The sequence below is a fragment of the Microcoleus sp. N9_A2 genome (assembly GCF_036701775.1).
Lineage (GTDB): Bacteria > Cyanobacteriota > Cyanobacteriia > Cyanobacteriales > Microcoleaceae > Microcoleus.
This window is the reverse complement of record NZ_JAUBRH010000007.1, coordinates 57672-115342: the sequence shown is the minus strand read 5'-3', so window position 1 is coordinate 115342 and position 57671 is coordinate 57672. Positions and strand designations below refer to the sequence as shown.

Annotated in this window: 54 protein-coding genes and 1 pseudogene (2 of these 55 cut by a window edge); 33 read left to right on the top strand and 22 right to left on the bottom strand. The window is 43.6% G+C overall.

Annotated elements, in window-relative coordinates; translation table 11 throughout:
- The 5 genes from QUA44_RS06395 to QUA44_RS06375 all read right to left on the bottom strand — a co-directional run.
- A protein-coding gene (locus tag QUA44_RS06395) for a hypothetical protein (protein ID WP_333249150.1) crosses the window boundary here: on the bottom strand, positions 1 to 41 show its 5' portion. The gene continues 616 nt to the left of window position 1, outside the view; 41 of the gene's 657 nt are visible here — the first part of the coding sequence; the start codon lies at positions 39 to 41; its stop codon lies off the left edge, out of view.
- The gene (locus QUA44_RS06390) at positions 25 to 615 is read right to left on the bottom strand and encodes a hypothetical protein (protein ID WP_333249148.1); all 591 of its coding nucleotides are present in this window, start codon (positions 613 to 615) and stop codon (positions 25 to 27) included. Before QUA44_RS06390 ends, QUA44_RS06395 begins: the two co-directional genes overlap by 17 nt.
- A gap of 96 nt (positions 616 to 711) precedes the next feature.
- Entirely contained in the window at positions 712 to 1179 is a 468-nt protein-coding gene (locus tag QUA44_RS06385; protein ID WP_333249146.1) for a hypothetical protein, read from the bottom strand.
- Positions 1180 to 1246: 67 nt separating this feature from the next.
- A complete protein-coding gene (locus tag QUA44_RS06380; RefSeq protein WP_333249143.1) occupies positions 1247 to 1795 on the bottom strand; it encodes a hypothetical protein in 549 nt (182 codons plus the stop codon).
- Positions 1796 to 2004: 209 nt separating this feature from the next.
- On the bottom strand, positions 2005 to 2406 hold the full coding sequence (locus tag QUA44_RS06375; protein ID WP_333249142.1) for a hypothetical protein: 402 nt from the start codon (positions 2404 to 2406) through the stop codon (positions 2005 to 2007).
- 510 nt (positions 2407 to 2916) lie between these two features.
- Here QUA44_RS06375 and QUA44_RS06370 point away from each other — a divergent pair.
- The 4 genes from QUA44_RS06370 (at position 2917) to QUA44_RS06355 (ending at position 5959) form a co-directional block, all read left to right on the top strand.
- Positions 2917 to 3372, top strand: a complete 456-nt coding sequence (locus QUA44_RS06370; protein WP_333249139.1) for a GNAT family N-acetyltransferase — start codon at positions 2917 to 2919, stop codon at positions 3370 to 3372.
- Positions 3373 to 3521: 149 nt separating this feature from the next.
- Positions 3522 to 4412, top strand: a complete 891-nt coding sequence (locus QUA44_RS06365; RefSeq protein ID WP_333249137.1) for a hypothetical protein — start codon at positions 3522 to 3524, stop codon at positions 4410 to 4412.
- A 29-nt stretch (positions 4413 to 4441) separates the two neighbouring features.
- Positions 4442 to 5632: a glycine betaine/L-proline ABC transporter ATP-binding protein gene (locus tag QUA44_RS06360; protein ID WP_333249136.1), complete on the top strand. Its 1191-nt coding sequence runs from the start codon at positions 4442 to 4444 to the stop codon at positions 5630 to 5632.
- A 75-nt stretch (positions 5633 to 5707) separates the two neighbouring features.
- Entirely contained in the window at positions 5708 to 5959 is a 252-nt protein-coding gene (locus QUA44_RS06355) for a hypothetical protein (RefSeq protein WP_333249133.1), read from the top strand.
- Here the strand turns inward: QUA44_RS06355 and QUA44_RS06350 are convergent.
- The gene (locus tag QUA44_RS06350) at positions 5928 to 7250 is read right to left on the bottom strand and encodes a transposase (RefSeq protein WP_333249131.1); all 1323 of its coding nucleotides are present in this window, start codon (positions 7248 to 7250) and stop codon (positions 5928 to 5930) included. The genes QUA44_RS06355 and QUA44_RS06350 overlap by 32 nt on opposite strands.
- Before the next feature lie 292 nt (positions 7251 to 7542).
- Between QUA44_RS06350 and QUA44_RS06345 the strand changes: the two genes are divergently transcribed.
- The 10 genes from QUA44_RS06345 (at position 7543) to QUA44_RS06300 (ending at position 17887) form a co-directional block, all read left to right on the top strand.
- The gene (locus QUA44_RS06345; protein ID WP_333249129.1) at positions 7543 to 7890 is read left to right on the top strand and encodes a hypothetical protein; all 348 of its coding nucleotides are present in this window, start codon (positions 7543 to 7545) and stop codon (positions 7888 to 7890) included.
- A gap of 122 nt (positions 7891 to 8012) precedes the next feature.
- A complete protein-coding gene (locus tag QUA44_RS06340; RefSeq protein ID WP_333249127.1) occupies positions 8013 to 9002 on the top strand; it encodes an ABC transporter permease subunit in 990 nt (329 codons plus the stop codon).
- Between the two features lie 74 nt (positions 9003 to 9076).
- Positions 9077 to 10150 (top strand): glycine betaine/L-proline ABC transporter substrate-binding protein ProX, encoded by a 1074-nt coding sequence (gene proX / locus QUA44_RS06335; RefSeq protein WP_333249124.1) that lies wholly within the window; start codon positions 9077 to 9079, stop codon positions 10148 to 10150.
- A 44-nt stretch (positions 10151 to 10194) separates the two neighbouring features.
- Complete coding sequence (locus QUA44_RS06330; RefSeq protein WP_333249122.1) at positions 10195 to 10353, top strand: hypothetical protein; 159 nt, start codon at positions 10195 to 10197, stop codon at positions 10351 to 10353.
- A 148-nt stretch (positions 10354 to 10501) separates the two neighbouring features.
- Positions 10502 to 11053, top strand: a complete 552-nt coding sequence (locus tag QUA44_RS06325) for a hypothetical protein (protein WP_333249119.1) — start codon at positions 10502 to 10504, stop codon at positions 11051 to 11053.
- 168 nt (positions 11054 to 11221) lie between these two features.
- Positions 11222 to 14098 carry a type I polyketide synthase gene (locus tag QUA44_RS06320; protein WP_333249116.1) on the top strand — a complete coding sequence of 959 codons (2877 nt, stop codon included), beginning with the start codon at positions 11222 to 11224 and terminating at the stop codon, positions 14096 to 14098.
- Complete coding sequence (locus QUA44_RS06315) at positions 14099 to 15322, top strand: hydroxymethylglutaryl-CoA synthase (protein ID WP_333249114.1); 1224 nt, start codon at positions 14099 to 14101, stop codon at positions 15320 to 15322. It abuts the gene before it with no gap.
- Positions 15313 to 16113, top strand: coding sequence for an enoyl-CoA hydratase/isomerase family protein (locus QUA44_RS06310; RefSeq protein ID WP_333249111.1), 801 nt, complete (start codon positions 15313 to 15315; stop codon positions 16111 to 16113). Before QUA44_RS06315 ends, QUA44_RS06310 begins: the two co-directional genes overlap by 10 nt.
- A gap of 147 nt (positions 16114 to 16260) precedes the next feature.
- Positions 16261 to 16512 (top strand): phosphopantetheine-binding protein, encoded by a 252-nt coding sequence (locus tag QUA44_RS06305; protein ID WP_333249110.1) that lies wholly within the window; start codon positions 16261 to 16263, stop codon positions 16510 to 16512.
- Between the two features lie 79 nt (positions 16513 to 16591).
- Entirely contained in the window at positions 16592 to 17887 is a 1296-nt protein-coding gene (locus QUA44_RS06300) for a metallophosphoesterase (protein ID WP_333249108.1), read from the top strand.
- A gap of 258 nt (positions 17888 to 18145) precedes the next feature.
- Here QUA44_RS06300 and QUA44_RS06295 read toward each other — a convergent pair whose 3' ends face one another.
- The 8 genes from QUA44_RS06295 to QUA44_RS06260 all read right to left on the bottom strand — a co-directional run bounded on the left by QUA44_RS06295 (position 18146) and on the right by QUA44_RS06260 (position 28636).
- Positions 18146 to 19900, bottom strand: coding sequence for a choline/carnitine O-acyltransferase (locus tag QUA44_RS06295; RefSeq protein ID WP_333249105.1), 1755 nt, complete (start codon positions 19898 to 19900; stop codon positions 18146 to 18148).
- Between the two features lie 232 nt (positions 19901 to 20132).
- The gene (locus QUA44_RS06290) at positions 20133 to 20522 is read right to left on the bottom strand and encodes a hypothetical protein (protein ID WP_333249104.1); all 390 of its coding nucleotides are present in this window, start codon (positions 20520 to 20522) and stop codon (positions 20133 to 20135) included.
- 81 nt (positions 20523 to 20603) lie between these two features.
- Positions 20604 to 21758 (bottom strand): PLP-dependent aspartate aminotransferase family protein, encoded by a 1155-nt coding sequence (locus QUA44_RS06285; RefSeq protein ID WP_333249101.1) that lies wholly within the window; start codon positions 21756 to 21758, stop codon positions 20604 to 20606.
- Positions 21759 to 21857: 99 nt separating this feature from the next.
- A complete protein-coding gene (locus QUA44_RS06280) occupies positions 21858 to 22538 on the bottom strand; it encodes a class I SAM-dependent methyltransferase (protein WP_333249099.1) in 681 nt (226 codons plus the stop codon).
- A gap of 50 nt (positions 22539 to 22588) precedes the next feature.
- On the bottom strand, positions 22589 to 23560 hold the full coding sequence (gene gntB / locus QUA44_RS06275; protein ID WP_333249309.1) for a guanitoxin biosynthesis L-arginine gamma (S) hydroxylase: 972 nt from the start codon (positions 23558 to 23560) through the stop codon (positions 22589 to 22591).
- 99 nt (positions 23561 to 23659) lie between these two features.
- Positions 23660 to 23737, bottom strand: coding sequence for a hypothetical protein (locus QUA44_RS30650; RefSeq protein WP_445243728.1), 78 nt, complete (start codon positions 23735 to 23737; stop codon positions 23660 to 23662).
- 951 nt (positions 23738 to 24688) lie between these two features.
- Positions 24689 to 28240 (bottom strand): WD40 domain-containing protein, encoded by a 3552-nt coding sequence (locus tag QUA44_RS06265; protein ID WP_333249093.1) that lies wholly within the window; start codon positions 28238 to 28240, stop codon positions 24689 to 24691.
- A 216-nt stretch (positions 28241 to 28456) separates the two neighbouring features.
- Positions 28457 to 28636 (bottom strand): helix-turn-helix domain-containing protein, encoded by a 180-nt coding sequence (locus QUA44_RS06260; protein WP_333249091.1) that lies wholly within the window; start codon positions 28634 to 28636, stop codon positions 28457 to 28459.
- A 55-nt stretch (positions 28637 to 28691) separates the two neighbouring features.
- Here QUA44_RS06260 and QUA44_RS06255 point away from each other — a divergent pair.
- The 5 genes and pseudogenes from QUA44_RS06255 to QUA44_RS06235 form a co-directional block, all read left to right on the top strand.
- Positions 28692 to 29246, top strand: a pseudogene (locus tag QUA44_RS06255) (LysR family substrate-binding domain-containing protein); the annotation flags it as partial.
- A gap of 398 nt (positions 29247 to 29644) precedes the next feature.
- A complete protein-coding gene (locus tag QUA44_RS06250) occupies positions 29645 to 30487 on the top strand; it encodes a phosphorylase family protein (protein WP_333249088.1) in 843 nt (280 codons plus the stop codon).
- Between the two features lie 96 nt (positions 30488 to 30583).
- Positions 30584 to 30901: a hypothetical protein gene (locus QUA44_RS06245; RefSeq protein WP_333249086.1), complete on the top strand. Its 318-nt coding sequence runs from the start codon at positions 30584 to 30586 to the stop codon at positions 30899 to 30901.
- 134 nt (positions 30902 to 31035) lie between these two features.
- Positions 31036 to 31464 (top strand): globin family protein, encoded by a 429-nt coding sequence (locus tag QUA44_RS06240; protein WP_333249085.1) that lies wholly within the window; start codon positions 31036 to 31038, stop codon positions 31462 to 31464.
- An 80-nt stretch (positions 31465 to 31544) separates the two neighbouring features.
- A complete protein-coding gene (locus tag QUA44_RS06235; protein WP_333249082.1) occupies positions 31545 to 32948 on the top strand; it encodes a pentapeptide repeat-containing protein in 1404 nt (467 codons plus the stop codon).
- A gap of 97 nt (positions 32949 to 33045) precedes the next feature.
- Here QUA44_RS06235 and QUA44_RS06230 read toward each other — a convergent pair whose 3' ends face one another.
- From QUA44_RS06230 to QUA44_RS06215, 4 genes are all read right to left on the bottom strand, one after another.
- Positions 33046 to 34392: an AAA-like domain-containing protein gene (locus QUA44_RS06230; RefSeq protein WP_333249079.1), complete on the bottom strand. Its 1347-nt coding sequence runs from the start codon at positions 34390 to 34392 to the stop codon at positions 33046 to 33048.
- A gap of 123 nt (positions 34393 to 34515) precedes the next feature.
- A complete protein-coding gene (locus tag QUA44_RS06225) occupies positions 34516 to 35517 on the bottom strand; it encodes a pentapeptide repeat-containing protein (protein ID WP_333249078.1) in 1002 nt (333 codons plus the stop codon).
- Positions 35518 to 35528: 11 nt separating this feature from the next.
- Positions 35529 to 35792, bottom strand: a complete 264-nt coding sequence (locus tag QUA44_RS06220) for a hypothetical protein (RefSeq protein ID WP_333249075.1) — start codon at positions 35790 to 35792, stop codon at positions 35529 to 35531.
- Positions 35793 to 35823: 31 nt separating this feature from the next.
- A complete protein-coding gene (locus QUA44_RS06215; protein WP_333249073.1) occupies positions 35824 to 36372 on the bottom strand; it encodes an EF-hand domain-containing protein in 549 nt (182 codons plus the stop codon).
- Between the two features lie 440 nt (positions 36373 to 36812).
- Here QUA44_RS06215 and QUA44_RS06210 point away from each other — a divergent pair, with 440 nt between their 5' ends.
- From QUA44_RS06210 to QUA44_RS06175, 8 genes are all read left to right on the top strand, one after another.
- Positions 36813 to 39434, top strand: coding sequence for an adenylate/guanylate cyclase domain-containing protein (locus QUA44_RS06210; protein ID WP_333249070.1), 2622 nt, complete (start codon positions 36813 to 36815; stop codon positions 39432 to 39434).
- Positions 39435 to 39507: 73 nt separating this feature from the next.
- The gene (locus tag QUA44_RS06205; RefSeq protein ID WP_333249068.1) at positions 39508 to 40998 is read left to right on the top strand and encodes a cyclic nucleotide-binding domain-containing protein; all 1491 of its coding nucleotides are present in this window, start codon (positions 39508 to 39510) and stop codon (positions 40996 to 40998) included.
- A gap of 460 nt (positions 40999 to 41458) precedes the next feature.
- Positions 41459 to 42550: a substrate-binding domain-containing protein gene (locus QUA44_RS06200; RefSeq protein WP_333249067.1), complete on the top strand. Its 1092-nt coding sequence runs from the start codon at positions 41459 to 41461 to the stop codon at positions 42548 to 42550.
- Between the two features lie 22 nt (positions 42551 to 42572).
- Complete coding sequence (locus QUA44_RS06195) at positions 42573 to 43232, top strand: Coq4 family protein (protein ID WP_333249065.1); 660 nt, start codon at positions 42573 to 42575, stop codon at positions 43230 to 43232.
- Positions 43233 to 43291: 59 nt separating this feature from the next.
- A complete protein-coding gene (locus QUA44_RS06190; RefSeq protein ID WP_333309578.1) occupies positions 43292 to 44098 on the top strand; it encodes a HalD/BesD family halogenase in 807 nt (268 codons plus the stop codon).
- A gap of 376 nt (positions 44099 to 44474) precedes the next feature.
- On the top strand, positions 44475 to 45257 hold the full coding sequence (locus tag QUA44_RS06185) for a hypothetical protein (RefSeq protein ID WP_333249060.1): 783 nt from the start codon (positions 44475 to 44477) through the stop codon (positions 45255 to 45257).
- Between the two features lie 56 nt (positions 45258 to 45313).
- Positions 45314 to 46315 (top strand): phosphate ABC transporter substrate-binding protein PstS, encoded by a 1002-nt coding sequence (pstS, locus tag QUA44_RS06180; RefSeq protein ID WP_333309575.1) that lies wholly within the window; start codon positions 45314 to 45316, stop codon positions 46313 to 46315.
- Between the two features lie 555 nt (positions 46316 to 46870).
- Entirely contained in the window at positions 46871 to 48940 is a 2070-nt protein-coding gene (locus QUA44_RS06175; protein WP_333249055.1) for an iron uptake porin, read from the top strand.
- 2 nt (positions 48941 to 48942) lie between these two features.
- Here QUA44_RS06175 and QUA44_RS06170 read toward each other — a convergent pair whose 3' ends face one another.
- The gene (locus QUA44_RS06170) at positions 48943 to 49116 is read right to left on the bottom strand and encodes a hypothetical protein (RefSeq protein WP_333249052.1); all 174 of its coding nucleotides are present in this window, start codon (positions 49114 to 49116) and stop codon (positions 48943 to 48945) included.
- A 555-nt stretch (positions 49117 to 49671) separates the two neighbouring features.
- A complete protein-coding gene (locus tag QUA44_RS06165) occupies positions 49672 to 49944 on the bottom strand; it encodes a hypothetical protein (RefSeq protein WP_333309572.1) in 273 nt (90 codons plus the stop codon).
- A 2130-nt stretch (positions 49945 to 52074) separates the two neighbouring features.
- Here QUA44_RS06165 and QUA44_RS06160 point away from each other — a divergent pair.
- From QUA44_RS06160 to QUA44_RS06150, 3 genes are all read left to right on the top strand, one after another.
- Complete coding sequence (locus QUA44_RS06160; protein WP_333249048.1) at positions 52075 to 52260, top strand: hypothetical protein; 186 nt, start codon at positions 52075 to 52077, stop codon at positions 52258 to 52260.
- 123 nt (positions 52261 to 52383) lie between these two features.
- Positions 52384 to 52896 carry a hypothetical protein gene (locus QUA44_RS06155; RefSeq protein WP_333249046.1) on the top strand — a complete coding sequence of 171 codons (513 nt, stop codon included), beginning with the start codon at positions 52384 to 52386 and terminating at the stop codon, positions 52894 to 52896.
- A 316-nt stretch (positions 52897 to 53212) separates the two neighbouring features.
- A complete protein-coding gene (locus QUA44_RS06150; RefSeq protein ID WP_333249044.1) occupies positions 53213 to 53422 on the top strand; it encodes a hypothetical protein in 210 nt (69 codons plus the stop codon).
- A 128-nt stretch (positions 53423 to 53550) separates the two neighbouring features.
- Here QUA44_RS06150 and QUA44_RS06145 read toward each other — a convergent pair whose 3' ends face one another.
- Complete coding sequence (locus QUA44_RS06145; RefSeq protein WP_333276411.1) at positions 53551 to 53673, bottom strand: hypothetical protein; 123 nt, start codon at positions 53671 to 53673, stop codon at positions 53551 to 53553.
- Between the two features lie 137 nt (positions 53674 to 53810).
- Here QUA44_RS06145 and QUA44_RS06140 point away from each other — a divergent pair, with 137 nt between their 5' ends.
- Positions 53811 to 53960 carry a hypothetical protein gene (locus QUA44_RS06140; RefSeq protein WP_333249039.1) on the top strand — a complete coding sequence of 50 codons (150 nt, stop codon included), beginning with the start codon at positions 53811 to 53813 and terminating at the stop codon, positions 53958 to 53960.
- Positions 53961 to 54311: 351 nt separating this feature from the next.
- Here the strand turns inward: QUA44_RS06140 and QUA44_RS06135 are convergent, their stop codons facing one another.
- On the bottom strand, positions 54312 to 55622 hold the full coding sequence (locus QUA44_RS06135; RefSeq protein WP_333249037.1) for a leucine-rich repeat protein: 1311 nt from the start codon (positions 55620 to 55622) through the stop codon (positions 54312 to 54314).
- A 1122-nt stretch (positions 55623 to 56744) separates the two neighbouring features.
- On the opposite strand from QUA44_RS06135, the gene QUA44_RS06130 reads away from it, so the two are divergent.
- Complete coding sequence (locus tag QUA44_RS06130) at positions 56745 to 57146, top strand: plasmid mobilization protein (protein WP_333249032.1); 402 nt, start codon at positions 56745 to 56747, stop codon at positions 57144 to 57146.
- 65 nt (positions 57147 to 57211) lie between these two features.
- On the top strand, positions 57212 to 57671 hold the start of the coding sequence (locus QUA44_RS06125) for a relaxase/mobilization nuclease domain-containing protein (protein WP_333249029.1). The gene runs 1250 nt beyond the window's last position; only the first 460 of its 1710 coding nucleotides appear in the window; its start codon is at positions 57212 to 57214; the stop codon falls past the right edge of the window.

The window sequence follows — 57671 nt, the reverse complement described above, 5'->3', positions numbered from 1 at the left end:
GGCGATCGCTTTTTCATATCTACCTCATTTTTTTTGTTCAATTCTTCTTTTAGAACGCAGAATACGGCTGATTTGTTCGTTAGTCATAAAAGGAGCTGTTAGACAGTTAGTCCTAAAACAACCAGTTCCTTTTTGAGTAAATCTAACTTGAGTATCATTGGCATATTGTAAACCAGAGTTCCCTAAATTCCAGAAGAACAGAATTGCTTGGCCAGATTTTACATACCGATCGCCTTGAATAACATCAATTTCTCCAAGTCCAGTTTCTTTGAGAGGTGGGTAGCTAGATAAACCTTGCTTGAGAAGGTAAGCTGTGATAACGCTAGCTCCTTGGTTGAAGTAAACATAGCCGTTCCTAAACTCGTTAGGTAGATCGTAATCAACTTGAATGTAGCGACCACCACCCTGTTCTACAAATTGTCTCCAAGTTATAAGCTGAGATTTTGATTGTTGAGCAATAGTTTGCGATCGTCCACTTGCCGTCTGAGAATTAGCTGGGACAGTATCATCAACTAGATGTTGATTAGCCATTGCAACAGATTCAGGTTGGGTTAATGCTCCAATCCCTAAGATTGTCAAGCTTGCCATTAAACTAAAAATCGAGAACACTTTCACACTTTTTCCTCTTTGTTTGCTAAAAAATGCCTTGTTTGCAGGATGACCGACAGTATGTTGACTTTCAAAAATGAGCGACTTGTTCCTATATAACTTCTACTTTCTACCGTCAAATGCCTTGATACATCCTTCAAGACTTCGCCTAACCTCATCGGGGGCTTCTTCAAGCCTGAGCCGATAAGAATTTTCTCCTAACAAATTAGAGCCGCCACCAACAAAAGATAGCTTACCATCTCTACTAGCATTAGGAAATATAGTGTTAGTAATGGTATTTCGCTGGGTTGTTCCTTGAAAACACTCAATTTTGCCAAAATTGTATTTAATTCCTGTAATTGTATTTCCTATTTTCCGAAACACAACCCGCATATCTGGTTGTTTTGGATCGATTATCCGTCCATAAAGGTACGTTCCATCAGGTAAACTTTGAATCGTTTGTTTACCATTTCCCTCTGTCGGTGCTCGTTGACTTATCGAGGGCGATTGCCCTTGTGCCAAAACTGATACTGAAGCAATGCCCAACACCGCCAAACTCACCGCTGCAGTAAAAACCGATCGTCCTTTCATAAAACTCCTTCTTCAGTTTCTTTAAATTGCTTCAACAAACTGAATCTATGGCGATTATTTTTCACAGTCAATTTTTTGGTGGAATCCTTCTTTCAGAGTGCAGAATGCGGTTGATTTGTTCCTCAGTCATAAAAGGAGCTGTTAAACAAGTAAAATTCAAGCATTCTTCACCGGGTTTCTTTGTTCTGATACTATTGCGTTCAAAATAAGTACCGCTACCCCAGTAGAACCTAATTGCTTTGCCCGATCGTACATAGCTATCGCCCACAGCAAAATCAATCTCTTCTACACCCTGTTTTACAGGTGGGTAGCTAGATAAACCTTGCTTGAGAATGTAACATCTACTGCTGCTAGCTCCTGTATTGATGTAAACATAGCCATTCCTAAACTCGGGCGGTAGGTCGTAATCGCGGTCTAGAAAACGCCTGCCACCTTGTTCTACAAATTGTTTCCAAGTTATAAGCTGAGATTTTGGTTGTTGAGCGAATGTTGGCGATCGCCCCTCTAATATCTGTTGGTTCGTTGGGGACGATCGCCCTTGTGCCAAAACTGATACCGAAGCAGTACCCAACACTGCCAAGCCAACCATCAAACTCAAAATCGATAACCCTTTCACGCTTTCCCCCTGTTTGCTCAAATACCTTCGCGCCTTCAACCTGCACCCATTGCCACTGCCGCACCCTCTACCTACCTATCAGCCACAGCCCGCTGGTTTTATGCAAAATGCCGATCGATTGTTGCAAAGCTTTACACAAAATAGTTTAATTGACCGAGAATGTATGAAGATTCAGTTGCAAAAATGCAGCTTTCCTGACCGCCCGCCGTTCAAACGACCGCTCGCCAAGCCAAGGACTTTTCTGAAAACTGTATCCTGCGGTAGCCCAATTCTGGATGGCGGGTATAGAATACAGCATCTGCTACGAGAGTCCAGCACAGGACTGGATAAAGAGATAGTTCTTCCCTCTCTTCCCCCGCCCTCACCGTCATATTTGGAAGGCAACCAGTCGTAATTCGTCGAGTTTCTACCGCAGGCATCCTGGTAAACCAAGTTATCGTTGCTGACCACTTTTTGATAGCCGCCCATTCGTTAACGTACTGCGTTTCATCGGAACGGATTTTGCGGCGGTTCAGTTCAGGGTGCAGGTTGTAGAAAATAAAGTCAGTCAAACGGTCGATCGCTTTTTCAGGTGCTCTCGGGGCCGCAACCTGCACCGAATCGACACGCACTCTGGCAGCGGGATAGCTGATAGGTTGTGCGCTCGCTAAACTGGAAAAAAGAGAGACTGCGATCGATCCGAATATCAAATAGTTTCATTGCATACCTGGATTTCATGAATTAGGATTTCAAGTAGAAAGCATTCTGTCGCATTACCATATTCCCCAAAAAGTATCGCCATGCCAGATATTTAACCAGGAGCGCCAAACCAAAAATGCAGCGAAAAAAATGGATTTTCGCAGTCGCCTCCAATTTTGAGAGTGCGGGCAATAAAGCTTTTGTGTTTGAATGACAATTTATTGGATGAACTATTATTCCACTGTTACTGCATTACTGCATTAATTTTCAGTATTTTTTAACAAACTCAGCATTAGACTATCGCCCCAGGTCTTAACTCCACAGTCCTGGGTTTACCGATAACGTTGGGTTCACACGCGATCGTAGATTCGATGAAGGATAATCCGTATCATGTACTCTAAAAATAAATGATGTTGGAAAGTTCGTTGGAAAACAGCGCTTGAATGATTGTTCGCGATCGCCAGGGACGAGAGTACCGCCTGCAAGTAAACGGGGACGGAGACTCATATTTTATTGCCAAACTCTTGTACCGCAACAGCGAAGTTGGTAGGCTAGAATGCGTTTTGTCTCCGCCCGATAAGTTGGTGATAGGCGATATCTTGATTCGCGACGATGTAATTCACGTTTCAGAACAATTAGGGGCAGCTCTTTTGAGACTGTTAGTTGAACCCAAGCCAATCGATTACCGTCGCATGGGGCTGGGAACTCACCTGTTGCAGTTTGCGATAAAGAAAGCTCGTCAGCGGGGAATTAAGCGAATCTGCGGTTCTCTAACTGAACAAGACATCAACAACAATCCCAACCTCGTCAAATGGTACGAGAAGCATGGATTTGAGATACTTCCACCTTCAACGGAGAACATCGAAAATGCAGTTTGTGGAATTTCTTTGAATTTATAAGAAAAATTAAATTAATTACGTCTTGCGATCGCATATAGCTGTTGTTGCAGCAGTTTGGACATCAAAGATATTACTTTTTTTGCACGACCTGAAAAACTTTGACTTTGTAATACAATTGTGGAACCTATGCCCTCGAACGAGATTGTATCATGCCGCCAATGCCAACAGTCACAGTCAAATCAGGATACAAGCCGCAATCTATTGATACCACCATTGAGGCTGACGTGCTGATGTTTCAGCTATTGCGGCAGTTAACGCCCCAACAAAAAGTACAGCGGACTTGCGCTTTCAATCAATCGGTCCGAAAGATGGCAATATCGGGAATAAAGAACCAGTATCCCAATGCAACTGAGGCAAAAGTTCGGCAAGAATTTATTAAAAGGTGCTTGGGTGCTGACTGGATAGAAGTTTTATCAGACAGTAAAGATTGGGGTGAACTCGTGATTGCAGATCCGATCGAATTAGCGCAAAAAATAGCCAGCATCTTGCTACCGCTGAATATTCCCTATGTGGTGGGCGGTTCGGTGGCAAGTTCGCTGTTGGGAGAAAACAGGTCTACCCAAGACTTGGACTTAGTGATTGACCTGGAAGCGCAAACAGCACAGAGGCTAATTGATGCCATGTCAGGCGAGTTTTATATCAGCGAGTCGGCGGTGAATGAAGCAATTGCTAAGTCAAGAACAGCACCCCGCGAATCATCGTTCAATGTGATATATTTGCCTTCGATGGAGAAAGCGGATATTTTTGTGATGAGCAGCGATGACCCTTTTTCCGCTTCGGTGATGAGTCGCCGCCAACTTTACCCTGTTAGCGGTTTAACAGAGGAGGGAATCTACATCTACTCGCCTGAAGATATCGTCCTGCAAAAACTCAGTTGGTACAAACTAATTCCTGGCGGTTCCCAAAAACAGTGGAGGGATGTGTTGGGAGTTTTGAAGGTGCAAGGGGAACGACTCGATCTCGCTTACTTGAACCAGTGGGCTGTTACACTCAAAGTAACAGATTTGCTCTCTGGAGCGTTGCTTCAATCAGGATATTAAGAGTCGGCCATTACTTGTGACCCCAGGAAATGACAAATTCAAAACCCAAAATTTGCATTGAGCATCTCATCAAAATTTATGGAGAAAAACCTCATGCTGCTCTCAAAATGTTTCGAGACGGCAAGTCTAAAGATGATATTTTACAAGCAACTCTTCATGTGCTAGGCATTGCCGATGTATCTCTCACGGTTAATCCAGGAGAATTGTTCGTAGTGATGGGGTTATCCGGTTCGGGAAAATCTACCTTGGTTCGCTGCATCAACCGTCTGATTAATCCCACCAGCGGACACATTTACATTGATGGTGAAGATGTTGCCCATCTGGGCGAGAAACGGATGCGGGAGATTCGCCTGACGAAAGTGTCGATGGTTTTTCAGCGATTTGGGCTGTTTCCTCACAAAACTGTTGTTGAAAATGTAGAGTACGGTCTTTTGGTGCGGGGAATGGACAAAGCTTCTCGCCGCCAAAAAGCCTTGGAAACATTAGAATTGGTGGGTTTAGGGCAATGGGCGGATTATTTGCCCGACTCGCTGAGTGGTGGGATGCAGCAACGGGTGGGTTTAGCCCGTGCTTTGGCGACAGATGCAGAGATTTTACTCATGGATGAGCCATTTAGCGCCCTCGATCCGCTGATTCGCCGGGAAATGCAGGATGAATTGCTGCGCCTCCAGAAAGAACTGCACAAAACTATTATATTTATCAGTCACGATATTCATGAGGCGCTGAAAATCGGCGATCGCATTGCTGTAATGAAAGATGGCTGTATCGTTCAAGTCGGTACTCCCTCGGAACTCATTACCCAACCAGCCTCCGACTACATCCGCGCCTTTACGAGGGATGTCAACCGCGCCCAAGTCCTCAAAGTAGGGTCAATTGCTCGTCAAACCATTACCTTGATTCTCGGTGAAAACTCCCCTACAGAGGCACTGGAGCAAATGTTACACCATAACCTCAAACAAATGTACGTTGTCGATCTCGGTGGTAAACTGGTTGGCATGGTTAAGCAAAAATTTCTTGAAGCAGCAATTCAACAAGGAAGTGAAGATTTTACTTCTGTGATGCTGCAAAACTTTCCTAAAGCCAAGGCTAATACCAGTCTCGAAAATATTTTTCACCTCTACGAACAAGGACGGACGGTTGCTGTGGTTGATGATGAAGAAAAATTTCAAGGTGTGGTTGAAGCGGATGATGTTCTTGCTAGAATTAGCAGCATTCAGTAGACGAAAAATAAAGGCCGATCGTCCTGTCGCAAAAATTACTATATTATAAGAAAGCTGAAGAAGTTAAAATTATCAATGGTAGATAATATCCCAAAGCTTTTATACCTTGACTCGCTTTCTCAATCCAAGCCTGAACGACCTGGATGGTCGCTGACTTTTGGAGCTACTTGTCAAGATGCAGCCGCAGTTTGCCTGGATGACCAAAATCATCCTTATCGCGTTAATCTTCTGATTGATGGCATACAAGAAACTCAAGTCGAACTGCAATGGAATCCGATTATTGACACTCTCAGGTCTAAAGACGCTGAGATTCTGCGGACAGAGTAGACTTAGTTAGTGTCCAAAGTCTAACTCTCGCTACGGTCGTCAAACACCGCCTACCCAGTTGGTTCAGGTTTACACCTAACTTACTGACTACTTTTCTAAGAATATTGGCGGCACCATTTAAGTCTGCATTAATCACTATTCCGTCAGCAGACCGATACAAGCCACGTTTAATTCGTTTTCCAGATGCTTTCCACTCAGGTGGCTTTTCACCATATCTGGGCAGGGAGTCTCCATCAAGAAAACTAGCTTTAGATGTATACGCTTCTTCGGTTTCGATAAACCTGATGCCGTGTAAGTCACACAGTTGTTTTAATCGGTTTTTCAACTTTCCCAAAGGCATTTGAACAAACTTCTGATTGTTCAATTTACCCAGATTGGCATTGGATTTAAAACCTTGGTTCCATCCAATCACTAGATTGCCAATACCATGTCTTAAGCAATGGTCAATAACTAACTTAGCAGCTTTGTTTACGCCATCACGCATTTGATGGTTGCGTTTGCGAGTTACACGGTCTAACCAATTGTCCCAATAATCTTCAGATTTTCCTTCTTTTCTAGTTGCTACTTTCTTATTCCATAATTGATTCATAGCTTTCATGGCACGAGCATCAATCAAGAAGGAATTCCCTAACGTATCAACACAAGCCGCTAAATTATCAGCAGTCCCCAAGTCAATTGACAAAGCTTGATTGACATCTAAATTATGTTTTTGCAGTTCCATCTCATAAGAGATTTCCAGGTAAAAAGCACCATTTTTAGGAATAATGGTAAATTCTTTAACTTTTGAAAAATCAAGGTTTGACGGCATCAGTAGAAAGAATTCAGAAATTCCGAACCATCGCTTCACTGTTAAACCCAAGGAAAATCTTAACTGATTGCCAACAAGCTTGGGTCGTTGACCTCCAGAATTTGGATAAGCTACTTTGAACAACTTAGATCCTTTCAGGTATCCCGGTGGCTGGGGCTTAAAATGCAGTTGACCTTTGATGTACAAAGCTCTTAATTCCTTGAAAGATTTGAATGCTTCAGCGACCGACATCAATGTTTGCTGCATTGGTGTTGATGGCAACGACTTAGCAACCATTGACTTTGAGACTGATGACTCAAAAGATAAGTCAAACTTTCCGGCTAACAGTTGTCCTGTCTTGAAAAAAGTCTGGCGAGCCAAGTAAACACCGTTGTTGTACAGCTTGCCCGATTGTTGACAGAGATACTCCAACAAGGCTTTAAGTTCTGTGTTGGGAGACAGTAATACTTGCTGAACTCCCATTGTTTTTTTGGCTTTAGTCACCTCTGTCTTCCTGAAGATTGGTTGATTCGTCTAGTTTAGGCGAGTATAGTGATATTAGCAGCGAAGTTGTGAAAAAATATATAGAAGACCCACACCATTCGGCTAATTAAAAAAGAACACTCTTGACTGAAGTCCCTCGTGCCGCTTCCCTCTCAGCACGCTTTGTGTCTGAGTTTCCCGCATCCCGTATTATCTTTATGAAACTAGAACAGATTAGCCCCTCGGATACTTTGTCCCCTGGCTACGTCTGTGTCGTCGAATTTGGCACACCGCGTACCCGTGTAGTTGAAAAATGCAAGACGTAGAAATTCTTCATCGAGAAGCAATGGAACTTGTTGACCAAGCTTTTTTAGCCCGCCAAAGGGGTGATACCACCGTCGCTTTGGAGTTAACCAAAGCAGCCTTTTCTGTTGAGCGAGCTGCCGCAGACCTAGTAGCAGACTTATTTGGCCTTGAGCCGACTAGATCGGTTCTCCATCGCAGTGCCGCCACACTTGCTGTAGAATGTTCCGAATTGCGATCGGCTGAAAAGTTGATTGGACGGGCGCTTGCAGGTAATCCGCCTGATGATATCGCTAACGAACTGCGGGATTTACTGCTAGAAAAAATTTATTCTCGCAGGCAGGCGATTGGACACTAAACAAACTATTTTTGCTAGTATTAGCTGCATTTGATTAGACAGTTATATTAAGTAACTTAACTTAAGTTAAGTTAAGTTAACTCCTCGCTCTTTTTGTCATTTGTATCAGGAGGCTCTCTATTGTGTTAAATGAGTTAACTCTACGCGCCGATCTCATTGCCAAGAGCCAATCCGGGCTGGATGTTATCCTAAACCCCTTTGAGCTTTATACTATACCTCTGGATAATTGGATTAATGCTGGGGTTAATTTTCTGGTTGACAACTTTCGTCCGTTCTTCCAAGCGATTCGCGTCCCGATTAAATTCGCGCTTGACTCTATAGAGGCGATGTTCCAATCCATTCCTCCCCTAATTTTCCTGATGATTATCGGGTTGGTGGCATGGCAACTGGCAGGGAGAAAAATTGCGATTTATAGCATCTGGGCCTTGACGTTAATTGGTTTTCTTGGGGCATGGAAGGAGGCAATGGTGACACTTTCCTTGGTGGTGACTGCGGTAGCATTTTGCGTGGCGATCGGTATTCCCCTCGGTATTGCCTGTGCGAGGAGCGATCGCCTAGAGGGATTTGTTCGACCCCTCCTTGATATCATGCAAACCATCCCCATCTTCATCTATCTTGTTCCTGTTGTCATGCTATTTGGTATTGGTAAAGTTCCAGGGGCGATCGCAACCATTATCTTTGCACTGCCGCCTCTGATTCGCCTCACCAACCTGGGTATCCGGCAAGTCTCTGAAGAGGTGGTGGAAGCGGCGATCGCTTTTGGGTCAACTCCTTCGCAAGTCCTGTGGGAGGCCCAAATTCCCCTAGCTATGCCGACGATTCTCACGGGGTTGAACCAAACTATCCTGTTTGCATTGGGAATGTCGGTCGTTACCTCAATGATTGCTGTGCCTGGACTGGGATTGATGGTGTTGCAGGGCGTTGGTCGTCTGGATGTGGGACTGGCTGCTGTTGGAGGATTGTGCATTGTCTTGCTGGCGATTATGCTCGATCGGATTACTCAGGCTGTGGGGAAAGCCAACAGCAAAGGTTCTTGGCTGGAAAGAGGGGCGATTGGTTTTCTGCTTTCGAGGTTAAGAGTTAAAAGTCGCGATCGATCTCAACAAATATGATAATTTTTTTATCCCTAGCCTAAGCGCCCCTATTTTCAGTACAGATATCATTCAAATTGACTAACCTAATGATAATGAAACTACACAGAAAAAAACAGACCTTTGCTATAGCAGTAGCCTTGCTTGTAGGTTTAATTGCCTGCCAATCCACTCCCGAAAGCGCTACAAAATCTCCAGACAGCAGTCAATCGACAGAAGTAGGGTTACCTGGTAAAGGGGTAAAAGTACGCCCTGCTTCTAGTAGTATAGTAGCGCCACAATTTACTGTAGAAATTCTTCGCATTGGTTTAGAAAAGCTTGGTTACGAAGTCGAAGAACGAAAGGTATTGAATACAACCACTATATTTCTTGCTCTCGGTAATGACGAAATAGATGTTGCTACCACTTCAGAAAGGTTGCACGCCAACTTTTTTGAAAAAGCTGGTGGTGAAAAGAAACTGGAGCGTGTTGGAATGTTTGTTTCCGGTAATCTTATTCAAGGTTATTCGATTGATAAGAAGACTGCCGAGCAATATAAAATTACGAACCTCGTCCAACTTAAAGACCCAAAACTTGCCAAACTGTTTGACTCAGACGGAGATGGTAAAGCAAATTTAACGGGTTGCAATCCGGGTTTTGCCTGTGAGCTGATTATCGATCGTCACTTGAAAGTTTACGGATTAGAGGATACCGTCAAACAGGATAAGGGAGAATTTGAAGTTCTCAAGGCAGATATCATTGCTCGCTACCAGCAAGGAAAACCCATACTCTATAACAGTTTTAATCTTGATTGGTTGACTTCAGTGTTACAAACTGGTAAAGATGTGGTTTGGTTAGAAGTTCCCTTTACCTCTTTACCAGAAGAAAAGGGAAAAGAGGTGACACAAAAAGATACCACGGTAGGCGGGAAGAATCTTGGATTTATTGCGGATAGAGGGCGTTTTGTGGCTTCCCGGCAATTTTTGGAGTCTAACCCAGCCGCCAAACGTTGGTTTGAACTGGTTCGGGTTCCTTTTGAGGATCTTATTACCCAAGAAAAACTCGCCCGCGAGGGTCAAAATCGCTCAAAAGATATCCGCCGTCATGCCGAAGAGTGGGTAAAAAATCATCAAGCGCTGGTTGATGGTTGGCTAGAAGAAGCAAGAATTGCTGGAAAAGCTTCTCAATAATTTTAACTACTCTGATGGACAGAAGGTCGGATGCATCGAACACCGTGGATAGGCAACTGCATCGAGTCGAACAGATTGTGGAGAGAGGGCAATTGAGAGCGATCGCCCCAACAGAGGTTAAACCGCTGCTGACGCGAGTATCTGTAATTCGTCCGAAGCGCCTGTTGGAACCAATCTGTAGCTTTAAGTGGGGAAATAATTGACCAATTTAGTATATTGACAAAAGCAACTAATTCTGTATTTTGGGCCTCGCAGCAATATAACTTTACATAAACATACCAACTTTATCTATTTCTCGTTGAGCTAAAGAACTGAATAATACTACATAGAAGAGTTTCATTTTTTAAAGTCATGTCAAACCACAGCAACCCAGAAATTTCAAAGCACATTCAGAGTTCTGAAGAACTTGTAAAGAAAATGGCTCATCTCACAGACATTCTTCTGCAGGACAACAATACAAACTTCAAAACTATTACAGGCGTGGAATTGCCATCTGCCGTAGAGGCTCGTGTTAGAAAAGTTGATATCTCTATGGTCTATTCAGTAGACCCTAAAGTTGATGAATACGTAATGGGAGCAAAAAGTATTCTTGATGCTGCTTTTAAAGGAAATGAATCTGAAGTAATTGACAAAAGCCTAAATCTTGTTGGAGATATTGCCAAGAGTATTATCGGCTCAGGTACTATTCAGACAGGAATTCATGGTGACTCTGCCCTTATCAATGGTGAATATCTTGCTGTATGCACTTCTGTAATTGAAGTATGTGAGGCGAAGGAATGGGACACCGATACAAATTTCTATGTTGCAGCATATACTTTTGTAGTCTTTCAACCAAAAAAGCAAATGTTATCCTCTCGCCAACGGTTCAAACTAATGCGCCCCGCTTCCAGGGATCTCTTGTAGGATGGGTAGCACGGTAGCGAAACCCATCCTAAAAACTGGATAATTACGAGCTAACGGGGAAAGGAATTTGTTTTTCCTTTTCCCTTTCCCCCATCGCCACCAACTACTTATAACTACACTGTACTCATTAAGAAAGATTCTTCATTTATGTTCCAGCATTTACGTGTAATGAGCGACTCCCTAACTCTGGTAACTGAAGCTGAGCGCCATCAGCTATTAGTGGAGTGGAATAACACTCTTTTGGACAATAGCCTTTCAGATGAGATCAAAAATGCTCTGCGCTCGCTCAAGGAAATGCAATCCAAGTTCAGCGCTCTAGCGGATGCTAAAACAGAACCAATTGCCATTATTGGTATGGGATGCCGATTCCCTAGTGCCAAAGACCCGGAAGCTTTCTGGCAACTGCTGCGTGAAGGTAGGGTAGCCATCAGCGAGGTGCCGATTGATCGGTGGGACGTAGATGCCTTCTACGACCAAAATTTGGATAACGATGATAAAATGAACACCCGCTGGGGCGGTTTTTTGGAAGATGTAGACAAGTTCGACCCCTCCTTCTTTGGGATTTCCTCTGGAGAGGCTTCAGCGATGGACCCGCAACAGCGCCTATTATTGGAGGTTAGCTGGGAAGCGCTGGAGAACGCAGGACTGGCACCTGACAAACTTGCTGGTAGCCAGACTGGAGTGTTTGTGGGGTTATTTACTTGCGACTATTACAAGCTGTTGCTCAACCCACCTCAGCGAGCAGGTACAGGCATCTTTAATAGCATTGTCGCTAACCGCCTGTCATATTTTCTGGATCTGCGAGGGCCAAGCATGACGTTGGACACAGCTTGCTCTTCTTCCCTTGTAGCCGTTCACATGGCTTGTCAGAGCTTGCGAACTAAAGAGTCAAACCTAGCCCTGGTAGGTGGAGTGAACATCATCCTGTCACCTGAGTGGACTATCGCCTTTTCTCAAGCTGGAATGATGGCATCAGATGGACTCTGCAAAACCTTCGACGCCGCTGCCGATGGTTACGTGCGGGGAGAGGGGTGTGGCATGGTTGTCCTCAAGCGCTTGTCGGACGCCCTGAAGGATGGCGATCGCATTTTAGCAGTGCTGCGGGGTTCGGCAGTAAATCAGGACGGTCGCAGCGTTGGCTTGACGGCTCCCAATGGACTCGCTCAACAGGCGCTTGTCCGCCAAGCTCTGGAGAACGCTGGTGTGTCACCTAGGTCGATAGACTATATTGAGGCTCATGGCACTGGTACACCCTTGGGCGATGCCACCGAGGTGCAGTCTTTGGCGGCGGTGTTAAGACAAGGGCGATCGCCAGAGCAGCAGTGTGCCCTCAGTACAGCTAAGACCAATATCGGTCACTTGGAAGGAGCAGCTGGAATAGCTGGCTTAATCAAAACGGTGCTATCTCTGCAACATGGCGAAATTTCTCCTCATCCGCATCTCAGAGAAATTAATCCCATCCTCGCTTTAGAGAAAACTCCCTTTGTAATTCCTACCAAGCAACGCCCTTGGTCACCTCAAGTCAAGCCCCGTTTTGCTGGGGTGAATTCTTTTGGCATCGGAGGCACCAACGCCTTTGTGGTGCTCGAAGCGGCACCAGACAATTTGGGTTTGCCAATTTTAGATGTTGGATTGCAGGATCTGGACAATGCAGAATTCCAACATCCCAAATTCTCAGTCGATCGCCCGTTGCATATATTGACACTATCAGCAAGAACTGATAAAGCGCTCAAACAACTAGCCGATCGCTACGAAAGTCATCTAGCAGCTCATCCGGATCAGTTACTTCCAGATATTTGCTTCACAGCGAACACTGGCAGGTCGCATTTCGACTACCGCCTAGCTATAGTAGCCGAGGAAGCCGATACTCTGCGCCAGCAACTCGGTAATTTTACCTCCGGGAAGAAGACCGACGGAACCCTAGATGGCAAGGTAGGCGATCGCAAACGTTCTAAAATAGCGTTTCTGTTTACAGGACAGGGTTCTCAATACGTTGGTATGGGACGCCAGCTATACGATACTCAGCCCACATTCCGAGAAGCTCTAAATCAGTGCGATGAACTGCTGCGCCCAAACTTTTCTCAATCTCTGCTGTCAATTTTATATCCAGAGTCCGGGCAGTCCTCTCTCCTCGATGACACAGCCTATGCCCAACCTGCACTCTTTGCCCTAGAATATGCTCTCTTTCAATTGTGGCAATCTTGGGGGATAGAACCCGATGCAGTCATGGGACACAGTGTGGGAGAATATGTTGCAGCCTGCATTGCTGGAGTATTCAGTTTAGAAGATGGACTTCGCTTAATCGCCGAACGCGGACGACTAATGGGTTCGCTGCCAAGTGAGGGGACAATGGCTGCGGTATTTGCTGAAGAAGCATTGGTGCTAGAAGCGATCGCGCCCTACCAAAAGGCTATCTCCATTGCAGCCGTCAATGGTCCTACACAAACGGTAATTTCTGGTACAAGGCAAGCTGTGGAGGCGGTGCTAGAACGTTTGGAAGATGATTGCATTACAACCCATCCTTTAAATGTCTCCCACGCTTTCCACTCGCACCTAATGGAACCCATCCTTAACACTTTTGAGGAGACAGCTTCTCAGGTAAAGTTCTTTGCCCCTACTCTTCCCCTTATTTCCAACGTAACAGGGCAAATGGTGCAGCCTCAAGAAATACTGGATGCCAGCTACTGGCGCAATCATATTCGTCAACCAGTACGCTTTTATCAAGGAATGCAGACGCTGGCTGATGCTGGGTATGAACTCTTTTTAGAGATTGGTTCAACAGACACGATGATTGGCATGGGTAAGCGTTGCCTGCCCAAAGGAACTGGCACTTGGTTAGCGTCTTTGAAAAAGGATGAAGATGAGTGGCGATCGCTCCTGGACAGTCTAGCAACTCTGTATGTGAGTGGGTGGGACGTAAATTGGGCTGGATTTGACCGAAATTACCCGCGTCGTCGAGTTGCGCTACCCACCTATCCTTTCCAACGAAAACGGTGCTGGCTTGAGCCATCTGAGATTAAGTCTTACTCAAAAGAAGGAAGTTAAATGCCTGTAGGAATTGAAAAAATCAATTTGTACGCAGGGCGATTCTACCTCGATCTAGCCGATTTAGCGAAGGCACGCGGTCAAGACCCCCAGTACATAGCTACTAATTTAATGTGCGAACAGCGATCGGTCTATCCAGTATGGGAAGATGCTGTAACCCTTGCCGTAAATGCAGCCAAAAAGCTCTTGTCACCAGAAGACATTGAGGATATAGAACTGCTCATTGTCGGCACCGAGTCGGCAGTCGATATGGGCAAGCCGATTTCAACTTGGGTGCATCGTTTTTGCAACCTAAGCCCCAATTGCCGTAACTTTGAAGTCAAACACGCCTGTTACAGTTCCACCGGGGCATTCAAGATGGCTGCATCTTGGGTAGCATCTGGTATCCGACCTGGGAAAAAGGCTTTAATAATTAACACTGACTTCAGTCGCAATTTTGTCGGCACGGAACATGAACCGATAGGCGGCGGCTGCGCTGTAGCCTTCATAGTTAGTGAAAATCCTCAGATTCTCGAAATCGAACTGGATAAAGCTGGCTACTGGACAAACGAGATTGCTGATACCTTTCGACCCACTTCCAGAACTGAAACCATGAACGGTCAAATCAGCATTTATTCGTATTTGGATGCGTTAGAGGGGGCATACGAACATTACGAACAAATAGCTGGTAAAGTAGATTACGATGCAGATTTCAAAAAGCACATTTACCACGCTCCCTTTCCGGGAATGGCGTTTCAGGCTCACCGCGACCTAGTGAGTCGGTTGACTGCACTAGACAAGGCAACTATCCTGTTAAACTTCCAGCAAAAAGTAGCAGAAAGTCTTTATTTTGCCAAGCGGATTGGTAGTTGCTACGGCGGCTCTAATTTTGTTTGTTTGCTGGGGTTGTTGAATTCGGCAGAAAATCTCAATCCAGGTGATCAGATATCCTTATTTGCTTACGGTTCCGGTTGCCAGGGGGAGTTTTACAGTGGTAATATCGGGGCGGCGGGTTCTGAGATGGTGCGATCGCTCAATCTCGACCAACATCTTAACGAGCGGCTGCGTCTTAAGGTAGAAGAATATGAAGCGATTGAGTCTACGCGAGAAAAATATATCGATTGTCCAGACTACGAACCCGATCGCAGCACTTTAAATGGATACTATGAAAAACTCTACGACACACAAAGTCTTCTGGTGTTAAACCGGGTGGAAAACTACCAGAGGATATACGAATGGAGTTAACGTCAAAAGCTGTTGAATACCAGCTTGATTCAGGGGTAGCTTGGATTAAATTGGCATCACCGCAATCGGGAAACGCTCTTAATGCTGCCTTAATTTCTCAGTTAAGTCGAGCTATCCAAGATGCGATAAACGAGGAGTCTTGCCGAGTTATTACCATCTCAGCGACAGGTTCTGACTTCTGTAGAGGACTCGACCTAGAAGAAGCTTTTGCCAAAGGTGATTTACCCGACCAGGAGTTATTCAAAATATTAGTTGATTGTTTAATGCTAATCTACAGTTCCAGCCGCCCCGTCATCGCTTGTGTAGAAGGAAACGTGACTGGTGGCGGTGTCGGTTTGGTAGCTGCTTGCGATATCGTGTTAGCCAGCAATAACGCAGTCTTCATGCTATCAGAAGCGATCGTCGGCATGATTCCAGCCCTAATTGCACCTTTTCTGCTGCGTCGTCTAACACCAGCACGAGTTCGGTACATGACCCTCAGCAGTCGGGGAATACAAGCACCGGAAGCACAGATATTCGGCTTAGTGGATGAAGTTGCCACAGAGGGAATGTCCCAAACCCTCAACCGACAACTACAGCGACTGTTTTGCTGTTCACCCCACGCTATAGCCCAGAGTAAACAGTATTACGAGCAGTTGCATTCGGTAGACTTGCATCGGCAAACAGAAATAGCTCTAGATTGGCTAATGTCTTGGTTAAAACAGCCAGAAGTAATCGTTGGTATCCAAACCTTCACAGAGGGATTTTCTCCTCCTTGGTTTAAAAAGTACAAAGGGCAAAGTCATGTCTAAAGTTTCAGTCACTAACCTTGAGGAGGGTATCTTCCAACTCCAAATCAACGACCCTGAAAACCAAAATCGACGAAAAGTAATTATTGGAAAATTATCCTGATTTTTCAATATAATTAAAATCCACAAAAATTTAGGAGCAACCCGATAATGAATCGAGAAGAAGTGCTGAATATCGTCATCAAAAACATTAAACTCAATGTTGATGGTCTTGAGGAAACTGAAATAGACCCAAAAAAATCAATGGCTGAGTATGGAACTAGCAGTTTGGACATTGTTGAAATTATTAACTCATCGCTGCGCGAACTTAAAATTAAAGTTCCCAGGACTCAGCTAGCTGACTTAATGAACATTAATGATTTAGTGGACTTGTTAACTCAAGCCAAAAACAAAGCCTCATGAGTTATTTACTGAGCGTGACTATGTTTCTGTTAAACCTTCTTAGGATTGAGCCAAAATACGTGTAAGAGAGAGTAGAACTGTGAAAGTATTCAGAAATATTGCTTTAACGCTGCTAATTGCCATTGGATGTTTGGCATTTACCTCATCACCTGCCCGAGCGTTTAACATCTATAACCACAGCTCGGTATCCGTTCAAGCCAAGATACCAGATGGCGATTTTGGCCAAAAGATTCCGCCTGGGGAGAACAGAGCATGTAACTGGTCAAATAAAGACTGCAATCCGTCAGGTGGACGGGAGGCGATGTTACAGGTCTGGATTGAAACCGACAGCGATTTCCTCTGTATTCTTCCCTTGCAGGCTGGTGGGTATGCAACTATCGAAGAAGTGAGGAATTCGGGTGCAAACAGAAACGATTTGAATTGTGAAACCCACTACTTCGGTCACAGTCAATACTCTGACCACATGCTCACGGCAAACACCCCTTATGGTGCTGGCGGGTTGTATCCTCGAAACATCCACTTTTTGGCTACTGCCGATCCGCAATACGATAATGGAAATAAACCCAAGAAGGAAGTGGCAGACAAGGTTTTACAGGAGATGAAAAGTCGCCTGAAAAGTACCAATGATATTCGCGGCATCATAGTTGCTGGCGACTTAACGCAAAATGCCAGAACGAGGGATGAGTATAAGTGGTACCAACAAAGCATTGAGGGACAAGCACGCTTTGTGTTCGATGGACTGGGCAACCACGATCTAGAAAGTACAGGTATCACTTCAAATCCGGCAGGAGTCATCCAGGATATCAAAGAAAGAAAGCGCGGGACACGTCTTTCTGGTTGGTCGAATGAGCATTATTCATGGGACTGGGATGACGTACATTTTGTCCAACTTAATCTCTTTCCTGGCAATCAACCAGCGCCCCAATTTCCGAAGCTGAATCCTAATAATAGCCTGTCGTTTCTTGCTGAGGATCTACGAACCAAAGTTGGTTCATCCGGACGACCAGTAGTGCTTATTCCGCATTATGGATTTGATGGCTTTTCAACAGGGACATATGGTGAAGTGTGGTGGACAGAACAACAAAGAAAAGACTTTTGGGACACAATTGCCCCTTACAAGGTCGTAGCAATTTTCTCAGGACACCTCCATCCTACACTCCAAGAAAAGTGGGATTACCCATTTTATCGTCCTAGTGGCACATCGAATGGATCCTCTAAAATTCCCGCATACATCGCTGGAGCAACTCTTAATGGAGCATTTCTCGATGTTCAAATTACTTCAGATAAGCTGATTATCCAACGGATGGGTATCCAACCTAATGAGACAACAGCGAAACTGTATGACAGAAAAGAAATTCCTCTCTCTTCTTCGTAACTACTCAATAAGTCGGGGTAGCTTGTAGAGACTATTGCGATTTAACGTCGTTTCAGCTATCTTCAAAAGCTTTTTTCCTAGTAACTTGTACGGGACTTACGCAGGCAACACTATATGTAGTGTGCCTGCGTAAGTCCTGTATTTATTAAAACAGATTTTTACCCCATAGTTTTTTCTTTTAATACTTGTTTTCATCCCTGCTTCTACTTCTGAAACACAAAGCTTAAAAAATTCGGAAAATTTTTCGCTTTGATATATTTAATCGTTCCCATAAAATTGATCCATCAGCTTTCCAAATTCTAAAAGGCATTGCTTCAGAATAGGGATGAATTTTTCTGTCTGCCAACATTTGCTTGCTACGCCAAAGGATATCTTTTCACGCTCCATTACATACCTGATTTCATAGCTATAATCGTCCCACGCAGAACCGCCCATCAGCTCCCTGCCCATTTCGCCAGCTAGGCTAACAATCATGATTCCCTCCTTGGAGAAAAGCTCGGTGTAGGCTTTGCCAAGGAAGATATCGGGAAGCACATCTCCTTGATAACAAGCTAAAGTATGAAGGGCCCAGAGGTGACGATAGACTCCCTGCCCCTTTTTACAATCAAACAGTGGCCAAAGATAAGCCATAACCGCACGCTTGAGGGTCAAGTACCGTATCTCGTCAGAAGTCGCCTCACTGAAGGCTCGTATTAGCTCGACAGATTCAGGAGTGACTGCGAACGCCTGCTCGACTCGCCCGTATCGGAAACCCCTAGTATGTACCGATGTCTTGGCGCTAGTCAGCTCGCCGTACAGACGAAAATGTGCAAGCTGAAGCGAAAGAGCAACCACAGCATCGGGAACCAAGCCATGTCGGCGAATAAAGTCTGAGCCGAATTCTTTGAAAATTAGTACCCGTATAGGGTTTTGTGCAATCAGATGATCCGCTGTTGTCGATGCCTGCTCGATCGCTTCCTGAAGTTCCCGGTCTAAAGTCCATCGCAGTTGCGTTGGTGGCTGCAATTGGATAGAAGCGGTGTCCAAGAGCGGAACGCTTGCGTGCTGAAGCTCCTGGTAAACCTCCCCAATTAAGCGCGACACCGTATAGCCGTCTAATCCGGTGTGTTCAACATGAATTGCCAACTGATTTGAGGATGTGAAAATTAGCTGTATGGACTTGTCGAACCAGCGGTTGCGCCCATCTCCGTAAAGTGCGTTCCCAAGAGCCGCCTCCGTGTCAGTTGGTATTGTTTCGTCTAAACACACGACAAACAGAGCGCTTTCCAACAACTCTAGGGAGTGAGCGTTCTCTGGAGATAGAGCACTCATGTAGGAGCGGGTAATAGCCCAGGGGGTTCTGTTGAGGGTGGTTAGCGCTCCTATGGGGGATGATCCAGCCGGAGTATTTTCTAAAATCCAGTCTAGCTGCTGTGCGATCGCATCCCATATCGGCAGTTCCTCTCCTTGGATGAGCTTCAATGCGTAAAATACATTCCGCCGGATGACCACTATATGCTCTGGATTCTTTGTCCGCTGCAAGCTGTCTCGCTTGATTCCTGGAATTCGCGAGACGCCGAACAAGTTTTCGTACTGAGCCATGCACAGGGGGGGTTGGTTTTTTTGATAGATGTCCCGGTCTGGCTCTAGTTCCCGACGTTTGACTTTCAGGTAGAACTTGAGTACATGAGAAATTACGGTAGCAGCAAAGCGAGTGCATGAGTATTTCTCGGTCGTCAAGACTGGTGAAACCAGGATTGCATTGCCTTGATCGAAGGGAATAGACAACCGATTTTCTAGTCTGCTATTCAGTGTGAATTCATGCAAGTAGCTGGTATTCGTTGAACGGTCAATCATCTCCAATTGCTTCTGGAGAACTGGCCCGCTCCCCTGCTGAAAGTCGATCACTGCTGCCTTTGTTTGAGCCATTTCTGTCTCGCTCAATAGCGGTGCGACTATTTCGAGATAACGCTCTAAGGTATCTTCAAGTCGTGGTAAAGGCAGTTTTGGAAGGGAGTCTTGAAATTGGTACATGAGGAACTTTTTTAATGATTACAGCGTTGCTATTGATAAGCTGTTCCACACTCAACTTGCATAATTCATGATCTAAAACTTTTTTCTAGCCTAAGCTGTGGAGCATTTAAACCATTAACGATCCAGGTAAGCTGCGTCAGCTAGAACACTTACTATACATGGGAAACGCTTATTACTGACGCACCCTACTATCCTCCTTTAAATGCCGAACAGCTTAGCTCGTTTTAGCACATTAAAGATAGAAACCACGAATCTGTTCCTCAGTGAGCTGAAATTCCGGGGCAACCGATACTCTAGGTTTGTAAAATTTCGGTTCTTTCAATCGGCAATAATAGTCAAAGTATAGTGTTTGCCCGCCGGATTTAAAAGCCACCCAGAACATCTGATTATTCCAGCCAGTCGGTAATTGTTCTCTCAATTTTTCTGGCAACCAACCATGAACAAACTTGAGTTTTGCCAGGATATAAAGGAAAGCCAGTTTAAGAGAAAACTTCCACTCAAATAAGGAAAAAGTCTGTGTTGCTGTCATGTGTAAGTCTCCTAGATTTTCTAGATATTGTTGACATTCTACTGTTATTTCTGACATAGGCATGGCCAATCCTGCTTTCTTTGTTGCTTTCATTCTGTTGATCGCCTTGTTTAATCAAATGCAGTATCATCAAAGTCTTGAAGCACAGAATGTAGGGATTGGCAAAGGCGAACTTTAGCTTAAAGCTTGTTCGAGATCCCAAATCAGGGTTTTTACGTCCTCAATACCAACGGATAAGCGCAATAAGTCATCAGGTATAAAGGCTTCAACACTGCTGGTATCGAGGTTTTGCATTGATTCCATGAGTGCCCCAATTTCCACCAAACTTTTCACCGTTCCCAAGCTGGTTGCTGAAGTAAACACCTGCAATTTCCCTGCCACTTGAAAGGCTTCCTCTCGGCTATTTACCTGAAAAGAAACCATCCCACCGCCGTAGAGCATTTGTCGGGCAGCGAGGGAAGCACCTGGATGTTCCGGCAACCCCGGATAGTAAACTCGCTTAACTTTAGGGTGGTTACTCAAAAATTGGGCAATGTAACTTGCTGCTTCTGAACTCGCCTTAATCCGCAAAGGCAAAGTTTGAATGCCCCTGAGAATTAACCAAGCATCAAATGGTGAGTTCCCAATCCCCATTCCAACCTGAATCTGCCGAATCCGCTCGAAAAACTCATCTTTCACTCTGGATACGACAACCCCGCCCATCGCATCGCCGTGTCCCCCTAAATATTTTGTGAAAGAATGGGTCACCAAATCTGCTCCTAACTCGAACGGACGTTGTAGTACAGGTGTTGCCCAGGTGTTGTCACAAACACACCTAGCTCCTACCTGATGAGCCATTTGTGCGATCGCTGCAATATCCGATATCTTGAGCAATGGGTTTGAGGGGGTTTCCAGCCAAACCAATTGGGTGTTAGGGAGACTGATGGCTTTCTCCACCTGATTCAAATCGGTCATATCCACGAAGGTGGACTTTAGATGCCAGCGTGCAAACACGGTGTTTAGCAATAAACCTGTGCCGCAGTAGGCATCTAGAGGTGCTACAACATGCGCCCCTGGTTCCAAAGCTAGGAACACACTCGCAGTTGCGGCTGAACCAGAAGCGACTGCTGCTGCTGCTTCTCCCCCTTCCAACTCACACAGGCATTTTTCTAAGTTGTCGCGTCCTGGGTTGGTACACCGAATGTAATCATACGGGTGCTGATAACTCCCATCTGATTGTCTGGCAAAAGTAGTGGAGAGGTGAATTGCTGGTGTAACAGCATCAGTGCCGGGGTCTAGCGGGTGTCCTGTGTGAACAGCGAGGGTCTCAATACCAGGCTTAATCTGCATCTTAGCTTTTGGGGAGTTTAAGGTTGTGAGAATCTCTTCTCAAGCCAACGCTGTCCTGAAGGGCAGCGCTGGGTTGTTGACTTCTTCAAATTACCGGCTTTATTTGATTATGATTGGGGCAAGCATCACTGGCTTATCCCAATATAGGCAATCCTTTGGTGGGTTCACCGAGCAAAGAGTACCGGTTATGTTGAAGAACCCTGCTTTATTTAGGAGTTGGCGGTAATGGGGTGTGATTTCAATTTCGTGCATAAATTGAGAAAAAACACCTCCTTTTTTAAGAAGACGATACGCCTGTTCAAAAAAGGAATAACGCAGCAATATTACTTCATCTTCAGTTATTGGGGCTATATCGAATAAAATTCCGTCGCAGCTATCATTTGGTAACGAATCTACAACATCTTGCCAAAGACCAAATATTGGTGTGACTTTGTGTTTAGCTTGCTGGGCGAACTCTTCAAGTTTTACAAAAACGTCAGCGTTACCTTCTATGATAATATGCTCCTCTATTTCATGTTGCTGTATGTATCTGGCTGAGATTCCCAGACCAAAACCAACCTCAAGGATCTTCCCCCCATTTGGACCCACAATATTGGCAAGTTCTTTCATGTAAGGTTCTTCCCATTTTTCCATCACTGGACGTCCAAATATTTCCAGTGTTTCCTCAGTAAATGTAGCTGGTGCGTCTCTCCATTCGCCGATATGTTTGGCAAATTCTCCTCCATTCGCTTTAATTTGGGAAATACGGGTCTGTGGGTCAATCATTTTATTTTCCTTCATTCAAATGGTCTTAAAGTTTTGAACAGTTTTTCAAGATGGGTTTTGTCGAGTTAATCCGAATTTTTTTCGCTTGGGGAACGAAGGGTGGCGATCGCACTTTGAATTACACTCGGTGCATTATTGGCAGAAATAAATATTCCTCCTGCTTGGCGATCGAATAGAGCATAGTTTTTATCCTGAAGATAAACCTGATGTGCCTTGGGAACATTCCAGAAGGGAATTGCCGGATTCAAATGGTGAACAAGATGATAACTCTCATTGTGCATTCCTGTCAAAAAAATTTCCAGCCAATGACTGTGACGATTGCGAGTCTGGTAGAGATTAATGCTATTGTTCATCAACGGATAATGTTCGCTCATTTCAATAAACCAGCCAATGATTTGGAAGGTGGTTAAATAAGGAACGATCCAAAATAGCAAAATATACTTGCCCAATCCGAACCCGATGAAAACAGATGCTATAACTCCCAGGTAAACAATCATAATAATCGTCTCTTGACGATTGCGCTTGTCCAAGAGCCGATGCTCGATTAAGGAACACAAGTAGCGGGGAACTTTTGCCAACAAAAATGGCAAAACTATGTTGTGGAGCGTAAAGTTTTCCACAGATTGAGGTCGATCGTACCATTTTGCTTCAATAGCAAATTTGTAATCTGGATCTAGTTCAATATCGCCGAAATGTCCGTGATGAAATCGCACATGAGATTCTCGATAAGACCCCATTGTTTGTAAAACAAAGTAGCCAGAAAAAAAAGTACCGATCGCAAAATTAAGAAGTTTATTTTTGGCTAAAGTTTTGTGAGACGCTTCGTGGAGAAGCGTCGCCAATGCACGCTGGCGAGACCCAATAATTAAAACTGCCACAGGGTAAAGATACCAGGAAATTGAACAAGTGGCAGCCATCAAAAAAATTATAACATAATCCTCTAGAAGAGCGAGAAAACAATGCCAGTTGTCTAATTTTGATAAAGAAGATATTTCTTGGCAAATCTCATTTTCAAACTGGTAAATTTTACACTCCATAGTCATTCCTTTTCAATTCCCAGCTTTTTCAATAATTAGAACTGAAGCTCGCTCTTAAAGATGGTAGCTTCCTTAAACAGATGCCTAAAGTTGGTCTTGCTACCCATATTCGCGATACTCGTTCAGCATGGGATTGAGATGCAACTGCCTGCTGAGATTAGCACACAACGAGCCCAAAAATTGATTGAGCCCGGCAGAAACGGTAACGTCTGCTTCCTGAAAGTCCAATTAGACCGCAAATAACCACTAGGAATTGTTGGTTCGCTTTGTATGACTGGGGATTTTAAATTATTTTCTTCCTCTGTATTATCTGTAGAAGTTTGGTATTTTTGCTGCACTCTAAAAAGCCACTCATCTTCTTCATTTACCAATTCTCCTCGATCGCAAATCCCTGATAATTGCTCGCTCTCCCCTGAGTCTGAAGCCTCCACAAAATCAGTGGCAACTGATAACTGATTAGTGGTAGGCATTAGTGGTGCGTCTATTACTTCTACCAAGGAAAAGGTAACAGGTAACTGGTCACTATTGACTGTTTCACCTGTCCGGGAGAACAGATATTGCTTCAGCACTAAAAACAGATTTTTTTTCGTTACCCTCTCCCCTAATGTTTTGGAAAAAGCCTGCCACAACTGGGAGCCAATATCCTTGATATGAGCGATACTATAGGCACAATCGGCTGCCATCTCGCTATAACCGCGTCCGAACCATGACTGACACAGGATTAAGCGCTCAAGGGAACTCAGTTGCCTAGATAGCAGACTTTGTTCTACAGTGTCCAGAACTTCGTCAACATTCATGTAGTGACTCCATTTGAGTAGTATGCACACAGCAAGGAACGCTCGCTAATCTTATGCCCCAAAACCGGCCGTTAATAAAAGAAGGCTTTTATGCAGATAGCAGAGGGCAGAAGGACAAGGGCTCAATTACTGTAAGCGGACATTCACCAAAAAGCTCCTCTATTATTCAGTTTTTTAGAGCAACGAGAAATAGATAAAGTTGGTATGTTTGTGTAAAGTTATATTGCTGTAAGCCTCGTACTGCACAAGTATTTGATTTTGTCAATATACTAAATTGGTCAATTAATCCCCCAACTAGAATCTCAGGTTGATTCCGAGAGGCGCTTCGGACTCATGAGTATTGACAAAGTTGCCGATCGCCCTCTTCCACCTCTGCGTTAGTCCGCAGATAATCTCGCACCCAATCGCAACCCGCCGCTACCACCTTATCTAGCTCTACAGACTGCTCTAAATTCCACAAAATTACCGTCTTGTCCTCAGAAGCCGAAGCCAGAGTTTTGCCATCAGCAGCAAAAGCTAATCCCTTAACCCCAGCATTATGTCCAATTAGATTTGCCAGGAATGTACCGTCAGACTTCCAGAGTTTAATCATCCCATCATTACTCCCTGTAGCGATCGTCTGGCTATCAGGGCTAAAGGCTACACTCCAAATCCCAGAATCATGTCCCTTAAGAGTATGGAGTAACTTTCCGTCACGACTCCAAAGTTTAGCCGTCTTGTCTTCACTCACCGAAACAATCAATTCGCCATTAGGGCTGAAAGCTACGTTCATGACTGCACTGTTGTGACCTTGAAGAGTCTTGAATAAGCTATCCTCACTTTTGACCTCTGATTTAGAATCTAACTTGCGCTGGTTATTCAAAACCGAAGCCAAATGCCAAAGCTTTACTGTCTTATCGCCACTGCTCGATACAAGTGTCGAACCATCGGGACTAAAAGCCACCCCCCAAGTCCCCGCCGTGTGTCCTCTAAAAGTAGCGATTTCGGTGCCATCGACGCGCCAAAGTTTAACTGTGCGATCGGTACTCGAAGATGCAATCATCTTACCGTCAGGGCTAAAAGCGACTTTCCTAATACCACCCTGATGCCCTTTGAGACTGTGAAGCAATATACCGTTCGCACTCCAAAGCTTGACCGATTGGTCTGCACTAACAGTTGCAATTATTTTACCATCTGGACTGATAGCAACTGAGCTAAACAGAGGGTTGGGCCCTTTTAAACGCCTATTACTAATCCCGTCCTTGCCCCAAAGGATAACCTCCTTCGGACTCGATGAAGCCACAAACTGTCCGTCGGGGCTAAAAGCCACTCCCCAAATTCCAGCCGTATGTCCCCGCAGAACTGTCAGCAAAGGACTGCGTAATTTCCAGAGTTTTACAGTGCCATCCCAAGATGCAGAGAATAGTGTGTCGCCGCTGGGACTAAATGCAAGATCTTTAATGGTACTGTCATGGCCTTTAATGGAATTCAAAGAAGTACCATCAAGACTCCAGAATTTTAGCATCTTGTCGTCAGAGCCAGAGACGATGATCTGCCCATTCCGGCTGAAAGCTAGTGCGTTAATTGCAGCATCGTGGGCGGTGAAACTCCTTAACAAACTGCCGTCACGCTGCCACAGTTGCAGCTTGCCGTCTCCATTGCCCGTTGCCAGGGTTTTGCCGTCAGGACTAAAGGCAATTGATAAAACAGGAGATTGAATATCTGGAAGTGTGTTCAGCAACGTGCCATCCCGCTGCCAGAGTTTTACAATGCCGTTGTCAGAAGCCGAGGCAATCAGTTGTCCATCGGGGCTAAAAACTACTTGCGTAACGATCTCGCCATGCCCTGTCAAGGTCTTTAGCAATGTGCCATCGACGCGCCAAAGTTTTAGCGTACCGTCCGCACCGGACGAAACAATCAGTTTTCCGTCAGGACTAAATTTTACTTTGCTAGCTGAAGCTTTAAACCCTTTCAAAGTTTTCAGCAGAGTACCGTCACGCCGCCAGAGTTTGACAGTTGTGTCTCCGCTTGCTGAAGCAATAAGCTGACCGTTGGGGCTGATGGCCACTCCAAGAGCTGGGCCTTGATGTCCCTTGAGCGTGCCCACCAACTTGCCATCGCGCTGCCAAATTTGGATGCCATCTTGCATTGTTGCCACAGCAATCATCTCGCCATCAGAACTTACATCTAATGTGTTATTGGCAGAAGCATAACCCGAAAAGCGGTTAAATTCTACAGCTCCATAAATTGACCGCCGCAATGCTAACTCCACCATTGTTTCTGTTTGGGGGTCGGTTGAGGCCAAGTGTTTGAGTTCTTTTCGGGCCCTAAGCGCTTCAATTAAAGCATCTAACCTTTTATCTAAGGCAAAGAGTGCTCCCGAATATCTAGCCATTCCTTGAATTTTTTCAATTTCTTCATTGCGTTGGCTAGCGATCGCTTTTTGATACTGGAAGAAACCGAATATTCCTGCTGCGATCGCGATCGCTAAAGCGAACGAAAGTCCCGCAATCAAATAAGTTTGGCGTTTGGCACTTTTTTTCTTTAGCGCCAGCCTCGCTTCTACTTCCTTAAGCCGTTCTGCTTCTAAAAATAATTGCAATTCTTGTCTGTCTATTTCTTGGCTAGCTGCTAAAAACTGATAGTCCAAATCGCTTAAACTTTTGCCCTGCGCCCAGCTTTGAGCGTCTTTTAAAGCTTGTACGCGCAAGAGGCGGGATTTATCCTGCTGCCCCGAACCTACCCAAGCCTCTAGCATCTGCGAGTAAGGCCGCAGGTTCCCTAATTTTTTTTCAACCCATTGCAGATTAAATACTTGTTGGTAGATGCGATTTTTTACCTTTAATATTCCCTCGTGTCTGACGACTAAGCCACTGAGTAACAATTCAATCTGCTCTTGACTATCATCACTTTTTATTTCAATTTCTTGCAAAACTTGTTGATAAATGCCTAGAATTCTACCAGCCCGCTGGCCGTTACGATCGATGCGATCGCAGATAGTTCTGAGATGTTCCGGTTCATCCTGCGATTCCCAACGCTCAATAATGCGAGTTTTGACCAAGTTCTCAATCCAGAACGATTCCGTACCTGGTGGAATACTCATCTTGCTACCGTTCCCCATTGTCCCCAGACTCAATTGCACGACTAAATGACACAACTTCTGAGTCAAAAACGGTTGTCCGGCCGTCCAGTCTAAAATTGCCCTCACAACCGATTCAGGCTGTTCTACCCTCTTTTCCAACCCTTGAATTAAAGGAGTCACTTCCTCCCATTCAAAACCAATGAGTTCGATCGCTTGCCCAATATTAAACGGTGTCTTTGTTCTGTCTCGAATTAAATCCGAGGGAGTTGCGACCCCAAAAATGGCAAAGGTAATGCGTTGATACTCTGGGTTGATTGCCCGTTGGTTATAGCAGAAGCGAATTAAGGCAAAAAAGTCATCAATAGAAAAGTTAAGACCTAGCAAACTGTCGATTTCATCGACAAATATAAACAGCCGTTGTTGGGGAAACTGCACCAGTAGCAATTCCTCAATAAACCACCGCAGCCGTTGCAGTAAACCGAGATCATTGCGTTCTTGCCACCAAGTTTTCAGGTTCAAGGTTTCCAGTAGCCCCAACTGTAGCCATAAGTCACCTACGAATCCCTTGTACCATTGCACTGGAGTAATTTGTTCGCTTCCCACCACGCTCAAATCGACGGCTGCGCAGCGAAAGCCATCTTTTTGAAGGCGATGCTTGGTTCGCACCAGCAGTGAGGATTTGCCCATCTGCCGGGAGTTGAGGACATAGCAGAATTCTCCTTGCTTCAAGGCTTCATACAGTTGGGAGTCGGCTTGGCGCTGTACGTAACTAGGTGCATCAATGGTTAAACTGCCACCGAGTTGATAGCTATCTTGGGGCATAAAACGTTGATTATTATTACAGTCAATGTTGAAACGTTTGTTGAAAAAGAAAGTGGAGGATATCTGTGAGAAATGAACCCATCCATTGATATTGAAATATAGGCAAGTTTTCTCAGGTTCGCAACAGTTCAATATATATGGCAACTTCACTCATTTTTGGGAGACGGTAATAATAATCAATTTAGGATAATAGGCACATAGGTATAGTCAAATACCTTATAATTCTAAGCGACTATTCATCCCAATCTGGGAAAGCCCTTTACCGGTCTCTTTGTAGAGTTCATTTGTTGCATTCAGTGAGTTATTCCATAACCATCTGGCACACCCGAAAGCTTGTGATAGTGCTTCCTTCTGCTCATTGGTGGGATAAATTCGTACTTTTGCAACGTTTTTCACTTGTCTAGTTTAACACGAATTGCATTCACCCTAAATCTAACAAACCCTAAACCACTTTGGACAAGCCTATCCTGAAGTTGCCGTGCGTTTCCAGGAGATGCCACCTAGCGAACAAGTTAGAGCCTTGCGAAATGGCTCGATCGATATTGCTTTTATGGGCAATCCACCTGATGAGTTAGATTCCGAGTTTACAGTCAAATGCGTTAAGAAAGTGCCGATCGCTGCTGTATTACCGGATACGCATCCATTGGCACGTGAATCCTCAATTAATTTAGCTTCCCTGGCATCAGAAAAATTTATTGGGATGTCTGAAGAGAAGTTTCCAGGGCGGAACGATCGTATCTGCGGTGTTTGCCACGAAGCGGGATTTACGCCAAATCTGCACCTGCAAGCCGATAGCCATGCCTCAATGATTGCTCTGGTTGCCGCAGGACAAGGGGTAGCAGTCATGCCCCAGGAGGCAGCAGCACTGCCCCATCCTCAAGTTCTGTTTGTGTCGCTCCACCATCCCGTACACTACGCCCGATCGACTGCCATGTGGAGAAAAGAAACACCTCATAAATCTTTGGATAAATATCTCAAAATTCTGTTTGAGCATATTCAAGATTAATTGAAAATCTCCCGAATTGAATTCGCAAGATTCCTGCGGTAAAGGAGTTTTCTGCTTAACTCATGGGTTGGTATCGATCGAGAGCTGTTTTGAAAATTAATAGCTCAGGTCGAGTCGCTTTATATAGTCGCCCAAGGAATCTTCCTACTTTTCCTACTTTACTTATTAAACAATAAGGATTAATATCCTTAATAAAGGTCTTCAAAATCCCGTTACCTCGGACATGATTTTGTAAAAAAGAGCAAAAAATAGCGAAGACCTCTCAATTGCGTTTCTACGCGATCGCACGGGAGGGCAACCCTTGACCTGGAATCGATTTATTGAAGTGCTGCTCGTGACTTAAAGAGCGATCGCCGCTTTAACATCATGCTAATTGTTGATTATTCAGGAGAACAAGTATGGATTCTTTGCTTCAGGATTCGCTCATAATAGAACAGTCTTCCCAAGAATACAAAGCAGACCTTCTCGTTGTTGCCGCTTTATACAAAGAAAAAAAATGGGTTCAAAAAGTTTTTGATGTTGAATGGATAAATGTTGAAAGAGAAGGGGTAATTTATCAAGTCGCCCACTATAAAATAGACGACAAAACATTCAAAATAGTTGCAGTCTCACAACTACACATGGGAATGCCGCAAGCCGCAATTTTAACGACTAAGAGTATTATCTTGTGGTCTCCTTCAGTGGTTGTCATGACAGGAATCTGTGCCGGAGTTGAAGGTCAAGTCACGATGGGCGATCTAGTGATCGCTAATAAGGTATTTGACTATGGCTCTGGTAAAGTTATTAGCGGAAAACTACAACCTAATTTTGAACCAGTTCAGATTGATGCTTGGCTTTGGCAACTTTTAGAACTATTTAGACATGATGAGGCTGTCCTTGAGGAGATCGATCGGGAATATCCTCTAGATGATGGTCATCCCGGCAGTCCTTTAGTCGCTCATATAGGTTCTATGGGATGTGGATCTGCTGTTGTGGCTGATGCAGCAATGATTGAAGGAATAGTGCTGACTGAAAGAAAACTGTTGGCTCTTGATATGGAGTCTTATGCTGTTGCTTTAGCAACAAGCTTGAGTACAACACCAACAAAAAGGGTCGAATTTTTTATTGTGAAAAGTGTGGTTGATTTTGCTAATAGTTTGAAAGGAGATACTCATCATAACTACTCATGCTATGTAAGCGCCGCTTTCTTAAAAAAGTTTGTGGATCGGTATTATCGTCAATTGTTTTTGGACAATTCCTGAGATGTAAACTAATTGTGATAGATTTAACTTAACTTCTGTCATCGCCAATAACACCTTACTTGAGTACCTTAAAACTAGGAATAGGACAATCTGCCAATGAAGTTAGACAAGTTTTTATTAGCCCAAAACATGGCATTTCTCATATCCATTTCCCCAGAAAGTAATTTGGTAAAATTGCTTTCATTTTGCTTGGCGACAAAGGTGAGAAAAAATATGACCGGAACAGACATCTTAAAGATCACCTGCGAACTAATGGAAAACCCCTCTAATTTGCCTTATTGGACGCAAGACGTGATGGGACTCGATTTAGATTACAGCAGTGAAGAGTGGGAAAAATTGGGAGAAATGGAAATCAAGGATGCAGATAAGTTTATGGCTACCCTGTGGCAAGAGTTGGAAAACTTGAGTTTGTAATATTTTGCCCTAACGCAAGCGAAGAAACTCTTAGATTCCCAACACTCTGTCAAAAGCATTCATCTGAGCTGTATCATTAAAAAACCCTGTCTTTAGATAAGGGATTATCAACTTTCAAGAAAGGAACACGCATTATGTCTTTAAATGTTGAACTTTTAGAACAAAGTTTCGAGAAAGTTAAACCTCGTGCTGATGAATTTGCCGCTAGCTTTTACGATAACTTGTTTGCAGCTCACCCAGAAGTGAAACCGCTGTTTGCCGAAACTAATATGGCCAAACAACGGAAACTTTTGTTAGCTTCTTTAGTCTTGGTAGTAGAAAATCTTCGCAAGCCAAAGGTTTTAGAAAATGCTCTCAAAAATCTAGGAGCAAAACACGTTGGATATGGGACAGTTCCCCAACATTATCCCGCCGTTGGAGAAGCCATACTGACAACTTTTGAACAGTATCTCCAGCAAGATTGGACACCTGAAGTCAAACAAGCTTGGGTGGATGCCTTTGGAGCAATTAGCACTTTGATGTTAGATGGTGCAAAAGAAGATTATGCACTAGAAACTGTGTAAAAAGCATTAGTAAGCGCTAGACAATTCAGATACCCCTGTCTTACAACAGGGGAAAAATTATTCGTAATTTAGGGGAAAATATGTCATTAAATGTAGAACTTTTAGAACAAAGTTTCGAGAAAGTTAAACCTCGTGCTGATGAATTTGCCGCTAGCTTCTACGAAAACTTATTTGCAGCTCACCCAGAATTTAAACCGCTGTTTGCCAAGATTGATATAAAAATCCAACAGAAAAAGCTCATTAATGCTCTGGTTTTAGTAGTAGAAAATCTTCGCTCTCCAGAAGCTTTGGAACCAGTTCTCAACGCCTTGGGAGGCAGACACATTGGCTATGGGGTAATTCCCAAATATTATGGTCCAGTTGGAGACGCACTGCTGATGGCTTTTGAGCAGTATCTACAGCAAGATTGGACTCCAGAAGTAAAGCTGGCGTGGACAGAGGCTTACAGAGCAATTACTGCTTTGATGCTAAAAGGTGCAGGTGTGGAAACTACACCAAATGTTGTCCGAGATGAAAAAGAAGTAACTCTTAAAAATACTTCAGCAACTCAGACACAATTAATAAACGAATCCCAGCCACTGCCACCACAAACAGAGCAACAGAAAAAGCCTTTAGTATCCCTTAAATTGGATGGTGAATTTATTCAAAAAATGCTCTCGAAAATAACTGATAGTTATCAGCAATTTCAGGGTCGATCGTTTATTCAACGACTAGGTGAAGTTCTCAAAGGAATTTTAGAAACATTTATTGATAATTTTTGGGCGCAACCAGCTTGGTTAGTCGCTAGTGTTTCAGCAATCTTGTTCCTCGTAATTTATGTGGGGGCGGATGATAATTCTTTACTTGCAGAGATTCTAGAAGGTGCTGATGCTCTCAGTCTTGTCGTTGCTTTAGTTCTATTCATTAAAGAAGCGCCCGATCGCCGCAAGCAATTTCACTACCAAGCTTGGAGTACAATTGATGCAGCACACGATGTCAAAGTTAGCTATGCCAGAATTTTGGCACTCCAAGATTTGAATGAGGATAATGTTTCTCTTAGAGGTTTAGATGCTCCCGGTGCAGAGTTAGTCGATATCAATCTTCCTGGTGCCAATTTGAGTCAAGCTAATTTGAATAAAAGCGATCTCAGTAATGCTAATTTGAGCCACGCCAATCTCGATAATGCTATCCTCTCCCACGCTAAACTTAGCGGAGCAAATCTTAGTTATGCCAAGCTTAGTTTTGCGCGTTTAAATAAGGTTAACTTTAGTAGTGCCGACCTTACTGGCGCTAACCTAATTTGTGCGGATTTGAAACAGGCTAACTTGAGCGGGGCGATTTTGAAAAATGCCAGTTTGAGTGGTGCCAACCTTGAGGGTGCTTACCTCACTGGTGCAAATTTAAAAGATGCTAAAGTGAGCGTTTCTGAACTCAGTGCTGCTTTCCTAGAAGGTGCAATTATGCCGGATGGTTCAAAATATCAGTCTCCTAAAAGTTCAAATTAGCTAATTTTCTCTTAATTTCGGCTTCTTGAGTTTCCTAGCTCAAATGAACGGATGGTAAGTCTTCTGAAAATATTTTTAGTCTGCTGACAGTTTTCAATCAAGAACAATAATTGTGGAATAACTCTCGATATAGCTCGCAGCTAACAGTTGCTTGACTATCGATAAGATACACCAATCCTAAACTCTTCAACTTAAACTCCAGCTCTTTTTCTAATTGGATTGGAGCCGTTAAAACCTGCTTAAAGCCGTCAGCCAACTGAGGATGCCGTTGAAGGTTCCACAACTGAGACTGAAGATGTTTTTGATAGATTCCAGTATTTTTCGTGGCATCTTGCAGTAACGTTTGCAGAGGAATCTTCAATCTGGCACTTTCATACAATGCCAGTCGAATTAAATACGGAAAGCCACCAGTCAGCTTCATTAGCTGCTCTAGTTCAGAAACAGTGAGTTTAAGTCCGTGACGTTGAGCTAAATCCTGCACCTGTTCTTGCTTAAAGGTAGGTAGTTCGATCGCCAATCCTACATTAAACGGAGAGCGATTAGTGGGTAAGGGAATGTAAACTTCAACGGAATGAGCCATCACGACTCGTAACTTCTGCCAAACCGAAGTGTCCTTTGTTTCCTCATACCAGGAACGCAACAAAACGAAAAAATCACCAGCGAGTCCTGGATACTCAAATAATTGGTCGATACCATCTAGTGCTAAAACAATAGGGTGAGAGATTTTCTTGAGAATATAACCTTGAAAATAAATCGTGCTGTTCATCAAGGCTCCCATATCCTCATCCCAGTAGTCATTTAATCTAGATACCAAACCCAACTGCTGAGTGACATTGGTACAGAACCAGCGTAAGAAGCGATCGCTCGAAGCAAACACCTGTGTGCCAGCGCAATGTAAGCTAAGTCTCACTGTGTGGTAATTCTGACTGCTCCCATAATCCAAAATGCGTGCGATTAGGGAAGTCTTCCCCATTTTTCGGGGTGCTTTAATACGAATGAATGCACGGGGTTGGAGAATTTCTTGATAACAGGTTTGTTCAATGGTCGATCGCTCAACGTACAGGCCCGAAGCGAGGGGAACCTGCCCTTCTGGAGATTCTAAAACATAGTTTTCCGCAGTCAAGCTCGTCGGAGTTGCTGTTGTTGTCTCAGTGGGCGAAGGATTATTCGGATTTACCAAATGCTGTTCTAGCAGCGCCGGGAGATTCGTTTTATTAACTTTTTCACCGATTGCCTGTGAAAGCAACTGCCATAACTTAGGGGCAACTGAAAACTTAATATAGCTTTCCGAATAATTATTTTCTTCAGCAATTTGAGCGTAAGTTTTTTTGTATTCAAGTAGAGATTCTCGCAAGATTACCTTTTGAATAAAGTTAAGAGAAAACCCTGTTTCTGTAGCAACTAACTCGATCGCAAATTCAACAAGTTCTTCAAGATTTTTCATTCAAAAAACAATTTGCTAGTACATCACGGCGGAAATAACCCACCAGCTCAAAAAGATTAAAAAGCTTATTGTACAAGCTTTCTTCCTTTCTGCCTCCAGCCTCCAGCCTCCAGCCTTCTTGCACTAGGTTGGGATATTCAAGGCTCCATTGGCTCTGAGCCACTGCTTCTGTTGGCAAGTTAACCCTTGAGCGTCTGTAAAGCAGGCTCCTTTGACGCGACAACCAGAGAAATCAGCACCCATTAGCTGAGTATCTTTAAAACTAGTGTGTCTCAGATCGGTCTCAACTAGATTGGTATCTCGCAAGAGTGCTCCCTCTAGATCGGCTCGAAATAGAGAGGCTCGTTTTAGATTAGCACGGCTTAAGTCAGCGCCAACTAAGTTGGCTAACTCTAGAGCCACTCGGCACAAAATTGCTTCTGTCAAATCCGCATATCTCAAATCAGCCCCAACCAAATCAGCCTCCGTCAAATCAGCTCTCTTTAAAATTGCCTCATTAAGCTGGCTCTCTTCCAGATCGACTCGCTGTAACGAGGCTTGGCTTAAGATGGCACCTTCCCAATTTGTCTGACGCAGATTTGCTTCATCGAGGTTGGCTGCCGTAAAATCCGCCCCTTTCAAGTTTGCTTTCAATAAATTGGCTTGACTCAGAATTGCTTGAACCAAACAAGCGCCTTCTAAAGACGTTTCACTTAAATTAGCACCCTTTAAACAGGCAGAAGTTAGATTTGCATGATTTAAAAGAGCATTACTCAGGTTGGCGTTAATTAATGTGACTTCCTTTAAATCCGCCCAACAAAAGCTGCTGTGGAGCAGACTGGCTTGAGTTAAGTTTGCCTGTCTTAAGTTGGCTCGATTTAAATCTGTCCAAATCAAATTAGTGTGGCTTAAGTTGGTGGAACTTAAATCAGCACTATTGAGGTTGGCATGACTAAAATCACTTCCCTGTAGGTCAGCACCCTTCAGGTCAACTCGACTAAGGTTAAGATTTAGAAAATAGCGTTCCTGCTCGGCATACCGCTTAAGAATGTCACTGGCATTAATTATATTCATGAGCATTAACGAGGCATTGCTCGGTTTAACGATTGTTTTTGAACAAGCTCGCTTCTGATGTTTGATATTCATACCGTTGTCATCTATACTAATACTTTGTTGTCGCTTGTTCCCAAGACTAAGGCTAGATTTAAAATTTTCATAACTTTTCGCTCAACTTGGCTGAATTTAGCGATCGCTCTGTCTCGATTCACCAGCTTGATGTCGTCCACAAACAAATTGAGATGCTCCCAATATGTATTAGGGTAACTATCGAATCTTCCTTCTTTATTTTTTAGATACACATTGCTGGGATTGCAGATAAAATTTGCCTGAGAATCCGATGAATTCAGATTCTCAGGCAACATCTATCTGCGCTCTGAATCCTTAAGTGTCAGTTTACTCGTAAGCACCAAAGAACAAGTTACCGGGCGCTTGTGGGTTGTCACTCAAGTAGAAATCAGCAACTAGATTCATGAGGTCGTTTTTGCTAATTTTGCCATCCCCATCAAAATCAAGCTTGGGAAAAACTTCAGCGGCTAAAGTATCATCACCAATTCCGTGAATTTTGTACATGATTTTATATTCTTCAAGGCTCCATGTACCGTCCTTATCTACATCCTGAATGTCGATAAACATGCTTGCTACTCTCAGCCATAGAAAGTCGCTTTTGGGATCGTTCACTAACTTGTCTTGATAGGAAAGCCACTCATCTAAAGACACTTTGTTGTCACTGTTTGTGTCTGCCTCTTTTGCAAGAGCCTCCCAGCGCCTACCATAAGTTGAGGAAATATATTGGTAGGTTTCTGAATCCTGTGTGATGTTGTAAGCTTCAGCATAACCATTGACAATTTTATCAAAGTCAGGTTTTTCCAAAGCACCATTTCGATCGGCGTCAAATACATGAAAATAATGGGTCAGTTTCTTTTTTTGAAGTTCAGTTAGCATGGGTTGACCTGTATTGTGATAACTAAACCCATAATAAGCTATTTTTTGATTTTTTAATCGTGATTATAATAAGTTCCTACCTTTCCTACTTTTCCTACTTTTCCTACTTTTCCTACTTTTCCTACTTTAATACCAAAAATAATTTACCTATAAAAATCTTGAAAAATGGCTTGACTTAAACAAGTTAACCTGATATAGATAAGTAAGAAATATAAACCCCCCAATAAAAAGCTTAAACAAGCTAGCTTAAACAAGCCTCAAAAAAATATCAAACTGGGAGCATCTCCTATTTGTAAAAATACTTGTTATGGCTACTGCATCCTGCATCCTGCATCCTGCCTCAAAATTCCAATTTCTAGCTGGGATGTAAAAGTGAGATGCTCCCATTAAATATCTTGGTTTATTGGTATCTACAGCACTCTTTATAGTTAGTAAGAAAGATGTTAAATTCCCTAAATCGCTTGCGTGAATTCCGTAATAGCTCCCTAGGTAATCTCAAACTGGGTAATCTCAAACTACTCGGCGACTGGACAATTCAATCCAAGATGCAAGCGTTGCTCCTAGGAGTTAGCCTTGGTTCTGTAGTGGTAGTTAGTGGGATTGGTTGGTATCAAACACAAGCCACCCTCAGAAACAAAATCGCTGAGCAACTTGCAGGTATCAGCAGCACCAAAGCCGAGCAGTTTGAATCCTACTTTGAAAATTTGAACAACCAAGTAGGGATGCTAGCAGCAGACAGCAACGTTGTTAAAGCAATGGTGGATTTGAATGGGAGTTTCCGCAACCTGGAGCGCAACTTTATTCCTACCGAATGGGATACAGCGCTGGATACTTACTACACCGAGCAATTTTTCCCTAGGTTGAAAACTAATCTATCCCCACAAGAACTGAACCCTAGTGTCTATCGTCCCACCGGACAAGCAGCTCGCTATCTCCAGTATCACTACATTGCTGCTAATCCCAATCCAGTGGGAGAAAAAGACAAGCTACTCGATGCTGGTGATGGCAGCAATTACAGCAAAGCTCATGCCAAATATCAAAAAATATTTGCAGGAATTATCCAAAAATTCGGTTATTACGATTTATTTTTGATTAATCATAAAACCGGGGATATAATCTATTCCTATTTTAAAGAGACAGATTTTGCAACTAATCGACTACAGGGTTTTTACGCCCAGAGTTCACTAACTGATTTGCTGCAGAAAGTCCAGTCAAATCCTACACAAGGTAGCATTCAGGTTGCTGATTTCCAACCTTACCGCCCCTCTTATAACGCTCCAGCCGCTTTCGTGGCCACGCCCATTTATAGCGGTTCTAACATGATTGGCATTTTGGCCGTGCAAATTCCCATTGAAAAAATCGACCAGGCTATTAGCAGAAGTAATAATTGGGAAGGCAGTGGTTTGCAGAAAACGGGGGAAGCTTATTTAGTCGGGCCGGATTCGTTAATGCGTTCGACATCCCGTTTTTGGGTTGAAGACCCCAAAAAATATCAAAACACTGTTCGTTACACGGGAACTGACCAGACAACTCTGCAACTGATGGAGAAATTCAACACTACCATTGGCTTACAGAAAATCAACTCGACCGCAGCCCAAGCCGCTTTAACAGGAAAACAAGGCATGATGGTAGACCGCAACTATCGCGGGGCAGAGGTATTGAGTTCCTACGCTCCTTTGAAGTTGAACGGCTTAAATTGGGCGATTCTGGCAGAGATGGAGGTGGGGGAAGCTTATCGTCCGCTTTACACTTTACAGGTAATTTTGTTGATTGCGGCGGTGCTTTTCCTACTGGGAACGGCGTTTTTAGCGGCAATTGCTGCAAAGATTTTCACATCTCCCCTGCGTCGTTTGACTGAGAGTGCCCGGAGACTTAGTGCCGGTGAACTGGATGTGGACGTTGATGTGAAATCCCAAGACGAGTTTGGGGAGTTGGCAACCGAGTTCAAAGAGGTGGCTAACAAATTACGCCAAACACAGGAGCAACTGGAAACCAAGAAGCAAGAAAATGAGATTCTCTTGCATAATATCCTACCCAGCGCGATCGTCCAACGCCGAAACGAAGGAGAGTTAGTAATTGCCGACAGCCTCAAGCAAGTAACTATTCTCAATGCCCATGTGGCAGGTATTGCTGAGTTGAGCAAGCAAATGTCACCGGTAGAGGTAACAGAACTGCTTACCAGACTGTTTGATGAATTTGACCAAGCGGCAGAACATTTTGGCGTAGAACGGCAAAACACTCTTAGTACAGATTACGTAGCAGTATGTGGACTCACCCAAGTCAGATTTGACCACAGCAAACGAACGGTTGATTTTGCTCTAGCCATGTTAGACATTATCCAACGCCGGGAAAATGGTCGTCGTAATTTTGCTTTGGGTTTACGCATCAGCATTCATGCAGGCCCAATCACAGCAGGAGTAGTCGGAACCCAGAAATTTGGATACAGCATCTGGGGGGAAACCGTATATTTGGCAAGCCACTTACATAGCCAAACTGAGTTGAACTATATTTTGCTAACTCAGAGTGTGTATGAACGGGTAGCAGATAGCTACACATTCGTGCAGAACCCATCGGTAAATATTGAAAATGTAGGAAATGTAGAAAGTTGGACGTTAGTAACGGCCCAAAAGTTGGTTGCAAGTCAGGTGGACTTGGTTCAGTCATCCTTCGCCAAAATCAAGCCTATTTCTGAGAAGGCTGCCGAACTTTTCTACAATCGGCTGTTTGAATTAGAACCTTCTTTTCGTCCTCTGTTTAAGGGGGATATGAAAGAACAGGAACGTAAGTTAATGGCTACGCTTGCTATCGCAGTCGAAGGTTTGCGTCACCCCGATAAAATTATCGGTCCCGTCCAGAAGCTGGGTCGCAGCCATGCGGGTTTCGGCGTCAAGGCTGAATATTACGATATTGTCGGGGAAGCATTGCTGTGGGCGTTAGCGCAAGGACTGGGTGAAGAGTTTACTACGCCAGTGCGAAAGGCATGGGAAGAAGCTTATAGGTTCTTGAGCGAAATTATGAAAGAGGCAGCAGCAGAACTAGAGTTGGAAAAGATAGGTGTGTAAATCAACATTCTAACTAACCAAAAGCTGCTGAAAAATACTTACTACTCATTGTTTATTTGTAAAAAAAACAATCATGGATAAATCACTTCTGGGATGGCTATTGCTTTTAGGGTTGGGATTCCCCTTGTTTGGCATACTGCTTGGTGAAGCCGCCTCAAGATTGGAACGGGAGCAACACCCCTTAGCAGTTGGTCTGCGTCAGGTGCGCGAGTATCTGTTACCGCCGTTAGCCGTGCTATTGGTAATGCGGCAGCTTTTGAACGTCGCTGGCAAAGATTCCTGGGCACGTTTTGTGGAAACGTTAACTTGGGTTGCCCTGATTGTAGCGGGACTTTCTTTAGTCAACGCCCTACTGACTACAAAAAAAGAAACTATCAAATGGCAAATTCATGTCCCTAACCTGTTCTTTCAGGTAGCTAGGGCTGTAGTTATCTTAGCCATTGGCTATCACATTCTCAATGGAGTTTGGGATATAAGTTTAAGTGGTTTGGGTTCCAGTGTGGGGATAGCTTCAGCGGTAATTGCCCTCGCGCTGCAAGATACCCTCAGCAACTTGGTATCAGGATTGCTGCTGCTATTTGCCAAACCATTCAGAACGGGTGACTGGATTGAGTTCGACGGAAAGCAGGGGCGGGTATTCGAGCAAAACTGGTGGTCAGTTACTATTGCATCTCCTGGCAAGACATTCAACGTTCCCAATGGAGTGTTGTCGAAGGCAAGCATTATCAATTACGGTCAGGGAGCAATTTGGAAAAATATTTCCGCCAGCTTTTCTTATGACGACTCTCCTAATCAAGTGATTCCAGCACTAAATAGTTTGGTGGAGGGCATAGATGCGATTGAAGACGAAGGTTTGGCTCAGGTTAGTTCCTATGGAGACTCCTGTATCACCTACGACCTTTACTATAAATTACTGCCTGAAAAAAATTTTGGCGTTTCTGGGCAACTCAAATCCCGACTTTACTATTTAACTCAACGTTATGGTTTTACCGTTCCCTATCCGATCGCCGTTCAGTACAGCGTCGATGCTCAACAAGGGATACCAAGCCGAATTCCCCAAGTAGTAGAGAACCGCCAACCGGAATTGATAACTTATTTGCGATCGCTCCCATATTTCCTAACGCTCAATGACAATCAGATTGAAAAATTAGCCCAACGAGCTAGATTTAAAAGCTACGGCCAAGGTGAGTTAATTATTCAGGAAGGCAAAGAAGACGAGGGACTTTATATTATGTTCAAGGGTACGGGAGAGGCTTACCTAAAAGATGAAAAAGGCGATCGCAAGGTAGTGGATGAGCTGGAACTTAACGAAGCCTTTGGTGAAATGGCTATTTTTCCAGGAGAGGTAAGTCCAGTTACAGCCATCGCCAAGGCAGATGTTGAGGTTGTAGTCATTCCCGCCGAAAAGATTGTCGAAGCAATTGAATCTAACCACAAATTTGCCTCAGAATTTCTCCAATATATCGAAGAACGCAAAAAAATGGTTCTAGTTGCCAAAGGAATTAAGGAGGATGTGAAGCCACCGAGCAATAACAATGGTAGCCGAATACAAGTGAGAAGATAGTTAAACAGTTGACAGTTGACAGTTGACAGTTGACAGTTGACAGATGAAGCGTGAGGTTTTTCGGATGATTTACAAAAACATTCCGCCCTGAAAGCGGAGTTTTCAACCCTGAATTTTGATAAAATTATAGCAACTGCCCAGGGGATGCCGGACACGAGCGATCGCACAAACAGTTAGCTTTTATTACTTCTGTTTCCTGCCTCCTACCTTCTGCCTCCTGCCTCTTGCTATCCTGAAAATAGCGCTAAAATAGTGATTTGTTTGGTAATTTTAGACTTGACTTTTCGGGTTAAATAGTGTAAATTTTGTTTAGTAGTAAAGTTTCAATTTTACTTCAAACAAATACGCTACCTTCAGGTCAAGTAAACCCTACATTTTTAAGGAAATGAGACTAAAAATACACTAACAAATTTCCTGTTTTTTTTCAATTTTCCTCCTAACCACCTGAGTGGCTCCATATATGTCATCAATCAAGATGAGGACAAGTAGAGCAAAAAATTACATAAATTACTTATTTTTGCTCAACATAGTTTTAGTATTAACAGCCTGCGCTGGTCAATCCAAAACCTCCAAAGCAAATATTGACAATAAAGCTGGTGCGGATCAAGCTTCCAAAGAAAACTTGGGTATTCAGAAAGTCGAGGGGAAATTAGTTAAATCACCCTCAAATCAAGACTCCGCTAAACAGGGAATTGTGTTACCCGAAGTCACCCCCCTGGAACTGGAGGGAACACTGGCGATATCGGGAAGTCAGGTAGTTTTGCCGATTAGTCAGGCTATTGCTCAACGCTTTATCCAAGACGGCTATCCCAGCAAGATTAATCTCGCTGGTATTGATACTCAGGTTGGCTTCAAGCTATTTTGCGAGGATAAAAAGGTAGATATTGTCAATGCAGTTCGCCCAATTACCAGTCAGGAGTTAGCTGCCTGTGCCAAATCAGGTGTTGAGCCGATCAACTTTCAAATAGCCACCGATGCTGTAACTATTGTAGTCAGTTCTCAGAATAGTTTCCTCCCAAACAGTCTGACCCGCGACGAACTGGTAAAAGTATTCACTGTTCAAAATTGGTCAGATGTCAATCCCAAATGGCCAAAAGAGCTGATTAAACGCATTGTCCCAGCGGGGGCTACTACTGGCGGGTCTGTTGACCTGCTTTCCCAAGCTATTTTCCAAGGGAACGTTAGCCAACTTACTAATGCTCCCAATACGGTATTTTATGACTTTGTAGAGCAGTTGCACTCAGAAGCTTTAATTAATCCCTATATGATTGGCTTTTTAGAGTATAGCTCCTATCAACAAAACCGCGACAAGTTGAGGGCGATCGCTATTGATAAAGTAGACCCTTTCCTGTCAACATATCCGATAACTCGTCCGTTGTATATTTATGCGGATGCCAAAGCGATTCGGCAACGACCGGAAGTAGCAGGTTTTGTGAACTATTACTTGACCTATGTGAACGAAGAAATTTCTAGTTTGGGCTACTTTCCAGTTAAACAAACTGTATTGGATGAATCAAAAACTAAGTTTTTACAATTGAAAGGTAATCAATAGTTAACGATTGAGGAAAAGGCAGATGCATAATGGTTATACTGGTTCAGAATTTACCGATATTTTAGTCAAGATGATTGGTTTAGCAGTCAATCCCAGCTCCCTAAACAATATTCTTGGAATATCTGAGTCAGTCAGAGATACTGTCATTGAAAGAAATAAAGAGAAAGCGGAAAAACTCATATACGATAATATCCCTGGTTTGGAAGAGCTATTTCAAGAAAATTATAAACCCGTGCATCCTCTTGAAGGATTAATTAAGATGCCAACCAACACTCTCGGCTATATTTATGCTGAACACATGGCTCGTAATAACTTAGAAAATTTTCCTTTTATTTCTCAGCAAGAGCATGATAAATATCATTTTTTTTTCGGGAGGATCAGACAAACTCACGATATTATTCACGTTGTTACGGGATTTAAAACGGATAACTTGGGAGAAATCGGTATAGAAGGATTTTATCTCGGTCAAGCGACGATCGCCAATATATATTATCTGCTGATAGCGAGAATGTCTCATATTCTGTTTGACGATAAAATCTTTGACGGACAACTATATTTACAAAGCCTAACCAAAGGTTTTCAAATGGGAGAAAATGCTGAAAAATTATTAGGTTTAAGATGGGAAGATATGTGGCTTGAAGATATGGAAACGCTGAGAAATAGATTAGGAATAATTTGCTAATTGTCTGGTATGATATTAGAAGCTTTTCAAACCTACTTCGACAAATGGAGCTAAGTAAAGTGTCCTCAAAAATTTCAAAAATTATCAATCTTGATAAATATCCTATCCACGACTTAGAGAGTGAAGCGGGAAAGATATTGCTCGAAAAAGCGCGTCAGGAATTCAATAGTAATAGTTTAACTGTCCTCAACGACTTCTTGCGTCCAGAAATTGTCAACCAGATCGCATCGGAAACACAGTCAGATGATGTCACCAAGAGCTTCTGTTTTACGGGGTCTAATAACGTGTTTTTAGGTACTCAAAATGTACAGAATCTTCCTCCTGACCACCCAAGTTATCTTCAAAAAATATATACTAAACGTACCCTAGCATACGATCGAATATCTTCAGATTCTCCCCTCAAGGTATTGTTTCAGTGGAATCCTCTTGTGGCTTTTGTCTCATCTGTAGTTGGTCAAGAAGTCTACAGATCGGCAGACAAACTTGGAGCAATGACAGTGCATATTCACCACAACAATGACGAGCAAGACTGGCACTTCGATGTGTCAGAATATACTATCGTCCTCCACATCTTGGCTCCACAGAATGGAGGAGTGCTAGAGTATGTACCTTGCTCTCGTTCGGAAGTAGAAAAAGATACAGAAGCGCTGGCAAAGATTATCAGAGGAGACAGACATTCTCTCACTACAGACCTTCCCACGATTCCTGGTGTCTTTGTATTGCACTCAGGAAAGCTTTCCATGCATCGTGTGACTCCTGTAGAAGGCACTATCCCTCGCATCAGCGCTACCATGTCCTTCAATCGCCATCCCAACTTTCAACTAAACGAATACACCAGACAGTTGTACTTTGGAAGAAATGAATAATAAATGCAATCAGTATGAAGTTAACAAAATTTCCTTCGATCTTGCACAACTTAGATCGCAGAAAAAGTAGACATATTTCTCCTAATATTCCTACTTTTCCTACCTTACTTCCTTGGGTGTAGCGATGACAGGGAGAGAGGGGTTGGTATCGAGAGCAGTTTGGGCAACTGATAGCTCAGATCGAGTTGCTGTGTAGAGTTTTCCTGAAGAATATTCCTACTTTTCCGACTTTACTTATTGGAAAATACAGATTAAGATATTTAGCAAATACATTACATAAACATCTCGTCAGAGTAACGAAACAGAGGTTACTTGACTGGGTTAATGCTGGAGAGAAGGAACTGAGTGACCGAGGATTTTTGCAGTTTAAGAAATAATGAACAACAACCAACACATTCAAAAACTGATGACTCTCTACACAACTACTTGGCGGAAATTGTTGACAATTACAGGAGTAGCCATGCTCACCACATCTGTTTATTTGGGTGATGCTCAGGCTCAGTCTTTCACTGACAGTGGAAGTTCATCTCCGAAAGCAGAAGGCATGAGGCAGGAGGCAGGAGGAAAACGCATTGTAGAAATTCCTGCGCGACTTCTAGGGAGCAAAGGTTTAGGAACCCCACTGAAGGAAAGTTCAGTGGCTTCTTTCTCAGTGGGGGTTGAATCCCCTACTGAGAAAGCTCATAAGCCCTCCTGCCTCCTGCCTCCTGCCTCCTGCCTCCTGCCTGTTTCATTAATAGCCCAAAATCTAGGAGGAATAGTCCGAAAAATACCTCTGGAAGAAGTAGCACTTCCAGCAATGTCTTCAGCAAAGACAGCGACTAATGCTGCATTTAGCCAAGCCCGAATTGAACTGAAGTCCGATGGTTCGTTAATATACATACTCAGAGGTAAAAACCAACAAGGCTTTGAAGTTGAAGTACAAGTTACTCCCACTGGCACTCTTATTCAAGTTGACGAGCAAATAGAGTCCAGTGGAGTCCCTGAAATTGCTCTAAAAGCTTTCAAAAAATGGGCACCAAATGACCCACTTATCAGCACTTGGCGGAGTACCCGTCTTGGCGAATTTTTCTATCAATTTGTCATTCGGGATTTTTGGTTAGAAATTGCTGCTGATGGTAATAAAGTCGTCATTTACCGCAAAAAAATCAATATTTAGCACATCAACAGTCAAAATATGCAATTTGGTCGCACAGATCCATGAAGACATTTACGATGGGTAATTGGCAGAAAATTATCGCTGCCACACTAACTGCAACAACAATTGCTTTCACTACTAATGCTGCTTTTGCTCAATTACTTAAGGGTGCTGGTGCTTCTTTTTCCGAACCTCTTTATCAGCGCTATAGCGTTGAATACGAACGGGAAACAGGCGTCAAGTTCAACTATAGTTCCATTGGCAGTGGAGGTGGCATTCGGTTGTTCATCAATAAAACACTGGACTTCGGAGGTACTACTTTAATTCCTACCCCAATTGAGAAAAATCAGATGGAAGATGGGTTGCTAATGGTACCGACAGGAGGAGGGGCAATAGCTATTGTTTACAACCTTGAAGATGTGACCTCCGATGTCAAGTTATCTCGCGAGCAACTGGCACAAATATTTACAGGTAAAATTGCCAATTGGAACCAAGTTGATTCCCGTTTTCCTAACAAAAAGATTCAAGTTGTAGTTCAATCCGATAGTAGCGGTACTACCTTGACTCTCACTAAATACTTGCGAAAAATTACGGGTGGAAAGATAGAAGCAGCGCGGGAACCTAATTGGGGATTTCAGGTTTTCGCAGCCCTTCCTCAAGATAGTGCAGTGGCTGGAGAAGTACGAAGGATTGATGGTGCGATCGGCTATGTTCAAACAAGCTTTGCTCGTCAGAACAATCTGGCTACAGCTAGGATTGAAAATCGGGCTGGTCGTTACGTGGAACCGACTTTGGCAGAGACTGAAAAAGCCCTAGCTAATATCAAGTTTAACGATGACTTCACGACGGAAGATATTGATGACCCAGAAGATGGCTACCCCTTGGTTAGTTTGAGTTGGCTACTGTTCTATGAAAAGTATCCCAACGAAACTCTTGTCCAAGCTAATAAGAACTTGTTGACATGGATTTTAACTAAGGGTCAAGGATTTAATCGAGAGCTAGGGTATACGAAAATTCCCGAAGATGTAGCTAATAAAGTGATTGAAACTGCCAATAATGAATTGAGGGTTCGTCCTTAATGAAGGAGGCAGAAGGCAGAAGGCAGAAGGCAGGAGGAAAGAGGTAAGGATTCAGGTCTAAAAACTTGCGGCTCCAACGCTTGTCTGGCAAGGGTTTTAGGGCAAAATAAGGGTTTTTGTCTTTCGTGGTTAATTGTCAATAAACGAGGAGAAGTGACAGTTTTCCGTGGTTTATTGAGAATAGAGATTGATTTAGTATCAAGCTCCATATCTAAAGTGTTTGCCCAGCAAGGAGTTCAGTGACCTGAATCCTTACGGAAAGAGGAAGAAGGCAGGAGCCAGAACAAGTGTTTTTACAAATATGAGATGCTCCCCAAGAGGCAGGAGGGAAGAGGCTTTATGAGCTTTCTCAGTAGGGGATTCGACTTCTCCTGCCTTCGGTCTTAAACCCTTGCTCCCTCCGATGTGGCAGGAAACAGAGGGCAGTTTTCCTTCTGCCTCCTGCCCTCTGCCTCTTCCCTCCTGCCTCTTCCCTCCTGCCTCCTGCCTTCTGCCTCCTGCCTTTGGAGATAAAAAGGTTTGTTATCCATTGTATGTACGATTGAAAGAAAAATTATGAGCAAATTGAGTCTGTCTTTGCCGCTAAGCTCATTAATACTGGGTTGTAACTTGTTAATATTAGCTCCGGTCTTGGGGCAAGCAAATTTTGCCGATATTCCATTAGCCGACTTTCAAACAACTACAAATGCCAACTTACCAGAGAAGAATGAGGCTACTGAGCAAGGTATTAGATTGGCAGACCCTTCCGATGTTATGCTTACATCAACTGGTGAAATTAACACGACTAACGAATCTCTGCGTCCATCATCTGTAACAACGTTCAACTCAAATAATTTTGGGGAAGAATCCCAAGAGTTGTCGGTTAGTAATATTGAACCCTCGAATATTCCCCCAACTCCTATTGGAAAGGAGGAGGGCTATGTCCCCCCCTCCTTAAGCCCGATCGAAGGTGAGGAGGTTAGGGGAACTCGATCCTTATCCGAGAAATATTGGGAAGAATTATTGAGTAATTCCAAGGTGATTTCTAGCACATTGGAAAACCAAGTATCTTCTGGTAATAGGTTGCCCTCAGTCAACGCGGATGATGAACCTCAAGTCCAAGAAATTCCTACTAACCAATTACAACCGCCCCAACTATATAGCCAACCACCAGATGCTATGGATGAAGTTACCAGTGTCACAGATTTGCGAGATGTTAGTCCGGGGGATTGGGCTTATGAAGCGCTGCGAAGCTTGGTAGAAAAATATCGTTGCCTTGCTGGTTCTGGCAAAGGTACTTTCGAGGGTAATCGTGCTATAACCCGTTATGAATTTGCTGCTGCTTTTAATACTTGTTTGATAAAGGTTGGACGTATAATTTATAGCTTGAGCAATACATTCCCCAATAAAGAAGAGTTGGCAGTTGTACAAAGGCTACAAGCAGACTTTGCCACAGAACTGAAAACCCTCACCGCTAAAATAGATAATTTAGAACAGCGAGTAGCCTCTCTCAACGATAATCAGTTTAGCACTACTACAGTGCTCCGGGGGACAGTAGATTTGAATTTAATTAGTGCTTTTGGAGACGAGAAAGCTGTTCCTTCTGGGGAAAATCCCAGGGACGATTTGAATGAAAATCTCACCTTATCATCCCGCATAAATCTCAACTTTGATACCAGTTTTACAGGCCGAGACCGATTACGCACTAGCATTCGAGCTGGAAATGTCAGCAATTTTGGTAGTAGTATTACTGGAACAGATATGACTCGCCTGATTGGTGCCGTTGACACTAGCAATAATGTTAGGCTAGGCTCGTTGTTTTATGAGTTTCCGATAGGTAAACGTGGTAAAGTAGCGATCGCACCTCTTGCCGACTTTCCTACTCGCATTTTCCCTGCACTTAATCCTGTTTCTTCTATTTCTAATTTTGGTGCTGAAAGTCCTATCTATTCGTTTGCTTTCGGTACGGGTGCTGTAGTCTATTATAATTTTACCGATAAAATTGCCGCGGGTGTCAGTTATTTAACTACGAGTGGTAGCAATCCCGTTGAGGGACTGTTTGGCGGTCAATATACTGCTTTAACTCAGTTAACTTATACTCCATCTAATCGGTTAGCGATCGCTTTTACCTACGGTCATTACTACGCTTTGGGTTCAAGTGTTAATGTAACTGGGGGTAAGGGCAGTAGATTTGCTCAGTTGCCTTTTGGAGAAAGTACGGCGACTTCTTCTAATGCTTTTGGCTTACAATCTACTTATAAGTTGAGCAATAAGTTGATTTTAGGCGCTTGGGTTAGCTATTTTAATGCTAGGGCTGAGTCTTCGCCCCGTGTTAATGGTTTAGATGGTTCACAGGGATCTAGTGCGGACATCTGGAGTTGGGCAGTTACTGCGGTAGTGCCTGATTTGGGTAAGTTGGGGAGTCAGTTAAATTTTGTTTTTGGTATGCCTCCGAAGGTTACAAGTAATGATGTTTCTTCTCGCTTAGACCGCGATAGTTCGCTGCATTTTGAGCTATCTTATCGTTATCCACTTACTAACAACATATTTCTTACTCCGGGAGTTTTGTTGATTACTAATCCTGAGCATAATGCTGCTAATGATAGTATTTGGATTGGCTTATTCCGAACTACTTTTACTTTTTAATTTCAACCAAAGCGTTGCAAATGCTGAATTTCGATAGTCGCTACAGTTACGACTTCTCCTGCTAATCGTTCATGGGTTCCTGTTGGTTGCATCTGGACAGCTACTCCATCACGTAATTCAAAGCGGTCGTAACCGTCTGGATACCAGTCCATAAAATCTTCTAAGGTAATTGTCATTAATTTTGGTAGGGCTTAAATCATCTGTCATTCCTTCCTTCGAGCGTTGATGTCTTTTATTTTACCGGCTGGGAATACGGATAAAATGTTTAGCGCGCCTTAAGAGAGGTTGAACAATCAACATTGTACCTATACGCTCCGATGAAACTTGACTATTAATTCAATTCAGATGCCACAATACGATCCGAGGAAACTTGACTATTAATTCAATTCAGATGCCACAACTTGACAATTAATTCAATTCAAATTTTGTTAAAAACGCTAAAAAATAGCTAATTGTTGCGGAGCGCTAAAGTCAGACATTGGCTGTACAAAATCAGGTGTTTGCTGTACAAAATCATCGAGAATACAGGTATTTGCAGGGACTGTACCATACCTGTTTCGATCTGAAAATGTCCAGCAAGAGCCGGCATTTACCTGTCAAATTACTGCTTTTTTGTGCCGAGCGTACATTTGCCTGTTGAGGCTGATTTTCGCTGTTCTCTATCGGTAGCAAGCAATGGTTTTGTCCGTACAAACCTGACTTTTACGTGCAGAAACAAAAACGATGCACCCTCATGAATGGGGAATCCTAGGTGTCAAGGCGATCGCGCTCTTGCTGGCTATCGGACGAACGATTCCCTCGCCATCATCGACATCAGCCGGTTGCTTCGCTTGCAAACAGGAGGGCAAGGCGCGATCGCGTCGGGCATCCGCCGCTAATGCCGAACTGCACCAACTGGCTTGTGTCGTGCCCGGCAATGCTCCTTCGTAAAGGCGGCTGTCGTGTACACCAACAGGCTCGCTCCTGGCTTCAAGAGCGACTGGCAGAAGCACAATTCTATCCAAGTCCAAACTGCCCCATCAAACTTTCTTGCCTTGGCTTCCAGAGTGAGCGTGAGCGCAACTTCTGCCTACCAACAATTCTCATAGCAATCTTGCAAAAACCCTTAATTTGCAAAGAGTGCTCAATTTTACCCCCTATAACGTCTATTTGACATGGCTTGCTATGCGACTAGGGTACTAACTACGAGGATTGAGGAGGATTCAGAAGGGTCTAAATTACAAAAAATCGCGTCAAAAGCAACAATTCTTTACAAAAACTGATAAGTATTTATACTGATTGTGACCGAAAAAGTAGGAATTACGAGGTGTAACGAGTAATAACTGTGCTGGTTTCTCCTCTTTTTTCCTCCCAAATTTTAGCTAAAAATTGTGAATGAGTAAGTGCGATTTTCCTGCATTGTTTTGGTCAAAGTGTACTTGGATTGATAGCATCAATGGGGAGCCAGTGGTAGCGAGTTGCAGGCTGATTCGGATATTCGAGTAAAGGTAGCCGAGTCGCGAGTTGCAGTTTTTAAAGTCAAAATAATTCAAATCACCACAAAGAATTGGCTTTGAATCGATCGCCGTGCAGCTATCGCCACAACTACCTAAAAACTAGAGATGGAGTGTCAAGGGGCTTAATTTTACCCGATATCCCACTGTCCCAATCAATGCCACTGATGGATGTTAACCAAGTGTGACAAAGGGCTTAATTTTACCCGATATCCAACTGTGCCGATTGCTCATACTGTTGTAGCGACTTTTCTGGCAACACTGGCATCAATTACCGCAACTGTCCCCATTCAACTTGGGTAGCATCGTTACGGCCTAAAACTTAGAGGCGCGAGGCTCACGCGCTCTCTCTGAAATCAAGTACAACCGTACCATCGCCCCACAATTGTCACTGCCTTCTCATTGCCTAGTTTAACAAGTTTTGCGGCTTTTCCTTTGACTACAAATTTTACTGGCTTGCCGAAGTAACGCTATTAGCATTCTGGCAGCCCAAAAATATTGAGGCACTTCGCTTTTTTGTACAAAAGTACGGTAGCACTGCCTTCAATCTAGCAAACAAACTGAACTGCAACTCTTGTTAGAAAAACGCTACCGCCTTTGTCCGATACATTAATATGCAATAGCTGAATGGCTAATAACGAGGCCGCTATTTTTTAGGCAGTCTTAACAGCTTTTCAATTAGTTTTGCTTGCTAAATTGTGAAAATACAGCTTGCTATAAATGCTACCACTTTTGAGCCTCTGCTACAATTCATGGAATTAGGAGTGTAGAGTTTGCTGTTAAATTGTTAAATTGATATTAAGTGTACCGGGACAGGAAAAAACCTCAAAATTAACTTTTTGAGACTGAGTTTTCGTGAGTTTTTAGCTGTTTTTGGCTGTTTTTTATGAGAATGTGCGAGTAAACTTGTGCAAGCTCAGCTTAATTGTTAGCTGAATTTGGGGGCTTGTTAGCAACAAAAACCGCATGAGAACTCAAACTTATGCCAGAGAGGAAGCTTGCACAAAAAGCAGGATCACTGATAGCAATAGCAATGTTCAGAGATATATTTATACCAATATATAAAAAACTTCTCAAATAAAGAGGAACGTTTGTATGGTAGTGCCACAACACGCTCAGTATTGAACAAAAATTCAATTAGACGAACGATCGCCCTCGCAGTTTTAGCAGAATTAGCAGGCTCAACAAATACTTTTCGATGCAGTATTTCAACGGATAACCTGAATATTGACTCTTAGTGGTTGGGTTGAGCCTGTTTGTTTATGCTCTTTTCAGCTATAGTTGCTGCTAGAACTACTATCGGGTAAACTTTGATTCCAATTCCTGCGATCGCACCAACTGAAACAATTGCCAATGACTACCCGCAAATGCGGGGGAGCGAATAGGGAAAACAATTAGGTCAAATTGACCGGTAATCAATGCCAATCACTCGCGATCGCACCAACTGAAGCGATCGCCAATCGCGGAGGGTTTGTGCAAGCAGCGGCTCTATTATTTATGAGCTTGCTGTTTTGATACTGAACTATAACGAAATCGCGCTAACCCGTGTTTCCCATGCCATTTTCCAGCAAAATCTGCAACGTGCAAACAAGCGATCGCCCTACCAATAGAAACAAGTATATATTGTAGAGACTGATTTTCTTGATTGAGCAGAAATTATCCTCCAATCTCAAACTAAGAACCGATATCCACCTCACCTCGAAACCAGAAGTAAGGTGTAGCAATAGCAATGTTCAGAGATATATTTATACTGCTAAAGAAATTAATCGCCAAATGGATGAAGTGGATGGTGCGATCGCACCTACAACCGCAATTCAGGACAAGTGATCGCTATACTCCCGCCCATTGCTCACGCCCTTCAACGAGCGCCTTGCAGTAAATTAAAGTCGCCACATCTCAATTATTCGCTATTCGCGAATATAGAATAAAGGAAAGAAAGCGCATAAAGCTATGCTCAAACCGCAAGATATCGTTACCATACTCAAAGTCCACAGTTGGGATTCAACGAACTGGACGTACAGTTCTCTCGCTCAAAGCTTGGGCATGAGCGCATCAGAGGTTCATGCTGCCCTTGAGCGTTCTGAAGCGGCCGGTCTGTATTATGGCTCCGAGCGGAAAATTTTGAAGCAAGCGGTGTTGGAATTCTTGGTTCACGGGTTGCGCTATGTATTCTACGCCCAGCCAGGCCCCCTCTCGCGGGGACTGCCAACTGCACATTCTGCTGAGCCATTGAAAAGCAAGCTGGTTGCCTCACCGTCTGAGGTTTACGTCTGGCCTGACCCTCAAGGTGTCGTGAGAGGGCAGGCAATCGCGCCTCTGTACCGCTCAGTCCCCCAAGCTGCCAGTAACGATCCAGAACTCTACGCCTTGCTCAGCTTGATTGACGCTATTCGAGTTGGTCGGGTGCGGGAGCAACGTTTGGCAGTCGGCGAACTTGAAAAAAGGATCGTCGCTGCTCTATGAACCCGCAGATACTCATGCTGGAAATAGTTGCCAGGGTACTCTCTCAAGTACGCACTACCATGTAAGCCTTACACTCGCAAACAGCCTCAACGGAACGCAAAAACCAGATAGTCCAGCCTCAACTTTATTGCTGGCATAGTGGGTACTACGCTACAAAATCGCTTCATAAATTTTAGCTACCTGCCAATTTTCTCACACTTGCTCAACTTGATTTTTTATTCAATTCCGATGCCACAACTTGACTATTAAGTCAATCCACTTGTTGTTAAAAACGCTAAAAAATTAGCTAATTGTTGCGTCAGCTAAAGTCAGGCAAGTGCAGTATAAAGTCAGGGATTTGCAGTATAAAGTCAGGCAAGTGCAGTATAAAGTCAGGCGTTTGCAGGTATTTGCAGGGACTGCACTTTACCTGCAAATGCCTGTAAATATCCTGCAAATACCTGAATTTTTCGGTCAAATTGCTGCCTTTTTGTGCTGTTCGTGTCTTGACCTGTTGGGACTGGTTATAGTTGTTCTCTCTCGGTAGCAAGCAATGGTTTTGTCCGTACAAACCTGACTTTTACGTGCTGAAAAAAAATAATGCACCCTTATGAATGGGGCATCCTAGGTGTTAAGTAGCTTGATTTTTACCCGCTCTGAGACTGTGCCGACTGCTCACATTGCTCCTGTTGTTGTGGCGGCTTTTGTGGCAGCACAGGCATCAATTGCTCCCGTCACACCTGGGTAGCGAGCAATTGATGCCTGTGCGATAGCTCGATCGCGCACAACGGAGCTCATAGAATCAAACAGGCTCACGGCTACCCATCTCGCGCCGTAGCTTCAGCTAAGTAATTGGACAGAATTAATTACACACTGATTCTTTGCTAATTTTTTACTAGACAAGGCTTGTAGCCCATAGTTTTGTGTAATTAATTGTGTCCTACTACTTATTGAGGAGGATTTTGCGGTGGCAACCGACGCGGGCCTTTCTTACATCCACCGATGTTTTGGCGATCATCGGCAAAACGCAATTTGAAGAGTTTGAGCAGCTAAAAGGTGATGGGCGATCTCACAAAAACGTATAAAAACTCATAAAAACGCATATTGCCGAAAGTTTTCCTAGGTCTGCCGCTCTTTGATTTTTCCTTGCTGACCACGGAAAAACCAGGAGCGATCGGCTTGGCAGGTAGCCCGATCGCTCCTGGTTAATTCCCCGGTAAATCGATAGCGAATAAGGAAGCCACCATTTCTATAAACGGATAGGCGGGGCCGTAAGACACGATTAATTACCGTGCAGTTAATACCATTTCCATAAACGGACATCAGTGCTGCTTTGAGGGAAAACTGAGGAAAAAAAACACTATTTTTATAAACGGATAGGCAGGGAAACTCAACTTTCCCCACCTAAGACTTGGAACTGCTACAGCTAGCTCAGCCTATTCATATATTTTCAGCCTCGGCAATTGTTTGAGCGTCTCTGGAATGGAGGTAATCTGATTGTCATTGAGGCGAAGCTTTCTCAGATTCGAGAGTTGCCCGAGGGCCTCTGGAATGGAGGTAATCTGATTGTCATTGAGGTAAAGCCATTCCAAATTCGAGAGTTGCCCGAGTGTCTCTGGAATGGAGGTAATCTGATTGTTACTGAGGCCAAGTTCTGTCAGATTCGACAGTTGCCCGAGTACATCGGGAATGGAGGTAATCTGATTGTCATTGAGGCGAAGCCCTTTCAGATTCGAGAGTTGCCCGAGTGCCTTTGGGATAGAGGTAATCTCGTTGTTACTAAGGTAAAGCCATTCCAGATTCGACAGTTGCCCAAGTGCCTCTGGAATGGAGGTAATCTGATTGTCATTGAAGCCAAGCTCTGTCAGATTCGAGAGTTGCCCGAGCGCCTCTGGGATGGAGGTAATCTGATTGCTATTGAGATTAAGTGATGTTAGCTTTGACAGTTGACCGAGTACATCTGGGATAGAGGTAATTTGATTGTCATTGAGGCCAAGGCATTTCAGATTAGACAGTTGCTTGAGCGCCTCTGGAATAGAGGTAATCTCATTGCCATTAAGGTAAAGCTCTCTCAGATTGAACAGTTGCCCGAACACTTCAGGGATGGAGGTGATCTGATTGCTCTTAAGGTTAAGCTCTCTCAGCTCCAACAGTTGCCTCAGCGTTTCAGGGATGGAGGTAATCTGATTGCTATTGAGATTAAGCGATGTCAGCTTTGACAGTTGCCCCAGCGTTTCAGGGATGGAGGTAATCTGATTGTTATTGAGGTTAAGCCATATCAGCTTTGACAGTTGCCCCAGCACCTCTGGGATAGAAGTAATCTTATTGTAACCAAGGTAAAGCGTTGTCAGATTGAACAGTTGTCCGATCACTTCTGGAATGGAGGTAATCTGATTGTTATTGAGTTTAAGCCATTCAAGATTGGACAGTTGTCCGATCACGTCTGGGATGGAGCTAATTTGATTCTTACTGAAGTCCAGCCCTACTAGGTTGGACATTTGCCCAATTACGTCTGGAATGGAGCTAATCTGATTCTCACTGAGGGAAAGCTTTGTCAGATTAGACAATTGCCCGATCATGTCTGGGATGAAGCTAATCTGATTGTTACGAAGGTCAAGCTCTCTCAGATACGTAAACTTGACAATTTCCGGTGGCACTTCTCCCAACTGCAACCCCGATAAATTTAGTTTTATTAATTTTTCATCGGCGACTCGCTCAATTCGTCGCCCTGCTTCCTCTCGGGTCATGTCGTTTACCTTTCAGTAATATTCATTTTATTGTGACCAGAATTTAGCCTATTGGAAAAAACGTGTATAAACACGTTTAGGACTTGCAACCACGAAAGCTTCATCAGGATAAGTTCATTACTTGACCGACGTTGCAACGATCACAGACGCTCTCGCCCTTAAGACACCGTATTAGGGTCTGCTCTTAACCTGCCTTCATACCAACAGTTTAGCCGATTGCAAAGCGCGAGTCCGACAACAGCAATTTATGCAACTGTCAAGACTGACATAACGGCTGCTGTGTTGCCCACTTTCTCACACTTGCTCAACTTGATTTTTTATTCAATTCCGATGCCACAACTTGACTATTAAGTCAATCCACTTGTTGTTAAAAACGCTAAAAAATTAGCTAATTGTTGCGTCAGCTAAAGTCAGGGATTTGCAGTATAAAGTCAGGGATTTGCAGTATAAAGTCAGGCAAGTGCAGGTATTTGCAGGGGGTGCACTTTACCTGCATTTACCTGAAAATATCCTGCAAATGCCTGACTTTTTCGGTCAAATTACTGCTTTTTTGTGCAGAGACTGCTTTTGGCTGTTGAGGCTGGTTAGGGCTGTTCTCAATCGGTAGCAAGCAATGTTTTTGTGATCACAAACCTGACTTTTACGTGCAGCAATAAAAACAATGCACCCTTATGAATGGGGAATCTTAGGTATCAAAGCGCTTGATTTTTACCCGCTCTTCGACTGTGCCGGCTGTTCACATTGCTCCTGTTGTTGTGTCGGCTTTTGTGGCAGCACAGGCATCAATTGCCACAACTTTCCCATCGCACTTGGGTAGCGATCGATCGCATTGCTCGCTCTCTTGTTAACCAGCCATCGCTCTCTTGTTAACCAGCCATCGCTCTCTTGTTAACTAGCCATCGCCGTCAGACGTTTAATCGTCTTTCCACTGCGATCGCCTCACTCGCTATAATTTATACAAACAAATTAAATTAAGTTAGAGTTGGGTAGGCGTCAGTCTCTACTTTGATAAACCCTCTAATAGCCCTCTCCAATTGGAGGGGATAAAATTACCTGACTAGCGGTTTTTAATTACACTTGTTAACTTGTATCTTGGCAAAAGGTTTTTACTGATTAAAAACTATGAAAACTTTATCGGAAGTCAAACCCAGAGAGCTGCTATCAAACCATATTCACATTCGCCTAACTGACTCTGACTACAATCAAATTAAAGCAAGAGCAGAGCAAGTAAATTTGAGCATGAGCGACTTCATGCGCCGTGCAGCTTTGAGGAGAACCATGCCACGCCCTCTAGCTGCATTTGACTTGAAAGCCTATCAAGTTTTATGCAAGATTGATGCCCAACTTAGAATTGCAGGAAACAACCTCAATCAAATTGCTAAAGCTTGCAATAGTGCTGTGGCATTGGGAGAACCCGTTGTTGTCAATACAGGACTCTTAGAAAGCGTACATAAACTCATTCGAGAAAACGGGAAGGCAATTAAAACAGTAGTTGCAAACCTCGCCAAATCTACAGTACGCTAATTATTAACAACCCTCAGCTTTACCGCCTGAGCAATCGATTCTGTGCAACTGACGGCTTTTTGGTTATGATTGGCAAACAAATCAAAGGTACAGGCTTTCGAGGCTGTCTGAACTACGTGCTGGGCAAAAAAGACGCCGCTCTAATTGGCGGTACTATGTGCGGACAAACTCCAGAAGAACTGGCTGCTGAATTTGGCATCGCCCGACAACTAAGACCTAACCTGAAAGTAGCAGTTTTTCACGCCACTTTATCTGTTGCAAGCACTGAAAAACTAGAAGATTCTGAAGAAAATGACCAACGCTGGCTGGCGATTGCAGCCAACTACATGAAAGCGATGGAATTTGACAATAACCAGTACGCAGTTGTCAAGCACAGCGATACAGAACACGACCACATCCACATCGTCGCCAGTCGCATTTGCCTAGATGGAGGTGTTGTTGACGATAGCTGGGATTATTACAAAAGCCAAGAAACTATTCGCCAACTCGAACGGAACTACAGCCTGGAAACTGTTACACCCAGTT

Excerpts from the sequence above, each read along its gene's own strand:
- QUA44_RS06385 (WP_333249146.1), bottom strand. The coding sequence starts at position 1,179 with ATGAAAGGACGATCGGTTTTTACTGCAGCGGTGAGTTTGGCGGTGTTG.
- QUA44_RS06370 (WP_333249139.1), top strand. The coding sequence starts at position 2,917 with ATGATTGTTCGCGATCGCCAGGGACGAGAGTACCGCCTGCAAGTAAAC.
- QUA44_RS06365 (WP_333249137.1), top strand. The coding sequence starts at position 3,522 with ATGCCGCCAATGCCAACAGTCACAGTCAAATCAGGATACAAGCCGCAA.
- QUA44_RS06360 (WP_333249136.1), top strand. The coding sequence starts at position 4,442 with ATGACAAATTCAAAACCCAAAATTTGCATTGAGCATCTCATCAAAATT.
- QUA44_RS06355 (WP_333249133.1), top strand. The coding sequence starts at position 5,708 with ATGGTAGATAATATCCCAAAGCTTTTATACCTTGACTCGCTTTCTCAA.
- QUA44_RS06345 (WP_333249129.1), top strand. The coding sequence starts at position 7,543 with ATGCAAGACGTAGAAATTCTTCATCGAGAAGCAATGGAACTTGTTGAC.
- proX (WP_333249124.1), top strand. The coding sequence starts at position 9,077 with ATGAAACTACACAGAAAAAAACAGACCTTTGCTATAGCAGTAGCCTTG.
- QUA44_RS06325 (WP_333249119.1), top strand. The coding sequence starts at position 10,502 with ATGTCAAACCACAGCAACCCAGAAATTTCAAAGCACATTCAGAGTTCT.
- QUA44_RS06320 (WP_333249116.1), top strand. The coding sequence starts at position 11,222 with ATGAGCGACTCCCTAACTCTGGTAACTGAAGCTGAGCGCCATCAGCTA.
- QUA44_RS06315 (WP_333249114.1), top strand. The coding sequence starts at position 14,099 with ATGCCTGTAGGAATTGAAAAAATCAATTTGTACGCAGGGCGATTCTAC.
- QUA44_RS06310 (WP_333249111.1), top strand. The coding sequence starts at position 15,313 with ATGGAGTTAACGTCAAAAGCTGTTGAATACCAGCTTGATTCAGGGGTA.
- QUA44_RS06305 (WP_333249110.1), top strand. The coding sequence starts at position 16,261 with ATGAATCGAGAAGAAGTGCTGAATATCGTCATCAAAAACATTAAACTC.
- QUA44_RS06295 (WP_333249105.1), bottom strand. The coding sequence starts at position 19,900 with ATGTACCAATTTCAAGACTCCCTTCCAAAACTGCCTTTACCACGACTT.
- QUA44_RS06290 (WP_333249104.1), bottom strand. The coding sequence starts at position 20,522 with ATGAAAGCAACAAAGAAAGCAGGATTGGCCATGCCTATGTCAGAAATA.
- QUA44_RS06285 (WP_333249101.1), bottom strand. The coding sequence starts at position 21,758 with ATGCAGATTAAGCCTGGTATTGAGACCCTCGCTGTTCACACAGGACAC.
- QUA44_RS06280 (WP_333249099.1), bottom strand. The coding sequence starts at position 22,538 with ATGAAGGAAAATAAAATGATTGACCCACAGACCCGTATTTCCCAAATT.
- gntB (WP_333249309.1), bottom strand. The coding sequence starts at position 23,560 with ATGGAGTGTAAAATTTACCAGTTTGAAAATGAGATTTGCCAAGAAATA.
- QUA44_RS06265 (WP_333249093.1), bottom strand. The coding sequence starts at position 28,240 with ATGCCCCAAGATAGCTATCAACTCGGTGGCAGTTTAACCATTGATGCA.
- QUA44_RS06250 (WP_333249088.1), top strand. The coding sequence starts at position 29,645 with ATGGATTCTTTGCTTCAGGATTCGCTCATAATAGAACAGTCTTCCCAA.
- QUA44_RS06245 (WP_333249086.1), top strand. The coding sequence starts at position 30,584 with ATGAAGTTAGACAAGTTTTTATTAGCCCAAAACATGGCATTTCTCATA.
- QUA44_RS06240 (WP_333249085.1), top strand. The coding sequence starts at position 31,036 with ATGTCTTTAAATGTTGAACTTTTAGAACAAAGTTTCGAGAAAGTTAAA.
- QUA44_RS06235 (WP_333249082.1), top strand. The coding sequence starts at position 31,545 with ATGTCATTAAATGTAGAACTTTTAGAACAAAGTTTCGAGAAAGTTAAA.
- QUA44_RS06230 (WP_333249079.1), bottom strand. The coding sequence starts at position 34,392 with ATGAAAAATCTTGAAGAACTTGTTGAATTTGCGATCGAGTTAGTTGCT.
- QUA44_RS06225 (WP_333249078.1), bottom strand. The coding sequence starts at position 35,517 with ATGAATATCAAACATCAGAAGCGAGCTTGTTCAAAAACAATCGTTAAA.
- QUA44_RS06220 (WP_333249075.1), bottom strand. The coding sequence starts at position 35,792 with ATGTTGCCTGAGAATCTGAATTCATCGGATTCTCAGGCAAATTTTATC.
- QUA44_RS06215 (WP_333249073.1), bottom strand. The coding sequence starts at position 36,372 with ATGCTAACTGAACTTCAAAAAAAGAAACTGACCCATTATTTTCATGTA.
- QUA44_RS06210 (WP_333249070.1), top strand. The coding sequence starts at position 36,813 with ATGTTAAATTCCCTAAATCGCTTGCGTGAATTCCGTAATAGCTCCCTA.
- QUA44_RS06205 (WP_333249068.1), top strand. The coding sequence starts at position 39,508 with ATGGATAAATCACTTCTGGGATGGCTATTGCTTTTAGGGTTGGGATTC.
- QUA44_RS06200 (WP_333249067.1), top strand. The coding sequence starts at position 41,459 with ATGTCATCAATCAAGATGAGGACAAGTAGAGCAAAAAATTACATAAAT.
- QUA44_RS06195 (WP_333249065.1), top strand. The coding sequence starts at position 42,573 with ATGCATAATGGTTATACTGGTTCAGAATTTACCGATATTTTAGTCAAG.
- QUA44_RS06185 (WP_333249060.1), top strand. The coding sequence starts at position 44,475 with ATGAACAACAACCAACACATTCAAAAACTGATGACTCTCTACACAACT.
- pstS (WP_333309575.1), top strand. The coding sequence starts at position 45,314 with ATGGGTAATTGGCAGAAAATTATCGCTGCCACACTAACTGCAACAACA.
- QUA44_RS06175 (WP_333249055.1), top strand. The coding sequence starts at position 46,871 with ATGAGCAAATTGAGTCTGTCTTTGCCGCTAAGCTCATTAATACTGGGT.
- QUA44_RS06170 (WP_333249052.1), bottom strand. The coding sequence starts at position 49,116 with ATGACAATTACCTTAGAAGATTTTATGGACTGGTATCCAGACGGTTAC.
- QUA44_RS06155 (WP_333249046.1), top strand. The coding sequence starts at position 52,384 with ATGCTCAAACCGCAAGATATCGTTACCATACTCAAAGTCCACAGTTGG.
- QUA44_RS06145 (WP_333276411.1), bottom strand. The coding sequence starts at position 53,673 with ATGAGCTCCGTTGTGCGCGATCGAGCTATCGCACAGGCATCAATTGCT.
- QUA44_RS06135 (WP_333249037.1), bottom strand. The coding sequence starts at position 55,622 with ATGACCCGAGAGGAAGCAGGGCGACGAATTGAGCGAGTCGCCGATGAA.
- QUA44_RS06130 (WP_333249032.1), top strand. The coding sequence starts at position 56,745 with ATGAAAACTTTATCGGAAGTCAAACCCAGAGAGCTGCTATCAAACCAT.